At 41.5% G+C, this 55,191-nt stretch carries 62 protein-coding genes and 2 pseudogenes (1 of these 64 only partly in view); 34 read left to right on the forward strand and 30 right to left on the reverse strand.

What is annotated here, in order from left to right; all coding sequences use genetic code 11:
• A pseudogene (gene exaC / locus A8F95_RS19405) lies at positions 1-1,419 on the forward strand (acetaldehyde dehydrogenase ExaC); the annotation flags it as partial.
• 38 nt (positions 1,420-1,457) lie between these two features.
• Here exaC and A8F95_RS19410 read toward each other — a convergent pair.
• From A8F95_RS19410 to A8F95_RS19430, 6 genes are all read right to left on the reverse strand, one after another.
• Complete coding sequence (locus A8F95_RS19410; protein ID WP_065412060.1) at positions 1,458-2,882, reverse strand: sigma-54-dependent transcriptional regulator; 1,425 nt, start codon at positions 2,880-2,882, stop codon at positions 1,458-1,460.
• Positions 2,883-2,886: 4 nt separating this feature from the next.
• Positions 2,887-4,521, reverse strand: a complete 1,635-nt coding sequence (locus tag A8F95_RS19415) for a sensor histidine kinase (protein ID WP_065412061.1) — start codon at positions 4,519-4,521, stop codon at positions 2,887-2,889.
• Between the two features lie 9 nt (positions 4,522-4,530).
• Positions 4,531-4,764 (reverse strand): iron-containing alcohol dehydrogenase, encoded by a 234-nt coding sequence (locus A8F95_RS23475; protein ID WP_077247461.1) that lies wholly within the window; start codon positions 4,762-4,764, stop codon positions 4,531-4,533.
• A complete protein-coding gene (locus A8F95_RS19420) occupies positions 4,662-6,356 on the reverse strand; it encodes a sensor histidine kinase (protein WP_065412062.1) in 1,695 nt (564 codons plus the stop codon). Before A8F95_RS19420 ends, A8F95_RS23475 begins: the two co-directional genes overlap by 103 nt.
• A gap of 9 nt (positions 6,357-6,365) precedes the next feature.
• Positions 6,366-7,508 carry an iron-containing alcohol dehydrogenase gene (locus A8F95_RS19425; protein ID WP_065412063.1) on the reverse strand — a complete coding sequence of 381 codons (1,143 nt, stop codon included), beginning with the start codon at positions 7,506-7,508 and terminating at the stop codon, positions 6,366-6,368.
• Positions 7,509-7,624: 116 nt separating this feature from the next.
• The gene (locus A8F95_RS19430) at positions 7,625-8,227 is read right to left on the reverse strand and encodes a nitroreductase family protein (RefSeq protein ID WP_077247462.1); all 603 of its coding nucleotides are present in this window, start codon (positions 8,225-8,227) and stop codon (positions 7,625-7,627) included.
• A 230-nt stretch (positions 8,228-8,457) separates the two neighbouring features.
• Here A8F95_RS19430 and A8F95_RS19435 point away from each other — a divergent pair, with 230 nt between their 5' ends.
• Together A8F95_RS19435 and A8F95_RS22735 are read left to right on the forward strand one after the other, a co-directional pair.
• Positions 8,458-8,781, forward strand: a complete 324-nt coding sequence (locus A8F95_RS19435) for a winged helix-turn-helix transcriptional regulator (protein WP_049664520.1) — start codon at positions 8,458-8,460, stop codon at positions 8,779-8,781.
• 75 nt (positions 8,782-8,856) lie between these two features.
• Positions 8,857-8,994 carry a hypothetical protein gene (locus tag A8F95_RS22735; protein ID WP_176713768.1) on the forward strand — a complete coding sequence of 46 codons (138 nt, stop codon included), beginning with the start codon at positions 8,857-8,859 and terminating at the stop codon, positions 8,992-8,994.
• A gap of 140 nt (positions 8,995-9,134) precedes the next feature.
• On the opposite strand, the gene A8F95_RS19440 is transcribed toward A8F95_RS22735, so the two are convergent.
• Positions 9,135-10,448: a globin-coupled sensor protein gene (locus A8F95_RS19440; RefSeq protein ID WP_065412064.1), complete on the reverse strand. Its 1,314-nt coding sequence runs from the start codon at positions 10,446-10,448 to the stop codon at positions 9,135-9,137.
• A 201-nt stretch (positions 10,449-10,649) separates the two neighbouring features.
• On the opposite strand from A8F95_RS19440, the gene A8F95_RS19445 reads away from it, so the two are divergent.
• Positions 10,650-11,051, forward strand: coding sequence for a hypothetical protein (locus tag A8F95_RS19445; RefSeq protein ID WP_065412065.1), 402 nt, complete (start codon positions 10,650-10,652; stop codon positions 11,049-11,051).
• A 158-nt stretch (positions 11,052-11,209) separates the two neighbouring features.
• Here the strand turns inward: A8F95_RS19445 and A8F95_RS19450 are convergent, their stop codons facing one another.
• Positions 11,210-11,524: a thioredoxin family protein gene (locus A8F95_RS19450; RefSeq protein ID WP_065412066.1), complete on the reverse strand. Its 315-nt coding sequence runs from the start codon at positions 11,522-11,524 to the stop codon at positions 11,210-11,212.
• Positions 11,525-11,690: 166 nt separating this feature from the next.
• On the opposite strand from A8F95_RS19450, the gene A8F95_RS19455 reads away from it, so the two are divergent.
• The 5 genes from A8F95_RS19455 to A8F95_RS19475 all read left to right on the forward strand — a co-directional run bounded on the left by A8F95_RS19455 (position 11,691) and on the right by A8F95_RS19475 (position 17,298).
• Positions 11,691-12,158, forward strand: a complete 468-nt coding sequence (locus A8F95_RS19455) for a hypothetical protein (protein ID WP_049664510.1) — start codon at positions 11,691-11,693, stop codon at positions 12,156-12,158.
• A gap of 133 nt (positions 12,159-12,291) precedes the next feature.
• Entirely contained in the window at positions 12,292-13,461 is a 1,170-nt protein-coding gene (locus A8F95_RS19460; RefSeq protein WP_049664507.1) for an FtsW/RodA/SpoVE family cell cycle protein, read from the forward strand.
• A gap of 284 nt (positions 13,462-13,745) precedes the next feature.
• Complete coding sequence (locus A8F95_RS19465; protein WP_065412067.1) at positions 13,746-15,095, forward strand: spore germination protein; 1,350 nt, start codon at positions 13,746-13,748, stop codon at positions 15,093-15,095.
• Positions 15,096-15,097: 2 nt separating this feature from the next.
• Positions 15,098-16,192 (forward strand): GerAB/ArcD/ProY family transporter, encoded by a 1,095-nt coding sequence (locus A8F95_RS19470; protein WP_065412068.1) that lies wholly within the window; start codon positions 15,098-15,100, stop codon positions 16,190-16,192.
• On the forward strand, positions 16,189-17,298 hold the full coding sequence (locus A8F95_RS19475; RefSeq protein WP_065412069.1) for a Ger(x)C family spore germination protein: 1,110 nt from the start codon (positions 16,189-16,191) through the stop codon (positions 17,296-17,298). Before A8F95_RS19470 ends, A8F95_RS19475 begins: the two co-directional genes overlap by 4 nt.
• 39 nt (positions 17,299-17,337) lie before the next feature.
• Here the strand turns inward: A8F95_RS19475 and A8F95_RS19480 are convergent, their stop codons facing one another.
• Both A8F95_RS19480 and A8F95_RS19485 read right to left on the reverse strand, forming a co-directional pair.
• Positions 17,338-17,793 carry a universal stress protein gene (locus A8F95_RS19480; RefSeq protein WP_065412070.1) on the reverse strand — a complete coding sequence of 152 codons (456 nt, stop codon included), beginning with the start codon at positions 17,791-17,793 and terminating at the stop codon, positions 17,338-17,340.
• Positions 17,794-18,075: 282 nt separating this feature from the next.
• Entirely contained in the window at positions 18,076-19,113 is a 1,038-nt protein-coding gene (locus A8F95_RS19485) for a YeiH family protein (protein WP_245671465.1), read from the reverse strand.
• Positions 19,114-19,243: 130 nt separating this feature from the next.
• Between A8F95_RS19485 and A8F95_RS19490 the strand changes: the two genes are divergently transcribed.
• Entirely contained in the window at positions 19,244-20,149 is a 906-nt protein-coding gene (locus A8F95_RS19490; RefSeq protein ID WP_065412072.1) for a LysR family transcriptional regulator, read from the forward strand.
• A gap of 63 nt (positions 20,150-20,212) precedes the next feature.
• Here A8F95_RS19490 and A8F95_RS19495 read toward each other — a convergent pair whose 3' ends face one another.
• Complete coding sequence (locus A8F95_RS19495; protein ID WP_065412073.1) at positions 20,213-20,755, reverse strand: recombinase family protein; 543 nt, start codon at positions 20,753-20,755, stop codon at positions 20,213-20,215.
• A 184-nt stretch (positions 20,756-20,939) separates the two neighbouring features.
• On the opposite strand from A8F95_RS19495, the gene A8F95_RS19500 reads away from it, so the two are divergent.
• From A8F95_RS19500 to A8F95_RS21975, 5 genes and pseudogenes are all read left to right on the forward strand, one after another.
• Positions 20,940-22,397 (forward strand): SulP family inorganic anion transporter, encoded by a 1,458-nt coding sequence (locus tag A8F95_RS19500; protein ID WP_065412074.1) that lies wholly within the window; start codon positions 20,940-20,942, stop codon positions 22,395-22,397.
• A 21-nt stretch (positions 22,398-22,418) separates the two neighbouring features.
• Positions 22,419-22,835, forward strand: a complete 417-nt coding sequence (locus tag A8F95_RS19505) for a universal stress protein (protein ID WP_065412075.1) — start codon at positions 22,419-22,421, stop codon at positions 22,833-22,835.
• Between the two features lie 333 nt (positions 22,836-23,168).
• Positions 23,169-23,255 (forward strand): annotated as a pseudogene (locus tag A8F95_RS23130) (arsenate reductase); the annotation flags it as partial.
• Between the two features lie 15 nt (positions 23,256-23,270).
• On the forward strand, positions 23,271-23,594 hold the full coding sequence (locus A8F95_RS19510) for a YnfA family protein (RefSeq protein ID WP_065412076.1): 324 nt from the start codon (positions 23,271-23,273) through the stop codon (positions 23,592-23,594).
• 84 nt (positions 23,595-23,678) lie between these two features.
• Positions 23,679-23,819: a YfhE family protein gene (locus A8F95_RS21975; protein ID WP_095407497.1), complete on the forward strand. Its 141-nt coding sequence runs from the start codon at positions 23,679-23,681 to the stop codon at positions 23,817-23,819.
• A 51-nt stretch (positions 23,820-23,870) separates the two neighbouring features.
• On the opposite strand, the gene A8F95_RS19515 is transcribed toward A8F95_RS21975, so the two are convergent.
• Both A8F95_RS19515 and A8F95_RS19520 read right to left on the reverse strand, forming a co-directional pair.
• A complete protein-coding gene (locus A8F95_RS19515; RefSeq protein ID WP_065412077.1) occupies positions 23,871-24,752 on the reverse strand; it encodes an alpha/beta fold hydrolase in 882 nt (293 codons plus the stop codon).
• 75 nt (positions 24,753-24,827) lie between these two features.
• Positions 24,828-25,709: an alpha/beta fold hydrolase gene (locus A8F95_RS19520; RefSeq protein WP_065412078.1), complete on the reverse strand. Its 882-nt coding sequence runs from the start codon at positions 25,707-25,709 to the stop codon at positions 24,828-24,830.
• A 114-nt stretch (positions 25,710-25,823) separates the two neighbouring features.
• Between A8F95_RS19520 and A8F95_RS19525 the strand changes: the two genes are divergently transcribed.
• Positions 25,824-26,204: a hypothetical protein gene (locus A8F95_RS19525; protein WP_065412079.1), complete on the forward strand. Its 381-nt coding sequence runs from the start codon at positions 25,824-25,826 to the stop codon at positions 26,202-26,204.
• 48 nt (positions 26,205-26,252) lie between these two features.
• Here the strand turns inward: A8F95_RS19525 and A8F95_RS19530 are convergent, their stop codons facing one another.
• From A8F95_RS19530 to A8F95_RS19545, 4 genes are all read right to left on the reverse strand, one after another.
• Positions 26,253-26,663 carry a DUF3021 domain-containing protein gene (locus tag A8F95_RS19530; protein WP_065412080.1) on the reverse strand — a complete coding sequence of 137 codons (411 nt, stop codon included), beginning with the start codon at positions 26,661-26,663 and terminating at the stop codon, positions 26,253-26,255.
• Between the two features lie 2 nt (positions 26,664-26,665).
• Positions 26,666-27,118, reverse strand: coding sequence for a LytTR family DNA-binding domain-containing protein (locus A8F95_RS19535; protein ID WP_065412081.1), 453 nt, complete (start codon positions 27,116-27,118; stop codon positions 26,666-26,668).
• A gap of 242 nt (positions 27,119-27,360) precedes the next feature.
• Entirely contained in the window at positions 27,361-27,819 is a 459-nt protein-coding gene (locus tag A8F95_RS19540; RefSeq protein WP_065412082.1) for an OsmC family protein, read from the reverse strand.
• A gap of 18 nt (positions 27,820-27,837) precedes the next feature.
• Positions 27,838-28,377, reverse strand: a complete 540-nt coding sequence (locus A8F95_RS19545) for a hypothetical protein (RefSeq protein ID WP_141676305.1) — start codon at positions 28,375-28,377, stop codon at positions 27,838-27,840.
• 144 nt (positions 28,378-28,521) lie between these two features.
• On the opposite strand from A8F95_RS19545, the gene A8F95_RS21830 reads away from it, so the two are divergent.
• Positions 28,522-28,656, forward strand: a complete 135-nt coding sequence (locus A8F95_RS21830; RefSeq protein ID WP_077247464.1) for an FbpB family small basic protein — start codon at positions 28,522-28,524, stop codon at positions 28,654-28,656.
• 196 nt (positions 28,657-28,852) lie between these two features.
• Here the strand turns inward: A8F95_RS21830 and A8F95_RS19550 are convergent, their stop codons facing one another.
• Positions 28,853-29,305, reverse strand: a complete 453-nt coding sequence (locus tag A8F95_RS19550) for a nucleoside deaminase (RefSeq protein WP_065412084.1) — start codon at positions 29,303-29,305, stop codon at positions 28,853-28,855.
• Positions 29,306-29,518: 213 nt separating this feature from the next.
• Here A8F95_RS19550 and A8F95_RS19555 point away from each other — a divergent pair, with 213 nt between their 5' ends.
• Both A8F95_RS19555 and A8F95_RS23135 read left to right on the forward strand, forming a co-directional pair.
• Positions 29,519-30,808 carry a glycoside hydrolase family 18 protein gene (locus tag A8F95_RS19555; protein WP_065412085.1) on the forward strand — a complete coding sequence of 430 codons (1,290 nt, stop codon included), beginning with the start codon at positions 29,519-29,521 and terminating at the stop codon, positions 30,806-30,808.
• A gap of 70 nt (positions 30,809-30,878) precedes the next feature.
• A complete protein-coding gene (locus tag A8F95_RS23135) occupies positions 30,879-31,007 on the forward strand; it encodes a DUF6254 family protein (protein ID WP_245671452.1) in 129 nt (42 codons plus the stop codon).
• A 133-nt stretch (positions 31,008-31,140) separates the two neighbouring features.
• On the opposite strand, the gene A8F95_RS19560 is transcribed toward A8F95_RS23135, so the two are convergent.
• Positions 31,141-31,767, reverse strand: coding sequence for an FMN-dependent NADH-azoreductase (locus A8F95_RS19560; protein WP_065412086.1), 627 nt, complete (start codon positions 31,765-31,767; stop codon positions 31,141-31,143).
• Positions 31,768-32,214: 447 nt separating this feature from the next.
• Between A8F95_RS19560 and A8F95_RS19565 the strand changes: the two genes are divergently transcribed.
• The 6 genes from A8F95_RS19565 (at position 32,215) to A8F95_RS19595 (ending at position 39,402) form a co-directional block, all read left to right on the forward strand.
• Positions 32,215-33,018, forward strand: a complete 804-nt coding sequence (locus A8F95_RS19565) for a formate/nitrite transporter family protein (protein ID WP_065412087.1) — start codon at positions 32,215-32,217, stop codon at positions 33,016-33,018.
• A 755-nt stretch (positions 33,019-33,773) separates the two neighbouring features.
• Positions 33,774-34,100, forward strand: a complete 327-nt coding sequence (locus A8F95_RS19575) for a nucleoside triphosphate pyrophosphohydrolase (RefSeq protein ID WP_065412089.1) — start codon at positions 33,774-33,776, stop codon at positions 34,098-34,100.
• On the forward strand, positions 34,093-36,525 hold the full coding sequence (locus A8F95_RS19580) for a DEAD/DEAH box helicase family protein (protein ID WP_065412090.1): 2,433 nt from the start codon (positions 34,093-34,095) through the stop codon (positions 36,523-36,525). Before A8F95_RS19575 ends, A8F95_RS19580 begins: the two co-directional genes overlap by 8 nt.
• An 88-nt stretch (positions 36,526-36,613) precedes the next feature.
• Positions 36,614-38,341, forward strand: coding sequence for a DUF262 domain-containing protein (locus A8F95_RS19585; protein WP_065412091.1), 1,728 nt, complete (start codon positions 36,614-36,616; stop codon positions 38,339-38,341).
• A gap of 56 nt (positions 38,342-38,397) precedes the next feature.
• Positions 38,398-38,793 (forward strand): secondary thiamine-phosphate synthase enzyme YjbQ, encoded by a 396-nt coding sequence (locus A8F95_RS19590; RefSeq protein WP_065412092.1) that lies wholly within the window; start codon positions 38,398-38,400, stop codon positions 38,791-38,793.
• Between the two features lie 315 nt (positions 38,794-39,108).
• Positions 39,109-39,402: an SAV0927 family protein gene (locus A8F95_RS19595; RefSeq protein WP_065412093.1), complete on the forward strand. Its 294-nt coding sequence runs from the start codon at positions 39,109-39,111 to the stop codon at positions 39,400-39,402.
• A gap of 220 nt (positions 39,403-39,622) precedes the next feature.
• On the opposite strand, the gene A8F95_RS19600 is transcribed toward A8F95_RS19595, so the two are convergent.
• Positions 39,623-40,087, reverse strand: a complete 465-nt coding sequence (locus A8F95_RS19600) for a lipoprotein (RefSeq protein WP_065412094.1) — start codon at positions 40,085-40,087, stop codon at positions 39,623-39,625.
• Between the two features lie 212 nt (positions 40,088-40,299).
• On the reverse strand, positions 40,300-41,640 hold the full coding sequence (locus A8F95_RS19605) for a S1C family serine protease (protein WP_245671454.1): 1,341 nt from the start codon (positions 41,638-41,640) through the stop codon (positions 40,300-40,302).
• A 204-nt stretch (positions 41,641-41,844) separates the two neighbouring features.
• On the opposite strand from A8F95_RS19605, the gene A8F95_RS19610 reads away from it, so the two are divergent.
• The gene (locus A8F95_RS19610) at positions 41,845-42,300 is read left to right on the forward strand and encodes a GNAT family N-acetyltransferase (RefSeq protein ID WP_065412096.1); all 456 of its coding nucleotides are present in this window, start codon (positions 41,845-41,847) and stop codon (positions 42,298-42,300) included.
• A 134-nt stretch (positions 42,301-42,434) separates the two neighbouring features.
• The gene (locus A8F95_RS19615) at positions 42,435-42,875 is read left to right on the forward strand and encodes a GNAT family N-acetyltransferase (protein ID WP_065412097.1); all 441 of its coding nucleotides are present in this window, start codon (positions 42,435-42,437) and stop codon (positions 42,873-42,875) included.
• An 86-nt stretch (positions 42,876-42,961) separates the two neighbouring features.
• Here the strand turns inward: A8F95_RS19615 and mutT are convergent, their stop codons facing one another.
• Positions 42,962-43,360, reverse strand: a complete 399-nt coding sequence (mutT, locus tag A8F95_RS19620; RefSeq protein ID WP_065412098.1) for an 8-oxo-dGTP diphosphatase MutT — start codon at positions 43,358-43,360, stop codon at positions 42,962-42,964.
• Between the two features lie 239 nt (positions 43,361-43,599).
• Between mutT and A8F95_RS19625 the strand changes: the two genes are divergently transcribed.
• Both A8F95_RS19625 and A8F95_RS19630 read left to right on the forward strand, forming a co-directional pair.
• Positions 43,600-43,956: a N,N-dimethylformamidase alpha subunit family protein gene (locus A8F95_RS19625; RefSeq protein WP_065412099.1), complete on the forward strand. Its 357-nt coding sequence runs from the start codon at positions 43,600-43,602 to the stop codon at positions 43,954-43,956.
• A gap of 27 nt (positions 43,957-43,983) precedes the next feature.
• Entirely contained in the window at positions 43,984-46,281 is a 2,298-nt protein-coding gene (locus tag A8F95_RS19630) for a N,N-dimethylformamidase beta subunit family domain-containing protein (RefSeq protein WP_065412100.1), read from the forward strand.
• A 195-nt stretch (positions 46,282-46,476) separates the two neighbouring features.
• On the opposite strand, the gene yhfH (A8F95_RS21835) is transcribed toward A8F95_RS19630, so the two are convergent.
• From yhfH (A8F95_RS21835) to hutG, 3 genes are all read right to left on the reverse strand, one after another.
• The gene (gene yhfH, locus A8F95_RS21835) at positions 46,477-46,605 is read right to left on the reverse strand and encodes a protein YhfH (protein WP_077247465.1); all 129 of its coding nucleotides are present in this window, start codon (positions 46,603-46,605) and stop codon (positions 46,477-46,479) included.
• Between the two features lie 164 nt (positions 46,606-46,769).
• Positions 46,770-47,966, reverse strand: coding sequence for a sodium/glutamate symporter (gltS, locus tag A8F95_RS19635; protein ID WP_065412101.1), 1,197 nt, complete (start codon positions 47,964-47,966; stop codon positions 46,770-46,772).
• An 11-nt stretch (positions 47,967-47,977) separates the two neighbouring features.
• The gene (hutG, locus tag A8F95_RS19640; protein WP_065412102.1) at positions 47,978-48,931 is read right to left on the reverse strand and encodes a formimidoylglutamase; all 954 of its coding nucleotides are present in this window, start codon (positions 48,929-48,931) and stop codon (positions 47,978-47,980) included.
• 135 nt (positions 48,932-49,066) lie between these two features.
• Here hutG and A8F95_RS19645 point away from each other — a divergent pair, with 135 nt between their 5' ends.
• On the forward strand, positions 49,067-49,966 hold the full coding sequence (locus A8F95_RS19645) for a LysR family transcriptional regulator (RefSeq protein WP_065412103.1): 900 nt from the start codon (positions 49,067-49,069) through the stop codon (positions 49,964-49,966).
• 127 nt (positions 49,967-50,093) lie between these two features.
• On the opposite strand, the gene yhfH (A8F95_RS21840) is transcribed toward A8F95_RS19645, so the two are convergent.
• Both yhfH (A8F95_RS21840) and A8F95_RS19650 read right to left on the reverse strand, forming a co-directional pair.
• Positions 50,094-50,222: a protein YhfH gene (gene yhfH, locus A8F95_RS21840; protein ID WP_077247466.1), complete on the reverse strand. Its 129-nt coding sequence runs from the start codon at positions 50,220-50,222 to the stop codon at positions 50,094-50,096.
• 167 nt (positions 50,223-50,389) lie between these two features.
• Complete coding sequence (locus A8F95_RS19650) at positions 50,390-51,457, reverse strand: TDT family transporter (RefSeq protein WP_065412104.1); 1,068 nt, start codon at positions 51,455-51,457, stop codon at positions 50,390-50,392.
• A gap of 209 nt (positions 51,458-51,666) precedes the next feature.
• Between A8F95_RS19650 and A8F95_RS19655 the strand changes: the two genes are divergently transcribed.
• Positions 51,667-52,551 (forward strand): DUF6612 family protein, encoded by an 885-nt coding sequence (locus A8F95_RS19655; protein ID WP_065412105.1) that lies wholly within the window; start codon positions 51,667-51,669, stop codon positions 52,549-52,551.
• A 57-nt stretch (positions 52,552-52,608) separates the two neighbouring features.
• Here A8F95_RS19655 and A8F95_RS19660 read toward each other — a convergent pair whose 3' ends face one another.
• The 3 genes from A8F95_RS19660 to A8F95_RS19670 are packed head-to-tail and all read right to left on the reverse strand — an operon-like array spanning position 52,609 to position 54,187.
• Complete coding sequence (locus A8F95_RS19660; protein WP_065412106.1) at positions 52,609-52,914, reverse strand: monooxygenase; 306 nt, start codon at positions 52,912-52,914, stop codon at positions 52,609-52,611.
• A gap of 3 nt (positions 52,915-52,917) precedes the next feature.
• Entirely contained in the window at positions 52,918-53,853 is a 936-nt protein-coding gene (locus A8F95_RS19665; protein ID WP_065412107.1) for a DsbA family oxidoreductase, read from the reverse strand.
• Positions 53,846-54,187 (reverse strand): winged helix-turn-helix transcriptional regulator, encoded by a 342-nt coding sequence (locus tag A8F95_RS19670; RefSeq protein WP_065412108.1) that lies wholly within the window; start codon positions 54,185-54,187, stop codon positions 53,846-53,848. Before A8F95_RS19670 ends, A8F95_RS19665 begins: the two co-directional genes overlap by 8 nt.
• 173 nt (positions 54,188-54,360) lie before the next feature.
• Between A8F95_RS19670 and crcB (A8F95_RS19675) the strand changes: the two genes are divergently transcribed.
• The 3 genes in view from crcB (A8F95_RS19675) to A8F95_RS19685 are tightly spaced (at most 59 nt apart) and all read left to right on the forward strand, a layout consistent with a single transcriptional unit that may run on beyond the window.
• Positions 54,361-54,747, forward strand: coding sequence for a fluoride efflux transporter CrcB (crcB, locus tag A8F95_RS19675; protein ID WP_065412109.1), 387 nt, complete (start codon positions 54,361-54,363; stop codon positions 54,745-54,747).
• The gene (gene crcB / locus A8F95_RS19680; protein ID WP_065412110.1) at positions 54,744-55,091 is read left to right on the forward strand and encodes a fluoride efflux transporter CrcB; all 348 of its coding nucleotides are present in this window, start codon (positions 54,744-54,746) and stop codon (positions 55,089-55,091) included. The genes crcB (A8F95_RS19675) and crcB (A8F95_RS19680) overlap by 4 nt, the downstream gene beginning before the upstream one ends.
• Positions 55,092-55,150: 59 nt before the next feature.
• On the forward strand, positions 55,151-55,191 hold the 5' portion of the coding sequence (locus tag A8F95_RS19685) for a DUF6366 family protein (RefSeq protein WP_065412111.1). It continues 175 nt past the right edge of the window; 41 of the gene's 216 nt are visible here — the first part of the coding sequence; the start codon lies at positions 55,151-55,153; its stop codon lies off the right edge, out of view.

Below are 55,191 nucleotides of genomic sequence, written 5' to 3' on the forward strand. Positions count from 1 at the left end.
AAAATTTTATTAATGGAGAATGGCAGGCACCGGTCGGTGGACAATATTTCGAAAATATTTCGCCGGTGACAGGAGAAGTCTTTTGCGAGGTGGCCCGTTCACAGGCAGAGGACATTGAACTGGCGTTAGATGCCGCTCACGCGGCTAAAGATGCCTGGGGACGGACATCGGCGGCCGAACGAGCGAATATTTTAAATAAAATTGCCGACCGCATGGAGGAAAACCTCGAAACGCTGGCAGTCGCTGAAACGTGGGACAATGGAAAGGCAGTCAGAGAAACGTTAAATGCCGATCTTCCGCTGGCCATTGACCATTTTCGCTATTTCGCCGGCGCTATCCGGGCGCAGGAAGGGTCACTGAGCCAGATTGATAATGATACGGTCGCTTATCACTTCCATGAGCCGCTTGGCGTTGTCGGCCAGATCATTCCGTGGAACTTCCCGCTTCTAATGGGCGTTTGGAAGCTTGCGCCTGCTCTTGCTGCCGGCAACTGTGTCGTGCTGAAACCAGCCGAACAGACACCTGCTTCCATTCTTGTCTTTATGGAACTCATCCAAGACCTGCTTCCTCCAGGCGTTGTAAACATTGTGAATGGCTTTGGCCTGGAAGCCGGCAAGCCGCTTGCTTCCAATAAACGCATTGCCAAAATAGCCTTTACAGGCGAAACGACAACGGGCCGCCTGATTATGCAATATGCTTCCCAGAACCTCATCCCTGTTACGCTTGAGCTTGGCGGCAAATCACCGAATATTTTCTTTGACGATGTGATGGAAAAAGACGATGCTTTCCTGAATAAAGCGATCGAAGGATTTGTGCTGTTTGCCCTGAATCAAGGAGAAGTCTGTACCTGCCCTTCCCGCGCCCTTATCCACGAAAGCATTTACGACCAGTTTATGGAACGGGCGATTGAACGCGTCAAACAAATTAAGACCGGCAACCCGCTTGATACCGAAACGATGATGGGGGCCCAGGCGTCCAGCGAGCAAATGGAGAAAATCCTGTCTTATATCGACATCGGCAACCAGGAAGGTGCTGAATGCTTAATCGGCGGCGGCAAAAACACGATCGCCGGCTTGGAGAATGGCTATTATGTGAAGCCGACGGTCTTTAAAGGNGGTCGTTTCCGTTACGACCTTCAAGGATGAAGAAGAAGCGCTTGCCATTGCCAATGATACGCTGTATGGGCTCGGTGCCGGCGTCTGGTCCCGTCACGTGAACCGCGCCTACCGCTTTGGCCGCAATATTCAGGCGGGCCGCGTCTGGACAAACTGTTACCACCAGTATCCGGCTCATGCGGCATTCGGCGGCTACAAAATGTCGGGTGTTGGCCGTGAGAATCATTTAATGATGCTGTCCCATTACCAGCAGACGAAAAACCTGCTCGTCAGCTATAGTGAGAACGCCCTCGGATTTTTCTAATAAAGTAAAAGAAGCTGGCAGACATTCTGCCAGCTTCTTTATTTTTCATTTAGATAATAGCGGATTTGCCGTTTAGATAGTCCAAGTCGGGCAGCGGCTCGTTCCCGATTTCCGGCTGTTTCTTTTAAACTATTGTGAATCATGGCGGCCGCTGTTTTTTTCTCCATTTTTTTCATTTCCTTGATCAGCTCATTCAGGAGCATCGGATCGTCCCCTTTGTATACTCGCTCGACTCTATCGGAAAATTGACGCCACTCGTTGAGAAAATTGGCCGGAGACTCTTCTTGTATAGGCACTGAAAACGGTTGGGATTGGCCGCTTATCTTTCCAGGCAGCAGATCAGGAGTAATGATCATCCCTTCATTTGATATGGCAGCAGTGCGGCGGATCACGTTGGCAAGCTCTCTCATATTGCCGGGCCAGTCGTATTGAACCATTAGATCAATGCTTTCCTCGGCAAAAATTATCTTTTCATTTGTTTGTTCAATGAGCGATTGAATGAGAAGGGGAATGTCTTCTCGCCGTTCCCTGAGCGGCGGAATGATAAGCTTCACTACGTCGAGGCGGTACAATAAGTCTTCCCGAAAAGAGCCTTGATGACTGGCTTCTTCGAGGTTAACGTGCGAAGCCGCAATAATGCGGGCTGATGTCCGTCTTGGAATCGTGCCGCCAATTTTCATAAACTCCCCAGTTTCAAGGACACGTAACAGTTTTACTTGAGTAGCAGGGGTAGCTTCTGCAATTTCATCAAGAAATAGCGTGCCGGACGAAGCAGCCTCGAAGTAGCCGATCCGATCGGTTGTGGCGCCGGTGAAGGCTCCTTTCACATGGCCGAATAGCTCACTTTCAAGCAGTGATTCAGAAATCGCTCCACAGTTGATGCCGATAAAGGGTTCTTCCTTCCGGCCGCTTGCTGCATGAAGGTAATGAGCAAGCACTTCTTTTCCCGTGCCCGTCTCTCCTTCTATTAAAATGGTTATATTTTTAGGGGCGATTTTATAGGCGAACTCGTACAATTGATGCATGGCGGCATTCGTGCCCAGAAAGCAGTTGCGCCCCCGGGCAAGAGCAGCATAATCAGCCTCGCCGCTGTTTCCGCGAGAGGTATCAATTAGACGTTCAGCCATCTCTTCAATGGCTGATATGTCTTCAAACGGCTTTTCAACAAAGTCAGCCGCTCCGTTTTTAATGGCTTCTACGGCTGTCTTCACTGTGCCGTACCCAGTCATGATGATGCAAGAGCATTGCGGAGCCTTCTTTTTTAAGTCGTGTAAAATGTCAAGGCCGTTGCGATCAGGAAGACGAACATCAATAAAGGCGAGCTGAAAAGCAGCGTAATCGTCAATCTGGTCAAAGCGGTGGCCGTTCTCAACATGTGTCGTTTTATATCCTTTTAATTCAAATAACCTTGCCAAAAAACGGGCAACTTCTATTTCATCTTCAGCGATTAAAATGTGCTTCATTTACTCACAGCCTTTCATTTAAAAGGGGGATCGTTAGCGTGAACGTTGTTTTATGCGGCTGTATGCTTTCTGCCAAGAGCTGGCCGCCATGTGATTTGGCGATTCCAAAGCTGACTGGCAATCCAAGGCCCGTCCCGCTGTTTGCCGCTTTTGTAGTGAAAAATGGATGAAAGATCTCATTGATAATTTCTGAATCAATTCCTGTGCCGTTATCTGTTATGGCAAGGAAAGCGGATTGATCATCGGCTTTTGTTTCGATAATGATTTTTCTCTTTCTATCTTTTACCTCTTGGAGGGCATCTTTTGCATTAATCAGTAAATTAACCGCGACTTGGCTTAGCTGCTGTAAATTCCCGTTTATGTATGGAAGGGAAGAAGAAAGGTTTATTTCTAATTGAATATTTTGTTTTTCAATTTGCCGGCGCGTTAAGCTGAGTGCTTCGGATACAGCCTGGTTTAACGTACAAGGTTTAAAGGAGAATTCCTCCTGACGGGAAAAAGCAAGCAAGCTGCGAATAATCGTCCGGCAGCGCTTCCCGCAATGGTCAATATCATCCAGCAGCGGTTTTGTTCTTTCGTTGCTATCGTTCATGCGGAGAAGCAGTTGTGTATTTCCAATAATGGCCGTTAATGGATTGTTCAATTCATGGGCCACACCTGCCGCCATCTCCCCAATAGCTGCTAATTGTCCAGAATGAAGGAGCTGCGCTTCCATTTGCCGTTTTTCTGTGACGTCCTTGCTGTATACAATGACAGCATGAAGAGTAGATCCCTCACCGAAAAGTGGGTAGCAGGAGCAATCATAAAACTTATTTTGAAACCGCAGTTCGGCGTAGTGCGGCTTTTTGAACTTAACGGTTTCTTCAAAGGGATTTTTTGACGAGCGAGCTGCTTCCCGGATGAATGGCCGGATATCTTCATAAGAATCTAGCGGCCAGGCAGAGGCAGCAGCATTATTTTTTGATAAAACAGTTCCATTTGGAGAGATAATTAAAATAGCATCGGAGACGGCACGGAATGTCTCTTCCCATTGCTGCTTACTTGCAAAGACCTCCTCATACAGACGGGCGTTTTCAACACAGACAGCGATTTGGCCTGCTAAGTGCAGAAAGAAAGTCCGGTCATCTTCATCATATGAAAAAGGAAAGAGACTTCCAAGCGAGAGCACCCCAATAATGTTCCCTCGGCTTGTTAGGGGAAACAAAAAAACAGATTGGAGGTCGAGCTGTTGAAAAGCTTCTTTTTCAAAGAAGTCAACGGTGTCGTTATGGTGGTATATACGTTCCTCGCCGGTTGTAAATACATCATTATATAAAGAGCGCTCTTTAGGAAAAGGGGTCTCTCTTTTTAAGTAGAATGTTTCTTTAGGAGAAACATAGGACAGCCGAAGTTCCTGGCCATCAAACAGCGCAAGGCTGACCCGTTTGATTGGATAAGTACTTTTAAGTTTTTCCAGTGTGTCTTCCAGCATTTCCTGCACAGACATGTTCATATTAAAGCTTCTCATCACTTCATTCATAATTTCAAGCTGGCTGTTTCTTTTCTTTAGCTCCTCTACGGTTGTTTTTAGCTCAGTATAATAATTCTGCTTCGACGACCGAACCCCTGTTAATAATTCAATCATTTCTTGTTTTTTCATAGCGATCACCTATAAAGCTTTGCGGAGAAGAGCCGCAGCTTCTTCCGCCGTAATATCTCTTGGATTCGTAATCATACATGCATCTGATAAAGCCATTTCGCTTATTTCTGGAATAGCTGAACCTTCAAATCCCATTTCGGCTAATGTGAGCGGGGCACCAATATCAATTGAAAGCCTTCTGACAAAGTCGATTGCTTTTTCTCCAGCTGCAGCAGGGGGAAGTGACTGAACATCTTCTCCCATAAGAAGGGCGATTTCTTTAAATTTANCAAGAGCTGGCCGCCATGTGATTTGGCGATTCCAAAGCTGACTGGCAATCCAAGGCCCGTCCCGCTGTTTGCCGCTTTTGTAGTGAAAAATGGATGAAAGATCTCATTGATAATTTCTGAATCAATTCCTGTGCCGTTATCTGTTATGGCAAGGAAAGCGGATTGATCATCGGCTTTTGTTTCGATAATGATTTTTCTCTTTCTATCTTTTACCTCTTGGAGGGCATCTTTTGCATTAATCAGTAAATTAACCGCGACTTGGCTTAGCTGCTGTAAATTCCCGTTTATGTATGGAAGGGAAGAAGAAAGGTTTATTTCTAATTGAATATTTTGTTTTTCAATTTGCCGGCGCGTTAAGCTGAGTGCTTCGGATACAGCCTGGTTTAACGTACAAGGTTTAAAGGAGAATTCCTCCTGACGGGAAAAAGCAAGCAAGCTGCGAATAATCGTCCGGCAGCGCTTCCCGCAATGGTCAATATCATCCAGCAGCGGTTTTGTTCTTTCGTTGCTATCGTTCATGCGGAGAAGCAGTTGTGTATTTCCAATAATGGCCGTTAATGGATTGTTCAATTCATGGGCCACACCTGCCGCCATCTCCCCAATAGCTGCTAATTGTCCAGAATGAAGGAGCTGCGCTTCCATTTGCCGTTTTTCTGTGACGTCCTTGCTGTATACAATGACAGCATGAAGAGTAGATCCCTCACCGAAAAGTGGGTAGCAGGAGCAATCATAAAACTTATTTTGAAACCGCAGTTCGGCGTAGTGCGGCTTTTTGAACTTAACGGTTTCTTCAAAGGGATTTTTTGACGAGCGAGCTGCTTCCCGGATGAATGGCCGGATATCTTCATAAGAATCTAGCGGCCAGGCAGAGGCAGCAGCATTATTTTTTGATAAAACAGTTCCATTTGGAGAGATAATTAAAATAGCATCGGAGACGGCACGGAATGTCTCTTCCCATTGCTGCTTACTTGCAAAGACCTCCTCATACAGACGGGCGTTTTCAACACAGACAGCGATTTGGCCTGCTAAGTGCAGAAAGAAAGTCCGGTCATCTTCATCATATGAAAAAGGAAAGAGACTTCCAAGCGAGAGCACCCCAATAATGTTCCCTCGGCTTGTTAGGGGAAACAAAAAAACAGATTGGAGGTCGAGCTGTTGAAAAGCTTCTTTTTCAAAGAAGTCAACGGTGTCGTTATGGTGGTATATACGTTCCTCGCCGGTTGTAAATACATCATTATATAAAGAGCGCTCTTTAGGAAAAGGGGTCTCTCTTTTTAAGTAGAATGTTTCTTTAGGAGAAACATAGGACAGCCGAAGTTCCTGGCCATCAAACAGCGCAAGGCTGACCCGTTTGATTGGATAAGTACTTTTAAGTTTTTCCAGTGTGTCTTCCAGCATTTCCTGCACAGACATGTTCATATTAAAGCTTCTCATCACTTCATTCATAATTTCAAGCTGGCTGTTTCTTTTCTTTAGCTCCTCTACGGTTGTTTTTAGCTCAGTATAATAATTCTGCTTCGACGACCGAACCCCTGTTAATAATTCAATCATTTCTTGTTTTTTCATAGCGATCACCTATAAAGCTTTGCGGAGAAGAGCCGCAGCTTCTTCCGCCGTAATATCTCTTGGATTCGTAATCATACATGCATCTGATAAAGCCATTTCGCTTATTTCTGGAATAGCTGAACCTTCAAATCCCATTTCGGCTAATGTGAGCGGGGCACCAATATCAATTGAAAGCCTTCTGACAAAGTCGATTGCTTTTTCTCCAGCTGCAGCAGGGGGAAGTGACTGAACATCTTCTCCCATAAGAAGGGCGATTTCTTTAAATTTATCGGGTGAGGCCAGCAAATTAAATTCCATGACATGGGGAAGCAGTACAGCATTAATATCACCGTGTAAGAAAGGATAACGGCCGCCAATTGCATGGGCCATGGCATGGACAGCGCCAAGAATAGCATTGGAGAAAGCTAATCCCGCATGCAAGCTTGCCATAGCCATTTGCTCTTTCGCTTCCTTATTGTGCTTAGAAGCAACAGAGGGACGTAAGTAACGGGACGACAAAGCAAGTGCATTTTTTGCGTGAACGTCTGTAAGCGGAGTAGAAGCGATGCTGACAAAGGACTCGATGGCATGAGTGAGCACATCAAGACCGGTAGAAGCGGTCAGGTGCTGGCTCTTTGTAGCAAGTACGTCTGGATCGACAATCGCGATGTCAGGAACGAGTGACTTCGAAACAATGGTCATTTTTTTTCGCTGTGCTGTATCAACGATAACAGAAAATTGTGATACTTCAGATCCTGAACCTGCCGTAGTAGAGACCATGACAAGTGGTGGAAGTGGAGAAAAAATGCGGTCTACTCCTTCGTAATCGCGGATATGGCCGCCGTTCGTTGCCAGGATCGCCGCTGCTTTCGCGGTATCAATGGCACTTCCTCCTCCTACTCCAATTAAGGCATCGCACTCATTTTCAAGATAAATGCGGGCGCAGGCCTCCGCTTCTTCATCCTTTGGATTGACGCTCACATTAGAAAAAACAAAGGAAGAAAGACCGGCTTGCCGGCAGCTTTTTTCGACTAGCTCTGACCAGCCAGCTTGAATAACGCCTTCGTCTGTCACGATCAGAGCGCGCTTTGCCCCGAGACGGGCACAGCTTTCACCAGCTTGTTGGATGGAGCCGCTGCCAAAAATGACTTCGGGCATCACGAATTTATACATAAGGCCACCACCTTTTAGTAAATAGGATGTTTTTATTGTAACATCATAGGGGAAAATCTTTACATAATAAAAAAGCTTATTCAGCGAAAGACTGAATAAGCTTTTGATCATTGAGATTATTTATATACTTTTACACGTTCGCTAAGCGGCTGGAATTCTTTGTCGCCCGCAGGTGCAACTGGCTTGCCAAACGGCATTTGGGCATGCAGCTTCCAAGAAGCAGGAACGTTCCACTCATTGCGTACTTTTTCATCAATTAGTGGTTGGTAATGCTGAAGCGTAGCTCCAAGTCCCTCTTGTTCAAGAGCAGTCCAGACGATGTATTGAAGCATTCCGGATGATTGCAAGGAATACTCTGGGAACTTGTCGCTGTAAGTCGGGAATTGTTCTTGAAGTCCTCTTACAACTTCCTCATCTTCAAAAAAGAGAACAGTACCAGAACCTGCTTTGAATGATCCCATTTTTTCTTCAGTTGGACCAAAGTCTTTGGCAGGAACAATCTCACGCAATGTTTCTTTTGTTAAATCCCAAAGCTTTTCGTGCTGCTCACCAAATAAAACAATGACACGTCCAGATTGAGAATTAAAAGCGGTTGGTGCATATTTCACTGCAAATTCTACCACTTCTTGGATGCGATCATTTGACACAGGTTGCTCATTGCTAATAGCATAGATAGAGCGTCTTTCTTGTACTGCAGTGTAAAAATCTTTTGCCATCATGATTTCCCTCTTTCTAAAAAAGATTTTACTGTCCCTAAGGGCAGTATGCGTGTTAGTTGAAGAAGCTATCCTCATTTCACAAAATTCTAACTATGTGAAATGATCTTTTGTTACATTTCGTAACTAAATATAAAATAAAAATAAAATTGAGTCAAGTAACTTTGTTTATAAAAGTAATGAGATTTCCTTTTAAAGAAAAATAGGTATAATAATATAAAGAGGTGAAGGCGATGAATGATTTTCAGCTTTGTCCTAAATTTGAGAAAGGGATGAAGATGCTGGGGAAGCGGTGGACCGGATTGATTATTAATCAGCTTTTATTAGGGCCACAACGGTTTTCACATATTAAAGCGGAATTGCCGATCAGCGGAAAACTGTTGACGGAACGCTTGAAAGAAATGGAAGAAGAAGAGCTTGTCACAAGAAAAGTGTACGCAGAAGTGCCTGTACGAGTAGAATATGAATTAACGGAAAAAGGGAAGGCATTGAAGCCGGTCATGAAAGAGATTTCTAAATGGGCGGAAGAATGGGTAGAGCTGACAGAAGAAAATTAAGTGAGCCCTGGTTTAAAAATAGACAAACGTGGAAAAGAAGTATTGTTCTATTTTTAACGTAAAAGGAGTTCACACATGACACAGGACCAGCAGCAATTTTTTTTGGCTATGAGAGACGCCTATGAAGAAGCACAAAAACAAGACACAAACTTAACGGACATACTTAAATTAATTGAAGAAAAAGTCGGCTTTATTGTAGCACCCAATCAATAAAAAAAAGCCCGTCCAATGCTTGCGATTCTTTTGAAAAAAGAGTCGGGCTGTTGGCCGGGCTTTTTGATATGAAAAACTCTACTTCATATCAACTAGCGCTCCAGCAGTAAACCTGAAGCGCTAGTTGAAGGAGGACCTTCTTAATGGTCGTAATGCAAGTCGTCAGTAGAATCACTCAAAGAGACGGCTGAATTAGCCACTTCCTGGGAAGCGTGTTCAATTTCATCGACAATCCGGTTGAGCTCGGCCATCTCGCCTTCAATCAAATGATTTTGTTTTTTCGTATTAGCGATCAGCTCTAATAGCATATTGAAATCTTCGTCTGTTTTGCCCATGCTATCCATTCCTTGTATAACCAAATCATTCACTTTGTCGACAGAATGGCTCATTTGGCCGATTAAGTGATTTGTCTTCATGATATGGTCAGAAACATTCGATGTGGATGTTTTTGTTTGGTCAGACAGCTTGCGGATTTCTTCTGCTACAACGGCAAAGCCCTTGCCATATTCACCAGCACGCGCCGCCTCAATAGAAGCATTTAATGCCAGCAAGTTTGTCTGGCCGGCAATATTGCCGACAATCGTAATCACTTCTGTGATATTGGAAGCGATCTGATTTAATTCAGCAGAAAATGTTTGAATGTCGGTTACTGCTGTTTGAATTTCTGATAGCTTCTCTCCTTGATCCTTTAACATTTTTTGTCCGCGAACAGAGCGATTGGCAGAATCATCAGCAAGTGCCATGCCGTCTTTTGAAAGCTGAAGGATGGAATCTGACTTTGCGCTAAGCTCTTTTAAGGAAGCGCTTGTCTCTTCAGAAATGGCCGCCAGCTCTTGAGAAACAGAATGCACACTAGCAATCATCTCTTCTCTTTTTTGCTGTGCGACTGTGCGGAGACGTTCTTCTTCTTTCTCGTAGGCTTCAAGAACGAGCTGCTGCTCGAGATTCAGCAGCTTGGACACAGAGGTAATGGATTGAATTTTTTCAGCCGTTGTCTTGTCTTGCTCAGAAATAAGGGCAATAAGAGAGTTAAAAAGCTCCTGAAAAGCAGACATATACCATTTTGTTTTTAGACCGATACGTACGTGTACATAAGCAATACGGAGTCGCTTTTGAATAAACTCCTCATCAATTTCACCATTAAATAATTCTTGAATATGCTGTCTTAGGGTTTTCTTCAACCGGTTTACACTGCTATGATCCTCGATAATCTTTAGTAGATTCGGTTGTTTGCCGACAGCATCATAGAAGGTTGTGACGATGTCATCGAGATGCTCTTCGACAAGCGGTTGAAGTGTTTTTACGATAGCTAAATCTTTCTCAGTCAATCCGATCATATCTAGTTGGTTCATGAGGCTGCCGCCTGGCCGGATCGATAGCCGTCCGACTGCTGAGACAGTTGAAGCTGTTTCGGTCTCAACTGTGTTCTTTTGTCTTGTTCTAAAAAGTTTCATATCTCCACTCCTATATCCCTATCCCCAAAGCTGATAGAGTCCCATGGCTCTTTTTAAAAGCGTTATTTCTTTTGGTATCGGAAGTTTGTCAAAATTATTTATAGAAAATGTAAAAATGTTATGTCTTTTTTGTGCGTCTTCACAGAACATTCGTCTTTCTATCTGACTACATGCATACGGTATAAAAAGGAGGAATAAAGAATGAAGATAAGAGAGTTCATAGTCAATCCTTATATTTTAGCTGTGCTAGGTGTTTGGTTCTTTACTTCTTTTGTTATTATTTTTTATATTGATTGGACATTCGCCGGTGTCTCGCTGTTAGGGACTGTTTGTTTTTTCTTCTATATTTCAGCTGTTTATCGGTTCATTCTTTACAAAGGTGTTCCGTGGATTGAAAGAAAAGAAGATGACTTGTTCATGTCACTTTGGTACGCCTGGCCTGTGTACGTGCTCTCATCGCTTACTATTTTTTTGCTTGCTGACGAGTTATGGGCGTTTGCTTATGCTGCTGGAGGAGCAGCTGGAATACTACTTGGTGAATTTCGGCATGCTGGTTTGGCAGAAAAAGGGGAAAGGAAACAGATCGAGGCGCAGGCTCAGTGAAGGCGATTGACTAGGAATATATCCTGGATAAATAAGAAGATATCAAGAATCAGCCGATTAATATCATGAATTGTCGGCTTTTTATCAAGAAAGTTTGTATACTTATCCTAAATCAGCATAAAAAATCGCCCTGGTATACATGCCAGGGCGATAGCTAGTTAGACAGACTGTAAAAATTCGATAACTTGTTCTGGTGATTTTGCGTTGGCACTGTGAAGGTGTGCTTGTTTTTCGCTGTTTTTGAAAATCAAAAGGCTTGGAATGCCCATGACGTCATATTTTTCAGCGAGTTCCGGAAATTCGTCCCGGTCGATTTCATACCAGTCATATTGGTTGTACTCAGCAATGATATCACCGATGAACATGTCCATACGGCGGCAGTCCGGGCACCAGCCAGCTGTAAATTTCATAATAACTGGTTTCTCTTGTGAAATGAGTTGTTGAAATTGATCTGTGCTTTGTATTCTTTCCATTTTTCATTCTCCTTCATTTGTTGTTCTGTCTTCCATTGTATGAGTTGAAGCGGCTGGAGACAAATAAAACATTTCAATTTCTTTAAGGTTTTGTTAAATGGGAGTGAACGAAGCTTGCTTTTCCTATAATAAGAAGGAGTGTTTATCGTTGAGAGGAGAAGTATGAATGCATTTATCTTACGGAATTACGGGGTTTTATGAAAGTGGCGAAAATCCACCGCCGCGAAATAATGGCAAGCTCTTCAAAAAAATGTGTTTTGAAGCGGCCAGAACCATACAAGCAGAAGTGATTGCCTTTCATAAGCCAAAAGTAAACACGAACTTTTTTGAAGCTGTTCTTGATAATGGGAAAAAGCGGATTCATATATTAATGAACGCTCATTATCCAATTATTGCTTTTGCCGCCTCCGTAGAGTTCGAACATATTATATTTTATGATGAGCCTGCTTTAGAGGGAATATTTAAAGGTTTCTATATTTGTGAAGCAAAGGAACTAAGTCAATTATTAAAGTTAAAAGCCAATCCTGCACTCGCCGTTATGCAGGAAAATGATTTAAATCAGGCAGAAATGGGGCAAATCGCTCATTGGAGACCATGCACGGTTGGGGAGCTGGTATTTAATCACTGGAGTTAGGGATAGGAGAAACATCGCTTCATTTTATTTCCAGGCGATTTTCTCTTTGCTGGGCAATCTTAAACTGTTGTGAAATCATACTTTAACGTTATAATGTAAGATGTGTAATTTTATAAGAAAGAGGCATCCTTTCATGACTTCTCCAAAACAAAACTCCAGCCGTATTGATTACGGATTGATTCTTATATTGTTAATGTTGTTTATAACGAGCTGTGTCGCGATTTACAGCGCCCAGACGACCGGGCAGTATAATAGTAACTTCGTGATGAAGCAAATTCTTTATTATATGGTCGGTATCGGCATTATCTTAGTTGTCGTTCGATTTGATTCAGATCAATTAATGGGCATGTCTTGGTACTTATATGGGCTCGGTATATTTCTTCTCGCTTTCTTGATTGTCGCACCGTCTAGTATTGCGCCCGTTATTAACGGAGCGAAGAGCTGGTATCAGCTTCCGGGCTTGTCCTTGCAGCCTTCAGAGTTTATTAAGGTTTTTTTAATTTTGACACTTTCTCGTGTACTTATCGTTCACCATCAAAAAAACCCTGTTAAAACGATTCAATCAGATTTTTGGCTTCTTATTAAATTAGGGCTTGTTACCGCCTTTCCGCTGTTGCTCGTTATGCAGCAGCCAGACCTTGGAACATCCCTTGTGTTTTTATCCATTTTGCTCGGCATGATCTTTGTTTCAGGAATTACGTGGAAAATCCTCTTGCCGTTATTCGGTTCTGCCGGAGCCATTACGGCGGGTATTTTCTATATGGTGCTCTGGCATCCTCTCATTTTAGAAAAGTATCTTGGGGTTAAGCAGTATCAGTTTGGCCGTATTTATTCCTGGCTTGATCCGTATACGTACGAGAGTTCAACTGGGTTCCATTTAACCAGATCCTTGCTGGCCATTGGTTCTGGACAAACGATGGGAAAAGGGTTCGGCTATCGGGAAGTCTATCTCCCAGAAAGCCATACAGACTTTATCTTTAGCATTATCGGTGAAGAATATGGCTTTATCGGTGCAAGTATAGTCGTGAGTCTCTTTTTCCTATTAATCTATCATATTACGAAGCTCGCTTTAAGCACGAAAATTCCTTATTATACGTACATGTGTGCGGGTGTCATTGCGATGATTACGTTTCACGCTTTTCAGAACATTGGCATGACGATCGGACTCTTGCCGATTACAGGGATCCCGCTTCCGTTTATTAGCTACGGAGGAAGCTCGCTCATGGGTAATATGTTCGCTATTAGCTTGATTTTTTCGATGACTTTCAACGAGCGGCACTACATGTTTTCAAATGATAGATAGCAGGAAGTAAGTATTTCCAAAAAGACTGATCTAGGAAGGGAAATCCCTTTGTCCGGATCAGTCTTTTTTGTTATGTCACGATGTATAAACAAGAGCTAGGAAACCGAGAATAAGATACACAGACTGTTGGCAAACGCTCTCTTTTAATTAGCATGGGATATTGAAAATAGACTTTGTCTACACTCTCAGATACATACATAACGCTTATAGTGAAAGGTGTAAAGTTAGCGTGTTCGGCGATAGCTTGATAAATATTTCATTATGAATAGAGATTAGGTGAAAGAATGCAGCGTTCGACTAAAGCAACCGAGACAATTCGTTGGATAACAAAGCAGCTAAAACCAAACACAGATTTTGTAGAAAAAAACATGAAAATTGAAAGAAAAGAGGCTACGCTTCTATTTATTAAGACAGTGGTCGATGGCGATCAGCTTCAAAAGCTAGTCATTAAACCCTTTTTTGAAATGGACTCAGAAACCCATTATGAAGCCTACTTGCAATCACTTCCTAGTCAGCAGGAAATTACAACAAAAGAGAAGTTGATTATAGAGTTAACAAAAGGAAGCGTGATTATCGTTATCCGCGGACAGCTGATTATGCTGGATGTCAAAAAGGTTAATACAAATAATGTGCTGGAAGCCGCAATTGAAACAACGACACAGGGACCTCAATATGCATTCAGTGAGGACATCCAAACGAATATTAACCTTGTCAGGCAGCGGTACCACGAGCCCACTCTTACAGTGGAGATATTTGAGGTGGGGGCTAAGTCTCATCAGGCACTGGCTTTAATGTACGACAGGGAGACAGTCAGTCAAGAAGTGCTGAACAAGGTTAGAAAAAACCTAAAGGAATTAAAGGAGCCCATTATTCAGTCAACGGTAGAGCTAAAGAGAGTGATGAGCAAGAAAAAGTATACTTTATTTCCAAAAATGATGGTTACGGAACGGACAGACCGGGTCGTGTATAACTTATCCGGCGGAAAAGTCGTTATTTTACTTGATGGCGACCCATTCGCCATTATTGCCCCATGTGTCTTTTTTGATTTTTTATCAGCCATGGATGATAACTACTATCCATACTTTGTCGTAAAATTTCTCAAAGGGATACGTTATTTAGGAATGTTCTTTTCTCTCGTGCTTCCCGGTTTATATGTAGCGATTAGTTCATACAATCCAGAGATTTTTCGGGTGCAGCTCGCCTTATCTGTAGCCGGCAGCCGAGTCGGAATTCCCTATCCCTCCTTTATTGAAGTGCTGTTTATGCTCCTTATTATGGAATTGCTCATTGAAGCGAGTGTCCGGCTGCCAAAAGTAATTAGCGGAACAGCAACGACAGTTGGCGGTTTAATTTTAGGGACGGCTGCTACAGAAGCTGCTTTAGTCTCCAATATTATGATTATTATCGTGTCGGCAGTAGCCATTTCAAATTTTGCCATCCCGATTAATGAAATGAATACGGCAGTCAGGGTCATGAAATTTGTGTTATTATTCATTGCAACTATTTCGGGGATAGCCGGGTTAACGTTGGGGCTTATCGGTTTAGTGATGTATTTAACTCATCTCAATAGTTTTGGAGAGCCTTATTTAAAAGTATTTATACAAAAAAAAGCGAATGAAAATGAAGGGATATAGAGATGAACCGTTATTTTTATTACTTGCTCGCCGTTAATATGGTTGCTCATATCATTACTTCCGTTCCGATGGTGCTGTTCGAAGCTAGAAAGGGAGGGGCCATCGTATCCATGATTCTGTCCCTTATCTTGGGAACAATAATGATATACTGGATCACCAAAATATTTACCTGCTTTCCCGGCAAAGGATATCCCGAGCTATTAAAAGAATATACGAGCAAATGGATTTCTTTTCCGTTGCTTCTCTCTACAGCACTCGTCTGGTTTACAGCCGGCTTAATTACCGTTATCACGTATTCAGCTTTGTTAAGACGATTTTTAACTCCGGAGATGCCGCTCATGGGCATTATCTCCATGATAGTGCTTTTTGTTTCATTTGGAATATTGATGAATTCGAGAAGTGTTTTGTATACGGTAGAAATTGTAGCTCTGTTAAGTATCCCCTTCACGATTTTTATTTTCATCAAAATGTACTTGGATAAAGGCATGAATTGGGATTTTGTAAGAGAAGCGATGATGTACATCGGAAATATGCCTGATTATCCGTCCTTCTCTGCCTCCCTATATGTCATCTTGGGGCCGGCGAATTTAATTATTTTTAACCGTGTATTTACGGATAAACAAAAAATGACATGGAAACAGTTACTGATTATAGGTATAACGGGGGCGTTCGCTTTGTTTACTTCTTATTTCATTCCAATTGGCTTCCAAGGTTTTCAGCATATTAATCATCTTGTTCATCCTTGGTTTCTTACAGCGGACTCTATTCGAATGAAATTTGGGTTTATTGAGCGTGTGCTTTTCATATTTGCCCTTGTCAATTTGGCTGTTTCATTTTTAAGTATTCTCGTTCACTGGCACGTGACCACAGAATTGCTTAAAAATATAATATGGTTTAAGAAGTTTCAATGGAAAGGTTATAACCTGACTCCATTGGTCTTTGTGGTGCTGTTCTGGATTGGAAGTCTTGTGATTATACCTTATTTAACAGAACCCCAGCTCCATACGTATACAGAATATGCACTCAATTTCCTGTCCCCTTACGTCCTCGTTATTCTATTTAGTCTTTTATGGATAAAAAAGAGGGCGAGGGCATGAATAGAAAAATACTTTTTCTTGTCGTTGTCGTCCTAACCTCTATGACCCTCATATCGGGTTGCGGATTTAAAGATATTGATAAGAGGGGGTTCGTCGTGGCAGTTGGTGTAGATGGAACAAAGAACAAAAAGAAGCCTTACCGCCTGACGTTAAAATTAGCTGTGCCCACAGGAACATTTAAACAATCTCCGAAACCAACCTATGCTTATTTGTCTATCGAATCGGCTACATTGGCAGAAGGGATCCGTATATTAAAAACTCATACTGATAAGGAATTGGACTTTGCCCATGCGAAAGTGATCGTATTAGGGGAGAGCATTCTAGAGCGCGATATGAAAGAAACCTTTGATATTTTCCTAAGAAGAAGAGACTTCCAGGGAATTGCATGGATAGCAGTAGGAGAGCCATCAGCGGAAGGGATTTTAAAAACAAATCCAACTACCGATTTGCCGGGTTCTAATGCTTTATTTAATATCTTTTCAAATGAGGGAACAGAAAGCGCGTATATTGTAACGACCTACCTTTATGACTTTTCCCGCCGGCTGTTCGAAGCAGGTCTGGACCCGATTTTACCAATTATTCGAACAACCGAAAAAACGAACGAGTATCGGACGAATCAGGCCATTGTTTTCAAAGATGATAAGAAACAATTAAAGTTAAACACTGAAGACACGAAGTTTTATAATATCCTATCAGAAAACGAGACAAAAGCAGACATTGAGGTAAGTAAGAAGGAACTTCTCTTCGCTATCGCAGCGAACAATATAAAAGTGAATTATAAAATCCTCACCCCTGCTAATAAACAACCAGTTTTAAAAATGAATATCGACATTCAGGGAATTGTGGAGGAGTCAACAGAGCGTGTCACACCGGAGAAGTTGAAGGATTATAGTAGGGATGCGAGTGAAGTCGCTCAAAAGCGGTTCACCCATTTTCTGAAATTGCTTCAAGAAAACGAAGTAGACCCCTTAGGATTTGGTCTCCGTTACAAGGCGACAAGGCTACATAACCGAGATACAGAGGCGGAATGGCAACGTATTTACCCGCAGTTGAAATTCGATGTAAATGCGAAGGTTAAGGTGAAAAGTCCGGGGGTTATTGAATAAAAATCAAGCCGGTACAACCGGCTTGATCTCTTTTATATACTATTTATTTTCCTCGTTGTTTCGAACGATGAGCACATCACATTTAGCTGTACGGGTAATATGCTCAGAGACACTGCCGAGGAATAGACGCTCCATGCCGTGGATTCCAGTTGCTCCGCAAACAATTAAATCTGCTTGTACCTGATTGGCAATGCGATTTGGAATGAGCGATTTTGGTGAGCCTGTTTCCATGACAGTATGGACGCTTAGAGCTCCAGCTTCTTTTGCTGCTTGCTCGTATTCTGCGAGCAATTTTTTGCCCTGCTGCTCATTGTAGTCAGGAATGGAAGCATGCGCTAGTGCTTCGACTGAAGCGAAGTAACCATTATCTACAATATGTACAATGTGAAGAGCCGCTTCGTTACGTTTCGCAATGTCTATTGCTTTTTCGAACCCTTTTTTAGCTTCCTCTGATCCATCTACGGCAATTAAAATATTTTCGTATTTTGTCGTCATCACTTATTTCCCCCTTTTTCTTTTATTGTACCTAATTGTTCTAGGAGAAACAGCAGAAAAGAGACAAGATTTACGAACAATTTCCAAACAAATAGAAAATATAGAAAAATCCAGAGGACCCTGATAAATAGAGAGCAAATGCCCCGAATTCGTCCGGGGCATTTTTGGTTTGGCTAATAAAACTATGAAGTTGGCTAATAAACTGTCTAATTTAGCTGATAAAAAAGCATAGTAGGCTAATAAGCACGGCTAGTCCGCGAATATAAGAGCCTAAACGGCCAGTTAAACGATAAAATAAGCAAGAATAGATAAACAGATAGAAGTGATGCCCATAGCGATCAATGGTTTTAACGCTTTTGTTCGTAAATCACGCAGGCTCACATTCAAACCGAGTCCGACCATAGCTGCTGTTAGGAACCATGTTGTCATAGTTGCGATCCCATCCATCGTTCCAGTTGAAACTGGAATGGAGTGGCCAAGGACATAGCTTCCAAAGAGGCTCATGACAAGAAAACCGATTAAAAACCATGGGAATTCGACTTTTGCTTCGGATTGATTTTCTGCCGATTTCCGCTTCATTAAATACATAAAGATAAAACAAAGCGGAACGAGTAGAAAGACACGCCCTAGCTTGGCAAGTAAAGCGACCGCTAATCCGTCCTGGCCAGCCGGTGCCCCCGCTAAGGCAACATGAGCAATTTCATGCAGGCTGATGCCTGACCAAATACCATAATCAATTGCTGATAAAGGCAGGATCGGTCGTAAAAGGGTATACGCAATAGCGAATACCGTGCCGACTAGAGCAATAATGCCGACACTAATTGCTGTATCCTCATCGTCTGATTTGAGAATGGGAGCTACCGCCGCAATAGCCGCTGCTCCGCAAACGCCTGTGCCGACACCGAGAAGCAGCGAAATCATTTTATCTGCTTTGAGCAATTTAGCGATCCCAATTGTTAAAAAGATCGCAAACACGATGACTCCCGCATCTCGTACGAGTAATCCCAGTCCCTCATGCAGCACCATATCAATATTTAATTTTAATCCATATAAAATAATCGCCAATCTCAGCAATCTTTTAGAAGAGAAAGCAATACCTGAGCGAATGGCTTCTGGGTATCCGAACACTTGTCGATAGGCAACGGCGATGATAATCGCGCAGGCCAGCTGGCCGACATGATCAAAGCCAGGCACTTGAGCTAGTAAATATCCGAACAGAGCAATTAGAAAGGTAAACGCAATTCCACTAATCCACGGTATAAAAGAAGACGTCTCCTTCTTTTGCTGTACAAGCTTTTTCTTGACCTGAACGTTTTGCATAGCCATCTTAACACCTCCGTAAAATAGATTGTAATTCTATCTTAAAGGATGTTTTAATATAAGAAAAATAAATCATTGTGATTGTGATGATAAGTAAAATGCATGATACATGCAAAAAGGAGAGAGAAGGATGGATCAACTTTTGCTCGTTTTTATGACAGTAGCTGAAAAAAAGAATTTCTCCCGGGCAGCAGAGGAGCTGCATATGACACAGCCAGCGGTTAGCCAGTGCATTCAGACGCTTGAGCGTACCGTTGGATCCCGGCTGTTAGACCGTACGAATAAATATGTCCGTCTCAATAAAGCAGGTGAGATTGTCTACCACCATGCGAAAGAAATCACAGGGTTATACACTAAAATGCAATGTTTGGTGGATGATTTAACGAATAAAGCGAGTGGGGAACTATCGATAGGGGCCAGTTATTCATTTGGAGAGTATGTACTCCCACATATCATCGCTTATGCAAAAAAGCATTATCCGCTCATTAAGCCGGTCATTAAGATTGGGAATACGAAGGAAATTGAACGGTCAGTCGCCAACCGTCAATTAGATGTTGGTATTATAGAAGGGGAATTTCAGCACGAACGGCTTGTGTTTGAATCGTTTGCTGAAGATAAAATGTACGTGGTAGCCGCCGCCCATCACCATCTCGCTGGCAGAAAGTCCATTAAGCTTGCTGAGTTGAAAGAGGAGATGTGGATTGTTCGCGAGGAAGGATCAGGCACAAGGGAGGCAACAGAGAAAATGTTCCAGCTGTTGGAACAACCGCCAGACCAATTAATGGAGTTTGGCAGCACACAAATTATTAAAGAATCAGTTGAAGCTGGCTTGGGCATTTCCCTGCTGTCACAATGGGCTATCAGAAAAGAAGCAGCGACTGGATCGCTTGCCATTTTAAAAGTAAAGGAAGCCCCGATAACAAGAAAGTTCTCTTTAGTCACGACAACTGATCCTTTTCAGCCGAAAGTCGTTGAAATCTTAGGACAGTTACTACGAAATGATTTTGCAGACACTGTCCCAAAGGTGGAAATATAGTCATTAGAATATAAAAAAGGACAGCTATCTTAGTTGGCTGTCCTATTAAGGCTGTGAAAGCGACTAGCTTTCTAAATATCGATATAGCGTAGATTTGCTAATCCCCGTTTCTTCTTTTATCTCCTTTAAGCTATATTGCTTGCTTTGATACATCCGGATCGCTTTTTTCACATTTTCATCAGGCTTTCGCGGTCTTCCAGGGGCTATTCCTTTCTGTTTTGCCTCGTGAACGCCGCTTCTTGTTTTTTCACTGATGACATCGCTTTGAAAATCAACAAGGTGCTTAACGATATCGGTAAAGCGATAGCCGCCTGCATCGCTCGTGTCAATTCCTTCTTTTAGAGAGTGGATAAAAGCTCCCTTTGCTTCAATCGCTTCTAAAAGTTCGACTAAGTGGCGGGTAGAATCAGCTAAAATAAAAAGCTTTGTTACGATGATTTTATCGCCATGGCAAAGCTGGGCGATCATATTGTCAAGCTCTGTTCTTCTTTTTGCAGAAGAGTGCTCTTCTTGTAAAACTTTTTGACAAGGCCACTCTGCCAAATATTTTACTTGGCTGTCGCAGTTTGGATCTTCATAATACGGCCTCGTATATCCTATTAACATATAAATTCTCCTCACCTGTTAAAAATGATTTTCTCCCTACCATAAGAAAGTATATAAAAAATGTCCCAAAATGGTTCCTTTTTGGGACGATAAGTGATAAACTGATTTTTGTTTTTATCGGCCCGGCTTTTATGAGAGTTAAAAGCCAAAAAATTAATTTATGATAGGCGAGGTGTAGTAGAAAATGATCAGTAAAATAAAAAAAGATTGGTTTTCTAATATAAGAGCGGATGTTCTTGCTGGGATCGTTGTAGCATTAGCACTTATTCCAGAAGCGATTGCCTTCTCGATTATTGCTGGAGTAGATCCGATGATTGGCTTATATGCTTCCTTTACGATGGCTGTTGTCATTGCTTTTGCTGGCGGCCGCCCGGCTATGATTTCTGCGGCAACTGGTGCTATGGCGTTACTAATGGGACCGCTAGTAAGAGAATATGGGATTCATTATTTGTTAGCCGCTACGATTTTAACGGGTGTCATTCAGATCATATTTGGTGTATGTAAAGTGGCCAGGTTAATGAAATTCATTCCAAGGGCGGTTATGATCGGTTTTGTTAATGCATTAGCTATTTTAATTTTTATGGCCCAGGTTCCTCAGTTTATTGATGTTTCATCTACCACATACGTTTTTGTAGCGATCACATTAGTTATTGTATATGTTGTTCCGCGATTTGTTAAGGTCATTCCCGCGCCGTTAATGGCTATTATTGCTTTGACAGCGGTCGCTATTTATACGAATGCCGATTTACGTACGGTGGGCGACTTGGGACACATTAGTCAAACATTGCCACAGTTTTTTATTCCAGACGTTCCGTTTACATTTGAAACGTTCGCTATTATTTTCCCTTATTCTCTTGCTTTAGCGATTGTGGGTCTATTGGAATCGTTATTAACCGCTTCAATTGTTGACGATATGACAGGAACAGAAAGCAACAAGAACCAAGAAGCAAGGGGACAAGGCATAGCCAATATTGTCACAGGGTTGTTTGGCGGTATGGCTGGCTGTGCCATGATTGGCCAATCTGTTATCAATGTTAAATCAGGGGGCCGCAGCCGATTGTCTACTTTAGTGGCAGGCTCGTTTTTGATGTTTCTCATTATCGTATTGGGAGACCTTGTAGTACAAATTCCGATGCCTGTGCTTGCGGGAATTATGATTATGGTGTCGGTCGGCACATTTGACTGGTCATCGTTCTCTTATTTAAGGAAAGCACCGAAGACAGATGCGGCCGTTATGCTCGTAACCGTGGCGATTGTGGTCGCTACACACGATTTATCTAAAGGTGTAATCGCCGGAGTTATCTTGAGCGCGATCTTCTTTACTGCAAAAATTTCTAAAATGAAAGTGAATAAGCAGGTGGAAAAAGAACGGGTTTTCTTTGCGGTAGAGGGTCAATTGTTTTTTGCCTCTGTAGACAGCTTTTTAGACGCTTTTGATTTTACTGTGGAACATAAAGAGATTGTGATTGATTTTTCAGGCGCTCATATTTGGGATGATTCCGCTGTTGGGGCCATTGACAAAGTGGTCATGAAATATAATGAAGGACATAACAGAGTGACGATTAAGGGATTAAATTCGCCTAGCCAAAGAATCGTCGACAAGCTGACAGTACACAAAAATACAAAATTAATTATGCATTAAACGAGTGAATGGGGTGGAAGGATGTACAAAAAAGTTTTATTGGCGGTAGATGGCTCTGAAAATTCACTGCGGGCAGCCCAAGAAGCGGGGAGGATGGCTTCACTGGTGACCGGCTGCAAAATCGAAGTGGTGTATGTTGTGGACTTTGCTAAATCCAAGCGCGATACTCTTCACGTACAGAGCACAGAGGAGCTAGACTTATTCCGCCGACAAAATCAACGTGTAGAAGAAGAATTAAAATCTCAAAAAGCAGCTTATGAGGTGAAAATTCTGCATGGAGAACCAGGACCAGCTATTGTGAAATATGCAAATGAAGAAAAGTTTAATCTTGTTATAATTGGCAGCCGCGGACTGAATGCGCTGCAGGAAATGGTACTCGGCAGCGTCAGCCATAAAGTAATGAAAAGAGTCCATTGCCCGGCGTTAATAGTCAAGTAAGCGATTGTTCAAAAAGCTTGTCCAAAGATGGAACATCATCAATGGGAAGGCTTTTTTTTAGCAAAAGGAGCCGGGTATTGGGTAAAGATTTGTCATCGTGAAGAAATTGGCGAGAGTGATGAATAAAGCTGGAAGAGCGTGAAGAAATTAGCTAGAAAGATGAACAAAGACATCGGAGCATGAACAATCCTAATAGTAACAAACAAATTTCCGCGCTCATCAATAATACCGATAAAGAACATTGTGTATATAAGCATATTATTATAAGTTAATTAGGGAAAGAACGCGCTTGACAATGATAGTAGAAATTGAAAAAAGCGCAAATATTTTAAAGAAGAGAAATGGGCTTTCTTTCAAAGAGTGCGTGACGAAATCGGCGAAAGAATCAAGCAGTTTGCACAATGCAAAGAATCTGTTTAAGAAGGAGTTAAATAAGTGGTAAAAGCAGTTATCTTATTCGTTTTAGCCGGGTTAGCGGAAATTGGCGGCGGCTATTTAGTTTGGCAATGGCTGCGTGAAGGGCGTCCAGGCTGGTTGGGTCTCCTCGGAGGAATCATATTGTTTTTATACGGAGTTATTGCCACACTTCAAATCTTCCCTACTTTTGGCCGCGTGTATGCTGCTTATGGGGGAGTATTCGTCGCTCTTAGTTTGTTATGGGGCTGGTGGGTGGACAAGAAAACACCAGATGCCTTTGATTGGATCGGCAGCCTCATCTGTCTGGGAGGTGTGGCGGTAATCTTGTGGCCTCGCAGTTGATTCCGCGGCTGTTCGTTTAAAGCCTCGTTTCTTGGGAAAGAGTAATACTATATCATTACTTCACAAGGAAAGGAGAATAAACAAGTGCCGAACAGAAAAGAACCGCATGAAAAAATGACAGACAAAAGCAACGGATTAAGTGATACGCAAGAGGTTTTATATCAAAATGAATTTAACCGGGCCGATGCTGCCAACGAGGAAAAAAATAAGAAGAATAATCAGTAAAATAAACGAGGCTGTTTTGAGAACACGGATTCTTAAAACAGCCTTTTGTTTTTATTTATAATGATGCAGCAAGAAATTTTTAATATCGGCGTTGATCCATTCAAGGTGTGAATCGGAAGGAAAGTGTCCCATGTCGTAAGCACGCCATTCTAATAAATCACCGAAGAGGACAGCTGCTTTTTTGAATAATGCTTCCTCAGGAAAGAAAATATCCGTTTTTCCTGCAACGATTAAAGTGGGGGAGTGATAGTGCTTTAGCTCCTTTTCAGTCGTTAGCTTGGGCATGTCTTGTTCAAGAGAAACATATCTAAAAATCTTTCCAATTATTTTTTTATCGATCGACTTCATACTGCTTAAAGACATCGCATCAGCAATGGCTTTCAAATGTTTTTTTGAACCGCTCATTTTGAAAAGAGTCAAGGGAATGAGGATTTCTTTTATCATTTTGGTTTTAGAACCGAGATTGATACCCGCTGGAGCAGCTAATACAGCACAGGCAATTTTTTCAGGATAAAACGCAGCAAGCCGTAAAACGATCCCGCCTCCATAAGAGGGACCCACAAAAGCACAGCGCTCAATATGATAGTGATCAAGAAGATCGGTCACCCACAGGGCAAAGCTTTCGTCCTTACCGGATAGTCTCGTTTCATCACTATAGCCAGGATGCCCAATCGTGTCAGGCGCGTACACCTTATATTCACTCAGCAAGCCTTTGAACCAAGATAACGTCATCGGATTAATGCAATTCCCGCCTTGAAGAATAAATAATGGCTTTCCATCCCTCTTGCCCATCGTTAATACGTGTGTTTTTCCGAATCGAGTCGGTACATATTCTCTGTCGATGTTACAATTCAATGATTTGAGGTAAGCCTCATAGTGCAGCAAAATGAGCTGTCTTCCTTGCTCGCTCCTATAGATGGACTTCTGTTTCACGGTTACTCCCCCAGTATCAAAAGGTCTTTTCTATTCAGATTTTAACAGAAAGTACCATGAGTGAGGAGAGCTTATTTAGCGATAATGCCGAAGTAAAAAAGCCGCCATGTCTTTATTCATTCTGTCGATATGCTCTCGAGAAGGAAAATGCCCCATGTTATAAGCTCTCCATTCCAGCAAGTCTCCAAAGAGAGGAGCGGCTGTTTCGAAAAGCTTCTCTTCAGGGAAAAAGACGTCCTGCATACCGGCAATAATCATAGTAGGTGCACGGTAATGGTGCAGTTCTTGTTTTTCTGTTAGTTTGGGCAAATCGTGTTCGAGCGTCACATGCTGAAAGATGGTAGCGATAATATCCCGGTCAATGGCTTTCATTTTACCCGCAGACATGGCATCGGCGACAGCCTCAACTTGCTTCGTTGAATCGTTTAGCTGGTAAAGGGTAAAAGGGAGGAGCATTTTCTTCATTGTCCACCATTTAGAGAAAGGGATGATGCCAGCGGGAACCACGAGAATGGCGCAATTTATTTTCTCTGGATAAAAAGCTGCCAGACGCAATAAGATACCGCCCCCATAGGAAACGCCGGCAAAAGCGCACGTATCGAGCCCATAATGATGAAGCAAGTCAAGGGTCCATAAAGCAAAGCTGTTATCCTCAGGATCAATCCTTCTTTCACTGCTGAAACCAGGGTGACCGACTGTATCTGGTGCGTAAATTTTATACTCAGGAAATAATCCTTCAAACCAGGAGAGTGTCATCGGATTGAGACAGTTCGCTCCGTGAAAAATAAATAACGGCTTGCCATCTTTTTTGCCAAGCTTCAATACATGTGTCCGGCCAAACCTTGTTTGTACATAGTCTCTTTCTACACCACTAGGAAATAAATCTACATAATCCTCATATTGCTGCAAAATATAGTCTTTAATATGAGGATGTTCGTAAATGGACGAATGCTCCATGTAATCGCCTCCTGTCTTTCTTTTAGAATAGCCAACATCCTCAAGTGGTATAAGTTAACGCTTATGAATCGAAGTCATTAAGGAAAAATTAAGCGTGAAAGAAAGGTGAGGATCTTGAAAACATTATTTTATTGCTTGCCGCTCTTTATTCTTATCCTTTTAGGAAGTGTGACGAACACAGCCGCTCAGGAAGTAAGCCCCGAGGATATGGAGGAAGTGCTCGTTGCCCAATTCCATACCCAAATCTCCGAATCGATAAAAGCTGCCTATCATGTTAGATTCCCGCAATTTGAAAAGGCACACATTATTTCGATCAAAAAAGCCGCACTGCCGGAGCCTTCAGAGGAAATGAAGCCGGGTACAGAATATGAAATTATGCTGAAGGTAAACGTGCTAAATGTTCCGAGAAAGGAAAACGCCCTTCTCATTACAATTAGCAACAGCGAGTCGAATGGGAAATTTGTAGTGAAAGGAATAAAAAAGAGCGGTTTGTAGAAGAAGAGGGAGCACGGTTGTCCTATCAATTAGGCAACCGTGCTTAGATTAAATATGCTGCAAGTCGTCGTTTAACTTTTTTGCCTCGTGTTTAAAGTAAAGATAGAAGCAGACCCAGATGATCACATACATGCAGATAAATAAAGCCGCAAATGAGAGAACGCTTTTTATATTAAAGGCAATCCAGCCGACGCCTAAAGAGAGAGCAAAATAGAGCACAGCAACCGTAACAAAGTGGAGGGCCGTTTGCTGGGACAGACGAAGAGATTTTATTTCAAAATAGAGCGGAGTGACGGAAAAGAACCAGCCGCAAAACATCGTGGCGAAAGCATTTTTTATGAATAAATCTCCCTCAAGAAGTTCTTTGCCGCTAATATAAATAACAGCCGTCGTGACTAACACGCTAAGGAAGGCGCCAAAAAAGATCCCTGTTAAACTTCGGAATACGAAAGTCCTCATCGCTATTTCCTCCTGTTCATTTTCAATGCTTCTTTAATAGAACTAACGTAGTGCCGTGTGACATATTCTTTCTTACCTGATTTGAAATGGACACAAAGTGTGCCATTGAACGACGCTTCAAAACGGCTAAGCTCATATAGATTAGCGATAACTGATTTCGAAAGCCGGACAAATTGTCTGGACGAAAGCAGCTGTTCAAGTTCATAAAGCTTTTCCTTCACTTTAAACTCTCCATCGGCCGTCACGGCGAATACCTCGTCTTTACGTGAATAGAAATAGTGAATGTTAGCCGGTTTTAAGATATGCTGCATGTCTCCATCGCGGCCGACGATAAATTCTATCTCTCTCCCTTTTAGAAAATCAAGAATGTCTTTAATAGAATCATCTACCTCTTTGCATTGGATCGTTACTTTTGTTTCTTCGTAATTATCATCAATATCAACTGACACCTTCATTGTGGAACCCCCCTTGCTGCCGCTTTTCTAGTTCTATTGTATGATAAATGGAATGTCGTGTAGCTGTCATACAGACAAGACGTGTAAAAATTAATGTCACTTGCTCATTTTACTCGGCAAGATGCAGGGCTGGCATGCCGCGCGCGTATATTCGACAAAGCCACGCGTATTCGACAAAATTCTGCTCGTACAAGTTAAAACTCCGCTCATATATAAAAAACTGCCCAGCAGCTAGTCGTTTACTAGCTATTGGACAGTCCTGTTTGAATGGAAGCTTCTAATTGTACCTCAACATTTCCTTTTATTGCCCGGCTGATCATGCAGGATCTTTCTGCTTTCTCAGCCAGCTTTTGAGCTAGAGAGATATCTCTATCCGTGGCATCGGCTTTCAACACAATGTTTGGACGGTGAATGATGGTTTTGTACGTAATAACGCCTCTAACCACTTCAACAATGCCTTCCGATTCCATCGTCAAGCTTTCTTTTTCCAGTCCGCTGCGCTCCATCATGGCAGCTAGAGTAATGATGTAACAAGTAGCAGCAGCTCCAAGCAGCATTTCATCGGGATTTGTCCCGATACCTGGGCCGTCCATTTCTGGTGGAATGGATACTTCTGTTTTTAAGTTACCTGCTTCAATTTGCCCGACATCGTTTCGAAGGCCGGGCCAGTTTGCTTTTAAATGGAAATGGTGTAGTGCCATATGTTCGTCTCCTTAAGATTAATCTATTACTTTTATTTTTTTCACGAACTGCCGATTCGCATAAGAGGAGGAAAGCTCATATACGCCCGGCTCTATACCTTTGAGATCAAATTTAGCGGAGGCGGTTAGTTTTTCGCCGGTTTTTAGGACATGCTCAGCATAGGATTCTATACAAAAGTCCGGAGCCACGTCGCCAGTTCCAGGCACAACCGTATCCTTGTTTCTAAAGGACACTCCCAAATGACCTGAGCAGGGATTGCCGCCAAATTTGTAGTCTGTTTTTCCGGTGTTTTCGACAGTGGCGGTTACTTGAATCGTTTGACCTTTCTCAATTACTTCTAATTTTGGTGAGTTACTGAAATTTTTATCTGTAACATAATCGATAGCCAGCGTGTAATAAATGGTTGGAATGATTTCTTTTTTATAAAAGGCGGTTTGGGGTTCTTTTTCCTTTTGTCCACAAGCAGCTAACAACAAAATAAACAATAAAAAAAGGCTTTTTCTACCCATTGCCTTCCCCCTTAGATGAGTAAAAAGTTTTACATAAAAATCCTTCATATAATTGTCAAAATTCGACCGTTTACAACACGGTGAGGTGGTATATATTAAGAGTAGATAGTATTTTTCAGAAAATTCTATCAGAAATAATTTTTCTAATTTAATGGCTTACGGGCCAAATGATAGATAAAGGGGTGTAAAGAGATGCGCATTAAGCACAAGAAGTCTCTTGAAGAATTGATCCAAGAGAACAAAGAACAATTGCTGAAGGACAAACAAGCGATTGAGAAGATCGAAAAGCGTATTGAAGAGCGTCACGAGTTAAAAAGATTAGCTTAACGAGCTAGCTTCAGGCTGTTTCGAAACGATTGTCCTTATTATTGCTTAGCCTGCGCGCAGCGGCTATTCCCCCTATGGCTGCTGTGCTTCCCTTCAGGCTTAGCAGATTAGAAAACCAGCCTGACAAGATGAACATAGACTTTGTCTATACTTTCAAGCCAGCATAACAAGCTGGCTTTTTATTTTGAGAAGAAGATTAAGGGCGCTCTTTCCAAAGCTTCATTGGATTTTCTTGTCCTTCATCTAGCGGCATATGAATCATGGACAGGGTTCGTTCAGCTTTTGGTTTCTTTAAATCCCCATAGATCATGCCGGAAGTAGTTAGTCCTGCCGCCGCTGCTTCTTCAACCGCCGCGCAATAATAAACTTCCTTGATGCCCGCAAAATACATAGCCGCAAAGCACATTGGACAAGGTTCTCCACTTGCATACATCGTATAGCCTGATAAATCATTTGTCTGAAACTTTTCCTGAGCACGCCGGATGGCCAGCATTTCCGCATGGCCGCTTACATCATGTTTTTTATGCAGCTCATTTACTCCTTCTGAAACGATGTCGCCATCTTTTACTAGCACCGCTCCGAAAGGCTGGCCGCCATTTCGGACATTTTCGATTGCCAATTCTACTGCCCGGCTCATAAATGAATCCATGTTGAAAACCTCCTTTAAAATCTCTTTACCGTTATTATAAGTCATTTGCTCTTGTTTTTCTCGGGTAGGGGGTTACCTATTTACGTGTCATAAGAAAAAAAGGCTATCCCTTCACATACTTAGAGAAGAATGATTTTCACTGAATACTCAGCTTGTACGGCAAATATACTTGATTGTGGAGCCATCTTTTAATCAGAAAGGCGGGTGTTTAGTTTGCAGATCCATGTTGTTCGGCAAGGGCAAAATTTATACCGTATCGCCCAAAGGTATGGAACTTCTGTACAATCGATTGCACAGGCAAACGAATTGCCTGATCCCTCGAAATTAGTCGTTGGGCAGACGTTAGTGATTCCAATAACAGGACGTTATCATTGGGTGCAGCAAGGACAATCTCTTTCTGAAATCGCGAGAGTATATGGGACGACGGTTAGCGAGCTTGCTCGTGTTAATAATATATCTCCTTCTGCGCCTCTACGAGTAGGACAGCGGCTCTATATTCCTCCTGGACCGAAGCCGACGGCTGATGCGCTGCTGTACGTGGAACCGCGAACGTCAGTGAGTGAAGCGATGATCAGGGAAGTGCGCAATCGTGTCGGTTCTTTAACGTATCTAGCCATGTTCAGCTATCAGGTAAACCGCAATGGATCGTTAACGGCTCCTCCTATTGATAATATTCCAGCAATTGCTCGTGCTGCTCGAGTGACCAATGTGATGGTCGTCACTAATTTAGAAGAATACGAATTCAGTGCTGACTTGGCTCATGCTATCTTTACGAATGAAGCAGCACAAAATCAGTTGTTCGGAAATATTATTCAAGTGGCGAATACGGTTGGCTATCGAGACATTCATTTTGACTTTGAAATTATGAATCCCGAAGACCGGGAATTGTATAACACCTTTTTACGAAGAGCGAGGGATCGGATACACGCAGCCGGACTCATGCTATCAGCCGCCCTTGCTCCAAAGGCGAGTGATGTCACAACAGGCATTTACGGGGCTCATGATTATGCGACAATTGGGGGAATCGTTGATTTTGTCGCGCTCATGACATATGAATGGGGATACACGTACAGTACACCGCAGGCAGTCAGTCCGATTGGACCTGTCAGAAATGTCGTTCGTTATGCTGTGAGCGTCATCCCGCGAAATAAAATTTTATTAGGGCAAAATTTATATGGCTATGATTGGACGGCTCCTTATCCGCCAGCAGGAGGTCCTCCTGCAAGAGCGGTGAGCCCTCAGCAAGCGATTGCCATCGCCTTAAGGGAAAATGCCGACATTCAATATGATACCGAAGCACAAGCGCCTTTTTTCCGTTATATCGACGATGCTGGGCGGCAGCATGAAGTATGGTTTGAGGATGCCCGCAGCATTCAGGCAAAGTTTGATTTGATTAAACAGTTTCGTTTACGAGGGATTATGTATTGGAAGCTTGGCCTTGCCTTCCCGCAAAATTGGCTGCTGCTGCAGGATAACTTCACTATTGCAAAAAGAATGACATAAAAAGGCTCATAAAAATAACGTCTAAGGTTACGCTACTACTGACTACTTTTTGAAAAGGAGTACGTAACAGATGACTCATTCTAAACGAGAAGAAGAGCGGCAGTGGAGAGAGCGAAAGCAATCGCAAAATCCCCACGGAAAAGTTAAGTCGTTCGAGCAGCTAGCTGAAGACGCGGGAAAAGATCCGAAGAGTAAATGATGTGAATTTGATCACCATCCATAAGAAGGTCGATTTCTCTGTATGGAATCGGCCTATTTGCCTGCGGATAACAGGAAAGTGAAAAAAAGACCCGAAAAGCTATTCTAAATGGCTTTTCGGGTCTTTTATTTTGTTAAAACGTATTAGCTGCTGTGGCTGCTTGTCTTACGCCTTCTTCGATGATTTCTTCTGCTCTATCAGGGAATTGGTTATGACCTTCCACAATCACAGTCGTAATATCCTGTACGCCCCAGAAGCCAAGCATCGCTTTTACATAATTCATGGACATTTCTGCTGCTTGGGCAGGCCCTTCGGAGTAAACGCCGCCACGAGCTTGCAGAAGCGCCACTTTTTTATCAGTAAGTAAGCCAACAGGCCCTTCTGGTGTATATTTAAACGTTTTGCCAGCCTGTGATAAATAGTCTAAGTATGTATGCAAGGCAGCAGGCACTGTAAAGTTCCAGAGAGGGAAGGCGATAACGATTTTTTCTGCTTCAAGAAATTGATTTAAATACTTATTTACTGTGTTCACAGCTGTTTGTTCTTCAGCGGTTAGCTCTAAGCCTCTTGCTGCCTTAAATGTGCCATTAATCATCTCATTGCCGTAGTAGGGGAGGTTCTCGTTAAATAAATCTAGCTCTGTAATTTCATCATTTGGATGGCTCTCTTTATAGCTATCAAGGAAAGCATGATAGAGCTTGACGCTAACGGACTGATCGATTGGTCTTGGATTCGCTTTGATGAATAAAACTTTTGACATACAAAAAACCTCCATATCAAATGAGTAATTATTCCTATAAAGTAAAAAATCATTATATTTGTTAACTTTACTAGTTTAAGTTAAGGAAAAAGTTATTGTCAAATAATCGAAACTTTTATGTCAACAGCTTCATTTTATCCTTTTAGAGACTAGGCTACTTGAATAGTGTCTGGTTTTTTCGGCTTTTTATTCCCATAGTTTAACCAGGTTCATCATTAAGCAGCGTGTCCTCATTGCGGAAAGGTTATTGATTTAACTAGCTGTCTGACTGGCAGCCATCCCTACTGTAGCGCTGGACACATAGTTTGTTTTCTTAAATAAAGACACGATCACAGTCCTTGCTCTTTCACTTGTATCGCAAACCTAATTAAAGGAATTTTATCGATTTAACATTAGGTAACTTAGGGAAAGTACATAGGACAACACGAATAAAGGAGGAAGAGATTAGTGGCGTATCATAGCCCTCAGCAAATTGCCCAATTGGCAATAGAAGCTGGAACTAAAAAAGTTCATTTACCGTTTCCGAGCGTTTTATTGTTAGGTTTTTTAGGAGGAGCATTTATTTCGATCGGTTATCTTTTAGATATTCGGGTAGTTGCCAGTTTGCCTCACGAGTGGGGCTCATTCTCGGCTTTTTTGGGAGCGGCTGTCTTCCCTGTAGGGTTGATGCTCATCCTTATTGCGGGAGGAGAGTTATTAACAGGAAATATGATGGCCGTTTCGATAGCTTGTTTGGCGAAACGAGTTAACATAGCCCAGCTTATAAAGAACTGGTTCTGGATCACCATCAGCAATTTTATTGGAGCCCTTTTTGTGGCTTACTGTTTTGGCCATCTAGCTGAATTAACTACGACAGGTCCTTATCTGGACAAAACAATTGCGAGCGCGCAGGCCAAGATAGAGGCCAACCCGCTGGCGGCGATATGTTCTGCTATCGGTTGTAACTGGCTCGTTGGACTAGCTGTTTGGATGTCTTACGGCGCAGAAGACATCGGCGGGAAGATATTAGCGATCTGGTTTCCGATTATGGCGTTCGTTGCTATTGGTTTTCAGCACGTTGTTGCTAACATGTTTGTGATCCCAGCGGCTATTTTTGCCGGTTATTTTAATTGGGGAGACTACTTCTATAATTTTATTTTTGTATTTATAGGGAATGCCATAGGAGGGTCTGTATTTGTTTCAGCCATTTATTGGCTCTCTTATCGGCGGGAGCTTGCGCTAGATAGTCATTCTCAAATCAAGGGGCACTAAAGAATTGTTTTTAATGAGGACAGTATTCTATCAGAGTATAAGAGTGACACAGAAAAAGGGACTGTTTTAGCCTCTTTTTTATTTATGAATAAAGTAGTTGAGTATAAAAAGCAGGTTAAACGATAAAAAATTCTATTAAGATAGATAGGTTGGAAGACGGCATGGAAAATGGGACGGTTTTTCAAAAAGAAGAGCCTAAAACCATTCATTATTATAAGATTTTTATTAACCGTTATAACAGGAAGTTTACTTGCATTGGGATTGATCCATCATTTGGATTCCTTTTTCTTTAGAATAATTTGCTTTGCAATAGAAATAGGCTCTATGATTGATGGCATCGAATATTTTATTCAAGGAAGCAGTAAGAAGGTTTATCTTATAGATGGCGTACTTGTTATTGTATGGTTAGCTTTGGGATTTCAGTTTTTTGATTAGTTGTTGTAAAGCTAGAGGCACTTTCTCTATTTCTGAGAAAGTGCCTCTAGCTTTACATTTTTTTTATCGATGATCGGTTTTTCAATATAGATATTTAAATGAGGGGATTGCCTTCGACTCCAAATACGATTGGGGGATTCTTTTTTTCATCCTCCGTAATAGCAGACGCAGCGTTTAGGAAATCATATTGGATGTTTATTTGTTTACAGGATATATTGTCCCTATTGTCCCTCTTTGAATACAGAGTGTTTTCCTTATTTAGTCATCCTCTAATCTTCTGGTAAAATAGCATTATATAGTAGAGAGAAGGAGAGAAGACGATGCCTATCCACAACAAACTTGTGCGTGACCGAATACTAGAAATTATTGACCAAAGCGGAAAGAAATACAGCTCCCGTATTCTTGATGAACGAGAATACGAAGAGGAAGTCCGTAAAAAAATGAACGAAGAGCTGGCTGAATACGAAGCGGCTCAAAATGATGAAGAAGCGCTCGAAGAACTAGCTGATCTGCTTGAACTCATACACGCTGCAGCCGCTATTCATGGGGCTGATTTTAACGAGCTTGAGGCAATACGCCAACAAAAGGCTGAAAAGCGCGGCGGATTTAGCGAGCGGATTTTCTTAATTGAGGTAGAAGATGACTAAGCTGCAGCTAATTACAGAAAATTTTGTAGAGACAATTATTAAACTAGCGGAAGAAGCAGGAGAAATCTACATACTCACTTCTTTTGTCATGAAGTCAGGTGTAAAGCGGATTCTTCCTGCTTTACAGCTGGCTGCTTCGCGTGGAGCGGATATTAAAATTTGTACTGGTGATTATTTGTCTATTACCCAGCCAGAGGCACTTCAACTTTTGGCCACCGAACTGCCCGAAGCTGAAGTGCGTATGTGGCAGAGCGGCGGAAAGTCTTTTCACCCAAAAGCATATTTGTTTCGCTCTAAACAAGACGGGCACCTTATTGTAGGATCTTCTAATTTATCCCTTTCTGCTTTGACAGGCGGCGTAGAATGGAATCTTCATGCGCCGTCTGCACTTGATGAAGAAATCTTTGAAAAGGGGCTTTTTGAATTTGAAAAGGTATTTTATCACGATTATACGATTCCAGTGAATCTAGAAACAATTAGACAATATCAAGAAGCCTACGATCACTTTCACAAAAGTCAATCCATTATGAGAACCTTCACAGAAGCAGAGGAAACGGAGATGATGTTTTCCGAACCAAGTGATCAAGCCCAGATTGTGAATGATCCATCCGAAGCTTATACCATAAAATTAGAGCAATTAATTCCGCGCCCGGCGCAACAGGAAGCACTTCAGGCGTTGGAGGATACGCTGGAAGAAGAGTATGATCGTGCACTCGTTGTGATGGCAACGGGTCTTGGAAAAACATATTTAGCTGCTTTTTTTGCTCAGAGATTTAATAGAGTTTTATTTATTGCTCATCAAAAGGAGCTACTGGTGCAAGCTCGAAAGTCTTTTTTACACGTTATGCCTGAAAGAACTGCCGGTTTATTTAACGCTGACTTTAAAGAGAGAGAATCGGAAATGCTGTTTGCTTCTGTGTTTACGCTTGGCTTGAAGCAAAATCTAGGGGGCTTTGATCCAAATGATTTTGACTTAATTATTATCGATGAATTTCACCATGCCGCCGCCAAGTCTTATCAATCCATATTAAATCATTTTAAGCCAAAATTTCTTCTTGGTATTACAGCGACACCTGATCGAATGGATAATAAAGATGTTTACAGTATTTGCGGCGGCAATACGGCCTACCGAATCCATTTTATCGAAGCCATACAGAAGCAGTGGCTTGTTCCATTTATGTATTACGGTGTTTATGATGATACAGACTATTCAGCTTTAACGTGGCTTGGCACGCGATACGATGAAGAAGAATTGCTGCAAGTGCAGCTAAGGGGAGAAATGGCAGAAAAGATTGAAACAGCTTGGAACAAATATCGTCAGACGAGAACAATCGGATTCTGTTCATCTATTAAGCAGGCAGCCTTTTTAAGCAGCTATTTCAACAACAAGGGCTGGAGAACCGTTGCTATGCATTCAAAAATGAAAGGCTATTCTCGGGAAGAAGCTATAAAAGCATTAGATTCTGGGGAGTTAGACATCATTTTCACAGTTGATTTATTTAATGAAGGAGTCGACATCCCCTCTGTTGATACGTTATTGTTTGTACGGCCGACGCAATCACTCACTGTTTTTACCCAGCAAATTGGACGGGGATTGCGTATAGCAGAAGGAAAACCGCATTGTGTCATTATTGATTTAATTGGAAACTATCGCAACGCCGATATTAAACTGCAAGTATTTGATACGAGGGAAAAAGAGAAAGACGGCAAACGTCAGACTGTCGTTCCTGCTGTGCCGGAGAATTGTCGGATAGAATTTGATTTAGCAGCAATAGAGCTGTTGAAGGAAATGAACCGCAAAAGAAGTCCAAGGAAGGAACAGCTACGCTATGCTTATGAGAATCTAAAATTAGAATTGGGACGGCGGCCGACCTATCTCGAGTTTCATTTGAATGCTAATGCTGACAGCAAGACTATCAAAGAATACTACGGCTCCTATCCTGGTTTTCTGCAGGGGATTGATGGGCTGAGCGATAAAGAGGAGGAAGTATTCTCCCAATATAAAGACTGGTTTCAAGAAGTTGAACGAACTGTTATGACTAAGAGCTATAAAATGGTTGTTTTACTTTATCTCCTTTCAAAAGGATCGAATAAATGGCTAGAACCGGTTACCCCTGAAGAAGCGGCGCCATTTTTTCACAATTACTTAACATCAAAGGAGTATCGAAAAAATAAGGATTTAGCAGATAAACAAAGCAGTAGGCTTATCGAGTACGACGAGAGGAAAATGGCGGCGCTGATTGCTAAAATGCCCATGACTAAGTGGAGTGGATCATCAAACGGACTGGTCTCTTTTGAAGGTAACCAATTCAAGATTCAACTTAATGTTGAGAAAGAAGATGAAGAGATTCTTTTTGAGTGGACGAAGCAGATTTGTGAATACCGGCTGCATTGGTACTTTGAGAGAAAGGGGAAAGACCAATAGGGAAAACTTCAGTACATTCAGTTAGTGAGGATGCAATGCTATAATTTTTCAAAAGGACTTAACAAGAGAACTCTATGGAGGTTTACACATGGCGACAATAGATAAAAAAATCGAAGCAAAAGAAATCCTATTTAAGGATTTATTCGGTTCAAAATTTGCTTTTAAAATTCCTGGATATCAACGGCAATATTCATGGGAAAAAGACCAGTTGGAGCAATTGTTTGAAGATATAAAGGAAGCGATGGAGCTTAAAGAAGATAGTTATTTTTTAGGAAGTGTTATTTTACAGGTTATTGATCAAAAGAGCGATAATAGTGGCATGTATGACGTAGTAGATGGTCAACAAAGGCTTACCACTCTTACCATCCTCCTTGCAGTAATGCGTGATTTGATAACAAATCCAAAAGCTAAAACGACACTTCAATCTAAAATTTATCAGGAGGCAGACCCTTATGAGGATAAGCCTGAAACGGTTCGTCTTCGTGTGCGTGACCGGGATTATTCCTTTTTTAAGAAATATATTTTAGAAGAAGGGGGGACGAAATTAACGGTTAATGAGCCAGACTTAACTGAGTCCCAGGACAGAATGACAAAAGCTATACATATCTTTTCAGAGAAATTTTTAGAGAACGGGCAGCTGGATGAGCAATTAGTTGATAACATGATTCATTTTATCTTGAATAAGTGTATGTTTGTTTACGTAAAAACAGGTACGTTTACATCTGCTTTTCGCTTATTCTCGATCTTGAATGATCGGGGAATGCCGCTCAGTAATGCGGACCTATTGAAAAGTACGAACTTAGGGGCCATTGCGGAAACAGAACGGCTTCATTATCAAAATTTGTGGGAAGCAATGGAAGAAGAGTTAGGCAGAGAAGAGCTCGAGAAGCTTCTAGGCTATATCCGGCTTATTTTTGTAAAGGAAAAAGCCAGAAAAACTATTCAAGAAGAATACGAAGAAAAAATATTTGCAAAGAACCCTGATTTTAGAGGAAAGCAATTTATTGAATATGTGAAGCAGTTCGCTGATATTTATCGAGAAAAGGTGTTAAATGCTGACATTCAGACAACTGATAAAGAAATAGCTGTAAAATATCATGGCTTATTAACTCTTATGAGGGATTTCATTCCTTCGTCTGATTGGATTCCTGTGTTGATTCATTTTATCCAAAAGTTTCAGTCACCTAACGAAATTTACTCGTTCTTGCGAGTATTAGAGCGTAAATTTGTGATGAGCTGGATTAAAGGTATCACTCCTACCGGAAGGGTAACGGAGGTGGTAAAGATGATTCAGGCAGTGGATAACGCCTCAGATCCAAATGATGTAGCAAAAGAGAAAATTTTTCAGACTTCTGAGGACTATAAAGCTGTAAAAATCAATATTCAGGTAGATGATTTATACAAGAAAAAATACGCTAAGTATTTACTGCTTCGTCTAGATATGTCGTTAAATGAAAATGCTAACGTAAAAAAATCATATACAGGGGTTATCAGTGTGGAGCACATTTTACCCCAAAACCCTTCTGAAGGGAGCAGTTGGCGACAGGATTTTACAGAAGAAGAACGAAAAGCTTGGACGAACCGTCTAGGGAATTTAGTATTGCTTAGCCGCAAGAAAAATTCATCAGCTAATAATAGAGAATTCCCTATAAAACTGCAAAAGTATTTTTCAAATGGCATTACAGATTTCGAACTTACAAAAGACTTGAAAAAATTTCAGCAGTGGACTGTTAAAGAATGTGAATCTCGCCATGAAGACTTAATTGATAGGTTGATGGCAATATACTTCGATCCGGCCAAAGTAACCATAAAATAAGAGAAAGTTAGCGGTGAGAGCCGATTAAAAAACATCACTAAGAAAGGAAGAAAGCTATGCTCAAGAAATTCACATTAAAAACAAACCATCGTGACCAAATGATCGAGGTAACGCAGCAGGTGGAGGCATTTATTCGAGAAAAGGGGATAGAAGAAGGGGCAGCGGTGGTGTATTGTCCTCATACCACAGCGGGCATAACGATCAATGAGAACGCAGACCCCGATGTGAAGCGGGATATGATTCGCCGGTTTGATGAGGTGTATCCGTGGGAGCATGAGTTGGATCGGCATGCGGAGGGGAATACGGCGGCTCATATGAAGGCGAGTACAGTCGGTTCGTCGCAGTATGTTATTGTAACGGAAGGACGCTTGCTTTTAGGAACATGGCAGGGCATTTATTTTTGTGAGTTTGATGGACCGCGCACTCGGACGTTTTATGTGAAGGTTTTGTAGAAGACGGACAGCTGCTGAGCCTGTTTTTGTTTGTTTTGATGTCAAAGCTCGTCTCTGTTTAATTAAAAAGAAGGCTGTTTTTATTCAAAATGGGGTTGGGCAACCCAAAATTGAATAAAAGCGGCTTTTTCTTTTTGTTTTTAGCTGATCAGCTACAGGGGTCCAGACTAATGACACCCTATTTCTTCTCCATTTATCATATTTTTCAAAAGTGGCACATTTCTTGCTTTGATATTCAACAATACAAAAAGAAGGGGAATGTTCCAACTGAAGTTCCCTGCTTAGACCACTAAAAATGCGAAAGGGTGAAATAATATGGAGGTAACTTTCTTGATGGATGAATCTGAAATGCAATCAAATCGCTTCGTGTGCTTGATCACCGATCATCATCGTTACGACTTTGCGATTATTGATACGAAGCAATTCTCGGGCAATAGCATTGTCCTCTCTCTTCAAAACAACAGAATGATTTTAATGTGTGAAGAGGACATCGAGGATAGTGAATACTGGGCACTGAAACTAGGGGTAGAACAAGAGGATACGAAAGCTATTCAGGATTTCCTCTACACAGCATTAGGAAAAGGTGAGCCTGCTGCAGTTGTTTATTAAGCGAAAGGGTAGCTGTAATGAGCAGAAGTTTTCACGCACTCTCAAACGCATAAGTTTGAGAGTGTAAACAAAGTCTATTTTTAATATCCCGGCTTGATTAAAAAAGCTGGCCTTTCAAGCCGTACAGCTTGACGGATAACGAAGAAAATGAACGTTTGCCAACAACCTGAATGCATGAATTTACTAGGGATCTTTCCTTTATAATCTCTTTTTCCTTATATTACCGAATGGCGATATTCCCTACATATTGGGCGCTGCCTGCGGAATTTATAAATTCTACTTCCAGCACGTAACTCCCTTTGTTAGTTGGAAATTGAAATTCTCCATCATCCTTCAAGGCAAGTTCGAGTCGTTTGTTATCTTTTAATAGGGCAACGGTTATCTTGGGGTCCGTCCAAATATCTCCGCCATTATCTTCGTTCTCTTTAAATTCCAAAGACACTTTTTGACCTGGAAAGATCTTTATTTCATCGAGTGAGGCTGCGTATTCTTCGATGTTTTCTATTTTTCGCTGTACATCTTCACTTGCTGTATTCCAACTAATATTTGCTTCTGTTAATTCGACAGACATGATATCAAAATTTAAATGAGCAGTTGGAACTCCGACATCGTAATCTTCGGCAAAACATCCTGTTAATGTAAAAGCCAAAAATAATGTTATTAATAATTTTAAAAACGTCTTCATGTCGCACCACCTAATTTCAACATTACAAAATACATCCATTTCGTTCTTGATTTGACCATTCTTTTCATAATAAATATATTTATATATCCAATTTTAACATAAAATTACAATTACTTGAGGATTCTTAAACGTAAAACAGGACATACCAATTATGAGCCGCGCAGTGAAAACAAATAGAAGGAGAGCGGCATAGGGCTCTCCCTCTCCTTTACTTATTCATCTTTCTTCTTATCTTCCTTTTGCTGTTTTTGCAGGGCGATGATAATATCTTCAATGTCCATTTTTCCATCCCCGTTCAAATCTGGAATGGTATTCTTCTGTGTGGAAGCTACAGCCGTTTTTGGCTTCATCGCAAAGGTAAAGACCATGAGAAGAATAATGAGCAATGCAGCAACACCATCTACAATGTAGAAGATCGTTCGATAGTCAGACCAAAGGATTTTACTATCGTCTGCTTTTTTCTGGGTATTTGTAATGTATTGCTTAATTTCCGGATGATTAGGGAAGAGTCGCTGGACGGCTTCAAATTTTTCCAGGGCATTTTTGTAATAACCGCCCCAATACAGAGTTAAGCCTTCTTTGAAAAGTTGATCGGTTGGGCTGCTTGTATTTTTAGCCCCTGCTTGGTTGACGAATTCTTTTACAGTATCGACTGGAACAGCAAAATTAAATCCTTGCACTTCCTGGCCGTTCACCGTATCTCCTCTAAAGGTTAATAAACCGACAATTTCACCTTTTTCATTGATGACCGGTCCGCCGCTATTTCCATGTGTGGCGGCTGCATTTAGTTGGATAACTGGACTTCCTTGTTCTGTCTTTTTAGAAGTTGCTGAGATTTGTCCAGCGTTCATGGAAGAGACGAGTGAGGAATCTGGTGACAATAAATCAGACTCCGCGGCTGCCGGATAGCCCAGCACCCAAATATTGTCCTGATCTTCAATCGTTTCCGACTTTCCAAGTGGTAAGGTTGGGAGGTTCTTTCCTTCGACTTTCAGAACAGCTACATCTTTTCCTTCATTGATCGGAGCTCCGTAGCTTTTCACCTCACCATCTAAGACATCACCGCCCGGTAAAATAACTTTTAGTGCTCTCGTTACTTTCGTGTATTGCGTGTAGGTGACCATGTATTCATAGGCTTCATTGTAGTCTACCTGAAAATGCTCAGCTACGAGCGCAACAAGCTGTTCAAACGCAGCATTTGCCAGGTCTGCTTCTTGCATTTTAGCTCCTTCTACGACATGGGCATTCGTCACAATATAACCGTCTGGACTAATAATCGCCCCCGATCCGGACCCGCCAATAACGGTTTGGTAATCCAATTCCTGTAGAAGAGCCTCAACCTCTGGGTAATAATCGTTAAACTGCCATTCAACGACTGCGTAGTCGATAATTCGTACGACGGCTGGCTTGGAGTACTCTGACAGTTTTTGTGCTTGAGAAATACCTGTAGCATTCGGTTTGAGACTTAATAAGAAAAATGAGGTAACGATTACGGCGATGAGCAAAATGCTAATGGGCACGGTAAAAAGGGCTCTCTTCTTCAACGCTTTCACCTCTTTATCTCATCATGAGAATTCTAAATCCACTACAATATACTCATCTTTGAAGTGAAATGAAGGTTGTACGGTGAAAATAAACGACATATGAAGAGCTAAATATAATAATTTAGGGTAATAAGCAGCTATGCTTAGCGGTGTCGGCATATATCTTGCATGAATGTTTGTTGCATTTAATAAATAGGGAGGATGAAGTGAAATATGGAAACTGTAAACATTAGGCCTGCCGCTGAACGTGACATCCCGCAACTGATGGATTTGATGTATGAGTATATTGTTGGTTTTTATAAGTGTGACCGTCCAAAGGAAGAGGCACTTGAGAAATTAATGTTGCATTTAATTAAAAATCCTTACGAGGGTATTCAATTTGTGGCAGAAAACCCATCCCATCAACTCGTTGGCTTTTCCACTTTATACTTTACATTTAACACGTTGGAAGTAAAGCGCATGTCTCTTCTCTATGATTTATATGTAACATCAGCTGCAAGAGGGCAGCACATTGGTGAGAAGCTGCTTCACACATGTATTGATTATATTAGGGAGCATGGTTATTCTCATATGATTTGGGAAACAGCTCATGATAACTTAGCAGCTCAGTCTTTATACGATAAAGTTGGCGCAAGTAAAGCGATATGGCTAAACTATGAAATTAAGTAAGATTCTTATGACAAGGTGAATTTATTATTCATAAGGGAATAAAAATAGAGAAAAAAGTTTGAAAATTCTTTTTAATTTTTAATCTAATGATATACACTGTACGTGTAGAGAATTTAGAACAGGGGGAAAGGGCGATGGACGTTTATCAAGCAACACAGGAAGATTTAAATGAAGTAGCGGAGCTGTTTAATTCATACAGAATTTTTTACGAACAGCCATCCGATATGGAAGCGGCAAAGAGGTTTATCCGTGAACGGCTGGAAAAAAAGGAGTCTGTTATTTTCGTAGCGGTGGAAGAGGATAAGTATATGGGATTTACGCAATTGTATCCGTCCTTCTCGTCCGTTTCGATGAAAAGAGTTTGGATTTTAAATGATTTGTATGTCACCACGGAAAGCCGGAATAAGGGAGTAGGAAGAAAGCTTTTACATGCTGCAAAACAATTCGCTAAAGAAACGGAAGCGAAGGGGTTAACGCTTCAAACAGCAGTAGATAATACGACAGCTCAGCATCTGTACGAATCAGACGGATGGGTGAAGGATGAAGCATTTTTCTATTATGAGCGGAGTGTGTGATCTTTAGCTCAATAAAAGTTTTTCTCCAGTTTTAGGCGCTGCTTTGCCAAAATTTGTTTTCCTGTATAGGGAGTCCTTAAAAGTTTTTATATCGTATTCATCAGCAATTTATTGACTGTCGGAATATCAGCGGGTGCCCACTCTAACGAGCATAGCTCTTGAAGGGGTACCCATTTTATTTCGGCGTGTTCGTTTGCTTTTGGGGTTCCTTCGGCAATGGTTGTCCGATACGTTAACAGATTCACGATGATATTCGGGTATTCATGGCAAATATCTTCAATCAATTCATGCACCTCCACCGTACAGCCAAGTTCCTCTTGAATTTCTCGAACGAGCGATTCTTCAGGTGTTTCCCCTTTTTCTACTTTTCCTCCTGCGAATTCCCATAGGTTAGGCAAAGACATGTTGGACGAACGCAAGGCACATAAAACCTGCTCGTGTTCATTTATGCAGACGGCTGCGACAACTTTGATTGTTTTTTTCATAAAAGAACGCCCTCCTTTCATACAATAAGTAAATGTCATTACCTTCATTACTCTAACACAATCGTCGACACAAAAGGAGAGGGTTTGTGTTAGCTACTGGTTATGTCGAAAAAGAGAATATATTTTCTAAAATTCCCTAAAAGGGATATATTAATTGACTCTGAAATAAAATGTATGGTAAGGTTCAAGTGGTTCAAATATTTTGAATAATTAAAATTTTGTAAAAAGGAGGTTTTACAATGATTGATCAAGCAAGAAAAGTTTATTTGGAAAAGGATAAGTGGATTCTTGAGAACAACATAAAGCCCCTTATTACGGAAGAGTTAATTGAAGAGCATCGGAAAAATCCAATTGGCCGACACAGCAGTGAATTGAGCCTAGTACTGAACTACCTGCGCAGACACCACGAAGAAATTAAGGGGAAAGATTTGATTATTTGTATGGAGCCTCATAAAAAATGGTGTCTCGGCGAACATCCGGGTGAGCGGGGAGTTCCTTATAAAGTATTTGAGGAGGAGTGTTTTGGCTCACGCGAAGCAGCAGAACATGGATTGTTCCTAAAAAGATTAAAGAAGCATGGTCTATTAAACAATTAATCTACTCGATAAAGGAGACGATGGAGTATGAAAATTACTGGTTATACAGACCGAATGAGTGTCCAACCTGGGGAAAAGATTAAATTTATGGTTAATAGCCACTATAATAAGTATAAAACAGAAATTGTCCGTCTGATTCACGGAGACTCTAATCCGGAAGGTCCGGGTGTAAAGATTCACAAAGTGGAAGCGGATGTGAATAAAGAATACAGCGGCAGAAAACAAGACATACATATGGGATCTTACATCAAGTTCAATAATCAGTCGCTCTTTTCGCTGATCAGCAGTTTCTCATTACAAGCTATGATTTACCCAACTACTCCTGAATTAGGGATACAAGGAATCCTAACAAAGTGGTCACCTGTTAATAATACGGGGTACGGGCTGTTTATTGATGAGAAAGGCTGTTTGGCAGTATGGATTGGCGATGATAAAGGAAATGTTGAAAAATTAAGTACGGATATACCGCTCGTTACTGGCTGCTGGTATTTTGTGGGAGGCTCATTTGACGAGGAAAGCGGCAAATTGAGCATTTGTCAGGAAGTTGTACTTAATGGAACAAACAGCAGATTTTCACTGCCGTATGGAACAGATGAATTGAATGTAAGTCATGAAAGAAAGGTTAACATTAAGCCTTATGCAGATAACAATGCTGAATTTTTAATAGCGAGCATTCTCGGAAAGCAGCCGGATGGAAAACATAAAGTGATCAACCGCTATAATGGAAAAATTGACCGTCCGCGGGTAGCAAGTGTAGCGCTAAGCAAAGAAGAGATGAAGTCATGGATTGATCATCCTTCTGGAAAGGGACTGGTAGCTGCGTGGGATTTCTCTGAAGGAATTACCCGTAAAGGCTTCCGGGAGCTGGAGAAAATATATGATCAATCACCGAATCAATTGCATGGAGAAACCGTTAACCATCCGACTCGGGCTGTAACAGGATATAACTGGACATCAGAAGAGCAAAACTTCGTCCATGCCCCGGAACAGTACGGAGCCATTCACTTTCATGATGATGATCTAACAGATGCAAAGTGGGATGTAGATTTTGAGTGGAAAGTACCCGATAATTTACAGAGTGGCGTATACGCGGCTCACGTTTATGCCGGGGAAGATGAGGATTATATTACATTTTTCGTCAGACCGAAAAAAGGCAAGAAACCAACTGCAAAAGCCGTTCTCATTATGCCAACTGCCAGTTACTTAGCATATGCGAACAACCGCTTCCAAGACGTTCCGCTAGCTCAACTTATGTTTGGCCGAGCTCCAGTCGTTCAGCAGGAGGACATGTATCTTGGTGAGCATGCTGAATATGGGCTGTCTACGTATGATCATCATAATGATGGAACGGGGGTTTGTTTTTCTTCAGCCTTGCGTCCGATTTTAAATATGAGACCGAAATACCGTCACAATCTTTCACCTTCTTTATGGCAATTCAATGCAGATCTTCATTTAGTCGATTGGCTGACAGAAAAAGGGTTCGAGTTTGACGTTGTCACCGATCAGGATGTCCATTTCGAAGGGGCTGAGCTGCTGAATCAATACAAAGTAGCTATTACAGGCTCCCACCCCGAGTACTATTCTGGACCAATGCTCGATGCAGTGGAAGGCTTTCAAGATAATGGCGGCCGCTTTATGTATATGGGCTCGAACGGCTTTTACTGGGTTGTCACTTTCGATCCAAAAAATCCAAATTTAATGGAAGTAAGAAAAAATTATGGAAATCAAGGCTGGAAGTCAAAACCGGGTGAAATTCATTTGAGCATTACGGGAGAGCAAGGCAGCATTTGGAAACACCGCGGCCGAGCTCCTCAAAAAATATGTGGAACAGGCTATGCGGCGCAAGGGTTTGAGGTTTCTTCTTATTATCGTCGAACGGAAGAAAGCTTTAACCCAGAAGTGGACTGGATTTTTGAAGGTATTGAGAAAGGTGAGAAAATTGGTGACTTTGGTTTAGTCGGCGGTGGAGCAGCCGGATTAGAGCTCGATATCTATGATACAGAGCTTGGGACGCCACCACATGCGGTAATCGTTGCTTCTTCAGAGGGTCACACAAATGTTTACATGCCGGTAGCAGAAGAGCTATATTTTAACATTCCTGGTTTGTCAGGTGAACAAAATCCAAGAGTCCGAGCAGACATGGTCTTCTATCATACACCGAATGGTGGAGCTGTATTCTCTACTAGTTCCATTTCTTACTGTGGAAGTCTGTCTCATAACAATTATGATAATAACGTTTCGAAGCTTACGGAAAACGTGTTGAAGAGATTTTTAGCTGATCAGCCGCTTCCTGGAGCGGAAAAGAAACAGGTATTAACTAAATAATTGCTTGTTATGACAGAGCACGAATCTGAGTGGAGATGTTTATCTTTCAGGACATGAGAAAAGCGAACGTTTATCAACCGCCTGAGACCGAGTTAGCTCGGTCTTTTTTTGTGCTCAAAAGGCAAAAAATCCGCTCTGTTTCTTACTATAACAGGCGGATTTATAAAAACTTATATATTAGCAAAAACCACTGGCTTATTCCTCTACCTTGCTTAAGCAGTACTCACATTCATTATGATAAGACTCATGTTGTTCGATTATTTGCGCTCCGCATTGACAGCATTCTTTCCCTGGAATATTTCGATAAAATTCTAATGGCATCATTATGATGACCTCCTCGTTTTTTGATTTTTCAGATTTATTATTAAATTTATTGTATTATAACAGACTTATAAAGTCAATATCTGTTATACAATTGTTTTTTGTTTTTTTAGAAATTTAAAAAACTGCTGCCAAAGCTTCATCTTTCAAGCTTTGGCAGCAGTTGCTCAGCTAAACATATTAATCGTTGTAATAATGATCGGCATCGCGAACACGTCGATTAAGAAAGCGCCGACGATCGGAACAATCAGAAAAGCTTTTTGCGAAGGGCCGAATTTATTCACAACGGCACTCATATTAGCGATGGCATTTGGAGTCGCTCCAAGACCATGGCCTGTAAAGCCGGCGACCATCACGGCAGCATCGTAATCTTTGCCCAGCAGCTTGAAGAGGACGAAGATGCCGAACAGAGCAATAAACAATACTTGAATCATCACGATAATGATTAAAGGAAGGGCAAGGTTGGCGATTTCCCAGAGCTTGATGCTCATCAACGCCATCGATAAAAAGATGCCTAGCGTAATGTCGCCAATAATCGAAATGCTTTTCATCTGAATGATATTTTTATCGAATTGATCAAGGATATTTCGGACGATCACAGCGACAAACATAGCGCTTACATAATCAGGTAAAGAAAACCCAGTGAGATTCGTAAATACGTTTCCGAGATACGATCCTACAGCCATACACAACGTAATAATAAAGACTTGCATCATGAATGACTGGGATGTAACAGGGGCATCAGCGGTATCTTCTAAATTAGCCGATGCTGCATTCAATTCTGGTTCCGTTGGCTTTAAATTATATTTATTTACTAAGTATTTCACAATCGGTCCGCCTACTAAGCCGCCGGCTACCAATCCGAGTGTAGCTGCAGCTAGTCCGACTGATAAAGCAGAGTCAATGCCTGCTTTTTCAATCGTCGTACCGAAGGCTGTTGCCGCCCCGTGTCCGCCTTCCATGGAGACGGCACCGACCATGACACCAATAAGCGGATGAATATCAAGCAATTTGGCAAAAGAGATCCCGATCACATTTTGCATAAGAGCTAAGAATCCACAGGATAGCCAGTAAATAACAAGCAATTTGCCGCCAAGCTTAATTAAGCCGAAGCTCGCTCCTAAACCGACTGTTGTAAAGAATGTGAGCATGAATAATCCCTGCATAGAAGTATCTAAACTGATTGTTAAGAGGTCTAGGCTTTTTAAGATTGTTGCCACAATAGCGAATAAGAGTCCGCCCACTACAGGGGCAGGAATACAGAACCTGTCCAAAAATGGTAACTTTTTATTTAAAAACGTTCCAGCTATAAAGACAGCGACTGCTAAGAAGATCGTCGTCACTTGGTTGATTTCGGCTGTCATATTTTCACTCCTTATGATGTTGGTTTCTTGTTGAAATGGCGCAGTACTTCTGCTATTAAGTAAGCAGCGAGTCGGACTGTTCTGTCTCCCTCATCGTACACGGGATTTACTTCTGATATATCGAAGCTAAGTAAGTTGTCTTTCTCAGCTATATATCTTAGTAGTGTTTTTACTGTTTTTGGGTCTAAGCCAAATGGAGACGGTGCACTGACCCCAGGTGCTGCATACGAAATGATTGAATCGGTACATAAAGTTAAGATCAGGTAATCGTAGTTAGCGGCAAACCGATCGATTTCTCCAAATGTCTTTATAAAATTGTTAGCTGCTACATCCTCTTCATAAATATAGGTGCAGCCTAACCGATCAGCCGTTTGAAATAGGGATTCAGTATTTCCGAATTCCTGTATGCCAATACACAAGTAGCCTGCATGGGCATCTTGCTCAAGAATTTGTTTGAACATTGTGCCAGAAGAAGGAAGCGGCTCATCTCGCATATCAAAATGGGCGTCAATATTAATGATGCCTAATGAAGCATCAGGACCGATATGGTTTCGCGCACCTAAATAGTGACCATATAAGGTTTCGTGTCCTCCTCCTAAAATGATAGGAGTACAAGAGCTGCTGTACAGCTTATGAAGGTGACGGCCGAGCTCTTCTTGTGCTTTCTCAAGCTCTTGTCCTTCACAAGCAACATTCCCGGTATCCAGTAGTTTTCTTTCGAGATTATATGGAAGAGGAGATAAGAACTGTCGAATCTTGTTCGGAGCTAAAGCGGCTCCTAGTCTTCCTTTATTGCGTCTGACGCCTTCTTCGCATTCAAATCCGACAAAACCAAAAGCGCTTTCATTTTCCGTTAATGTTTCCACATCTTTTAACTCCATAACTTGATGGAGACGAAAAGCATTTTGATCATTCTCACTGTCAATTCTGCCACTCCAATACTGTTTATCTGGCAGGGTATACATAGTAATCACCTCATAGCTGCATTGTTATTAAATTCTGAAATTACTTATTTTTTATTATTATAAAATAAAGTAATGTATAATGACTAATATAGATAATGTATATTTCTATAGTTTTTATCTATAGGAGGGTAAAATATGGAAATTCGTCATCTTCAATACTTCATTACAATTGTAGAAAAACATACGTTTACTAATGCCGCTTCTGCTTTGCATATTTCCCAACCTTCCTTAAGTGCCTCGATAAAAAAGCTGGAAAACGAATTAGGTCTCGTGTTATTAGACCGCAGCAGCAGAGAAGTGCAATTAACAAAGGAAGGAAAGATTCTCTACCAGGAAGCGAAAAAGCTCGTGAATCATTTTGAGCACGTAGAAAACGAGATGAAACGGTTGAAGGAGCAGGGGCCGCTAGAGTTATCCATTGGGGTTATTGAATCCACCAAGTATTGGGTACCAAAAATATTGGCACGCTTTAAAGGGGAATACAAGTATGTAAGAATTCACTTAATGGACATATTAAGCCTGACAGATGTCGAAAAGGCATTGAGCAACTTCGATATTCATTTAGCGATAACGAATCAATATATTAATAGTGAAGAAATTGAAGTAATACCAATCTATGAAGAAAAGCTTGTCGCTCTTTTACCGGAAAATCATCCTTTGCGACATAACGAGACACTTACCATTGAAGAATTGAATCAAGAGCCTTTCATTATATGTAAAGAAGGATTTCAAACTCGTACCGATATTTTAAACGCTTTTCAGAAAGCAGGAATTAAACCGAACATACAATTTGAAATTGAGCGCTTTGAAACAGCGTGCCGGCTAGTAGAGGAAGGATTGGGTGCGACTGTCCTTCCAGAAAATTATGTGAAGTATTCGGAGACCACTCATTTTCACGTTAAGCCTTTAGAAGATCCTAACCTATCGCGAATCGTGTACGTAGCATTTGATAAAAACCGCTACTTGCCTCCGTTAGTGCTTCGGTTTATAGCGCTAGTTAAAGCATTTTTTGAAGAGGAGCAAGTGAAAGAATAGGGAGAACAACCTGAGGCCAATTCATTTGGTCTTTTTTTTATCAATAAAACATAAAAAAATCCGTTCTGTTCTGTCTCTTAAACAATCAGGCGGATTGATCAAAATATTCATTTACAAAGACCAATGTTTATTCCTCCGTTTTACTTAGGCAGCGTTCGCATTCGTTGTGATAGCACTCGTGTTGTTCTGCAATCTCAGCACCGCATTGGCAACATTGCTTTCCTGGGATGTTTTGGTAAAAGTCTAATGGCATCATATTGATGACCTCCTTGTTTTTTAATTATTCTGATTTCTTGTTGAATTCATTGTATTATAACAGAAAGTAAAAATCAACACCTGTTATATAATTAATTGAAAAATTTTAAAAAATAAATGAAGAGCTGCTTGTAAAACCAATTTGTTTGGTTTTGCAAGCAGCCCCCTTCATCGCATTTGGTGAGTTAACCGTTTTCGAATCATATGGACAAGAAATGTTTCATAAAGCCACAGTTCAATCATCAGCAAGAAAAAAATGATAGGTATGCCCGCTGTTAAAATAATAGATCTTACAGTAACGAACCAATCCATCTCTGGTTTTATAAGAGAGGTAAAGATGTAGAACATGACAAAAGTAAATAACCGGCTCCATTGAGTGACATTGTACGTCCAGAGTCCCTGTTTAAACCCATAGTGTCTAAGGCGCTTAATCAGCCGCCAAACTTCAAGTGATTCAACAAGGAGAAAGACAAGCGTAACAGCGATCCATAATAAGAGAATATAGGGCTTACCAATAGCACTGGAAACGATGCAGGCAAATCCAGTAATCGATAAAGCTCCATGTAAAATACAATTCGTGTTAGCCCAGTCATCTTCTATGGTCCAGCCTGGAGTAAACATGTGCCGAATGATAAAGAAGGCGCTCGCAGCATACAGAGTGAGTCCCATACTAATGAGCACTCGATCGAGTATAAGGGGAACATTACTGTGAATGACATTCAGGAGCAGGACAAGTGATTGCGTGCTGACAGTAGTCAGAAGTAAGATACCATGTACATTTAGCTCCAGATTTCTCCGTATTTCGTGAAAGGATTGGAACGACAGCCATAAATAATAAATCCAAAGAGCCACGTTAACGTATGAAAGAAAGAGGACAGCAGGCCGCCAGTAGCTGAATTGCTCAAAAATCAGAATAGCACAAATAGAAGTACCGGCAATCCACGTGCCGATACCGAACCGGTTTAACGGATGGACGATATGTAATGAGCTAAATCGCCTGTAGACGATTGATAAGATAATAGAAAAAGAAAATGCTGCCCAGAAAGTGATAGTCAACGCGCTGAGCATTTTAATAAAGAAAAAATGAGAATTCGCTAGGTGATACAGCACCCCATGAATAATAATCCCAAGAGCCATAACAATGGCCATGGTAGACGTTTTGATGAAAATCTTATGGTGAAAAATAAACAACATTAGGCAAACGGTAATGACAGTAAATAAGATAAAGAGCAACATAGTTTTCACCGCTTTTACAGAGTATTTTCATAGAATAACATGATTTTAAAGAAAGGGGAGAGTCATAAGAATAGGTAATTTGGTCTTTTTAAAAGGCTGAATTTATAGTGTTTTTATCCTGAAATTACAATGTTATCCAGTTATAGGAACCTTTCTTCCTTTTATTCGTGTAAAATAGATGGAGGATGATCGATGAGGAGGGAATACATATGAAAAAATGGACTAAATGGATGGCGGCGGGCGTGTTGACTCTTGGGCTTGCCGCCTGTGGGGAAACAGCAAAACCGACACCAGAAACGCCGAAGGAAGAGAAGAGTGAAATGGCGCTTGGAGAGGTGTTTAATCAAGCAATTAAAGCTTCTAAGGAAACAAAAAGCATGAGTGCGAAAGTCAATATGAAGCAAAAAATCAACTATCCAGCAGAACAGAAATCAATGGATACGGCAATGGACATGGATATGAACATTACGACAGAACCGCTCGCTATTTATCAAAAAGGTACGATGACTGCTTCAGGGGAAGGCAGCGAACAAATGCCATCTATGAACATTGAATCGTACATGACGCCGGAAGGATTTTATATGAATGAACCCCAAAGCGGCAAGTGGATTAAGATGCCGACAGAATTGTACGATCAAATAATGAACATGTCTCAGCAGCAAGTCGAGCCGGAAGAGCAGCTGAAGCAGCTTCAACAGTTTAAAGATGACTTTACATTTGAACAAACGGCGGATGAGTATGTATTGAAACTCGATGCATCAGGAGAGAAGTTTAATAAGCTGATAGAAACACAAATGGCACAAATGACGCAAGGAGCAACGGGTGCAGAAGCAGAGGCCATGATGAAAGAAATGATGAAGGCGATGAAGATTGAAAAAGTGAACTACACCATTTACCTTGATAAAGAGTCTTTCCAAACAACGAAAATGGATGTAGATATGGATATGGCGATGGATATTGAAGGCAATGAAATGAAAACATCTCAAATAATGAATGTTGTCTACAGCAACTTCAATAAGGTAGAGCCAATTAAAGTTCCAGAAGATATCCTCAACAGTGCTCAGGAAATGCCAGTGCCAGCTATGCAACAATAGCAAGCGTTTGTTAGTAGCCTGAGCCCTGCTGATCAAAGCGGGGCTCAGGCTATTTCTTTACTTTATCGGTCCACGATTAATCCTGCTTAACTCATCGTTCACTTCGAAAATTTGCCCATGAACTTCCGCAATCCCAAAGCCGTTTAGACGCTTAGTATGCTTCGATAAATAATTTTCAGCGTCAGCTTTCGTTTCAAACAGGTAAATGCCGCCTGCTTCTTTTGTTTCCTGATTCTCCGTCCAAATTTTCCAGATAAAGCCCTTTTCGTCATTAATGCTCTTCGCCAAATCGGTGAAGGCTGCTATCATTTCAGCGCCAAATGGTCCGGGATGATCAAAGTCTACTTGTAATAAATAAGCCACGCCTTACTCCCCTTTGTTTAGTTTTTTCTCTATATACATCTCCCCAAGAAGATGGTTTAATTCATACTCAGTTGGTGAAAGATTTTTTTGAATAAAAGATTCTGTCTCAGCTTGTTCTAGGTCATACATCGCTTCAATTTCTTTTGAGAACAATAATTTCTCTGCATCGAGAAGCTGGCGTAATTCCGGGAGCGGCTGTGGCTGCAATTCTTCATCCAAAGGGAGAAGCTGCTGTAGTCCCTTGACGTAGTGATCGAGTGAGCGAGCCCCGACAATTTTGATACCTTTGTTTTCTTCATTGACCATAATAATAGTCGGGAATCCGCGGACGCCAAGCTTTCGAGATAAGGCAAAGTCTTGGTCGAGCAGCTGTTGGCCAATAGGAGAATTTACTTCTTCGACGATTTTCTTTCCGTTAAGTCCAAGCTGATTGACGATGTCCATTAACACTTGAGCGTCGCCAATATTGCGGTTAAAGGCAAATACCGCTTCGCGTGCACGGCGCAAAAAAGCAGCGGCAAGCTGCTCGTTATCCCTTTGGATCAGTTTAAACACGCGGGAGGGAGGATAAGATGATTGAACTGGATTGTCGTACCACAATGATCCATCAATCGGCATACGGGAATGTTCGCCAACTTCTCTCCAATGCGAAGCCACGTTAGAAGGTGCTGAAATGCCATTTGCTGTATCGGCGAAACCTTCCCAGCCTTTCAGCAAACCACCCATCACAGTATGAATATTAAAATGATGTTTGTATTGTTCTAAAAATCGGCGCAGAACCGGTTCTAGGGCCCAGCAGTGAGAGCAGATGGGGTCCGTCACATAATAAAGCTCAATAGATTTTTTTACATGATCGAATTGGAAGATCTCCATCTCTTCATCATTGGCTGGACCACAAACTCCGGTTTCTAAGTCGCAGATCATATTAGGATTAGTCATTTGATTCTCTCCTTTTCTCTTCTAAGTTCATATGTTTTTGCGCCCACTGTTGAATGGGCTTCAGTGCAGCAGCGAGCGATTGGCCTTTCTCTGTTAACCGGTAAGAAATTACGACAGGTGATCCGCCCGTTACTCTCTTTTCGACTAAGCCGTACTCTATCAATTCAGATAATTTTAGTGAAAGAGCCCGCGGCGTAATGTCTAGAAGATCCCGCTTCATGTCAGTAAAGTGAGCGTCGCCATCGTTATAAAGGGACAAATAGTGAAGAATCAATCCGTTCCACTTCTTACCGAGTATTTGAAAGGAGCGCTCTAAATAAGGACAAATATCCATAAGATCACCTCTCTTTGATATAATAATTATATCTAGTATAAAAAATATATAAAGAGATATACTCATTTATTTTTTTATTAATTTAAAAAAGAAACAACTTGCTCTTTTTATATCAGCGATTTAAATACGGGTGTAAAATGATAAGAAGCCTAAGCGAAAGAAAGGTGATGTGAGTGAATGTGTTATTCGTGATGATTGGCGGTTTTTTTGGCGCTATCGGCAGATATTTAATAGGGGAGTGGGTGCAGCCAGTCCATGAATTTCCGTTAGGAACCTTACTTATTAATCTTATCGGCTGCTTTTTTCTTGGCTGGTTTTTGACATTTGTCAATCGCTATAAGAGGGTAAAGCCTGAAATTATTTTGATGATCGGAACAGGGGTAATCGGTTCTTTTACTACTTTTTCGACCTTTTCAGTAGAAACTGTTCATTTGTTTCAGGGAGGACATGCTTTTCTTGCTGTGCTCTATGTACTGGTGAGCACGTTGTTTGGTTTGCTGTTGGCCGATGCCGGGCGCAGATGGGCCTTATCTGGTGAAAAAGAAGGTCTGGAAGGATGATTTGGTTCATTGGAATAGGTGGTGCTTTAGGAGCGAGCTCTAGGTTTTTATTAGGAAATCTTTTAAATAAGAAATCGCTGTTTCCAGCAGGAACATGGCTGATAAATGTGACCGGCTCTTTTCTGCTTGGCTGGCTAGCCGGGCTTCATTTAGCTGGTCAAATTAGTGAAGAGCTATGGTTATTTGGAGGCGTTGGCTTTTGTGGAGCATACACAACCTTTTCTACCTTTGGTTACGAAACGATCACGTTACTTCAGTCTAAGAAATTAAAAACAGCGGTTGCGTACATCACAGCTTCATTATTAGCAGGAGGAATTGCAGCTGCAATTGGCCTGCTCATTTAAGGCTAATGGTTGTTTTATTTCAATATGCTCGTAATAGGATAAGGTATGGGGGTGCGGTTGTGAGTGAAAACAAAGAAACACCTGAAAGAAGAAGAGAAAG

This window comes from Pseudobacillus wudalianchiensis, from assembly GCF_001685015.1.
GTDB lineage: Bacteria > Bacillota > Bacilli > Bacillales > Domibacillaceae > Pseudobacillus > Pseudobacillus wudalianchiensis.

What these genes read in the sequence shown, in the direction of transcription:
- A8F95_RS19415 (WP_065412061.1), bottom strand. Translation starts at nt 4,521, where the DNA reads ATGAAAAAACAAGAAATGATTGAATTATTAACAGGGGTTCGGTCGTCG.
- A8F95_RS19600 (WP_065412094.1), bottom strand. Translation starts at nt 40,087, where the DNA reads ATGAAGACGTTTTTAAAATTATTAATAACATTATTTTTGGCTTTTACA.
- mutT (WP_065412098.1), bottom strand. Translation starts at nt 43,360, where the DNA reads ATGAAAAAAACAATCAAAGTTGTCGCAGCCGTCTGCATAAATGAACAC.
- A8F95_RS19410 (WP_065412060.1), bottom strand. Translation starts at nt 2,882, where the DNA reads ATGAAGCACATTTTAATCGCTGAAGATGAAATAGAAGTTGCCCGTTTT.
- A8F95_RS19475 (WP_065412069.1), top strand. Translation starts at nt 16,189, where the DNA reads ATGAATAGAAAAATACTTTTTCTTGTCGTTGTCGTCCTAACCTCTATG.
- A8F95_RS19465 (WP_065412067.1), top strand. Translation starts at nt 13,746, where the DNA reads ATGCAGCGTTCGACTAAAGCAACCGAGACAATTCGTTGGATAACAAAG.
- hutG (WP_065412102.1), bottom strand. Translation starts at nt 48,931, where the DNA reads ATGTATACCCTGCCAGATAAACAGTATTGGAGTGGCAGAATTGACAGT.
- A8F95_RS19540 (WP_065412082.1), bottom strand. Translation starts at nt 27,819, where the DNA reads ATGGCACTACACCATTTCCATTTAAAAGCAAACTGGCCCGGCCTTCGA.
- A8F95_RS23475 (WP_077247461.1), bottom strand. Translation starts at nt 4,764, where the DNA reads ATGGGAGAAGATGTTCAGTCACTTCCCCCTGCTGCAGCTGGAGAAAAA.
- A8F95_RS19520 (WP_065412078.1), bottom strand. Translation starts at nt 25,709, where the DNA reads ATGGAGCATTCGTCCATTTACGAACATCCTCATATTAAAGACTATATT.
- yhfH (WP_077247465.1), bottom strand. Translation starts at nt 46,605, where the DNA reads ATGATGCCATTAGAATTTTATCGAAATATTCCAGGGAAAGAATGCTGT.
- A8F95_RS19455 (WP_049664510.1), top strand. Translation starts at nt 11,691, where the DNA reads ATGCATTTATCTTACGGAATTACGGGGTTTTATGAAAGTGGCGAAAAT.
- A8F95_RS19645 (WP_065412103.1), top strand. Translation starts at nt 49,067, where the DNA reads ATGGAAATTCGTCATCTTCAATACTTCATTACAATTGTAGAAAAACAT.
- A8F95_RS19530 (WP_065412080.1), bottom strand. Translation starts at nt 26,663, where the DNA reads ATGAGGACTTTCGTATTCCGAAGTTTAACAGGGATCTTTTTTGGCGCC.
- A8F95_RS19595 (WP_065412093.1), top strand. Translation starts at nt 39,109, where the DNA reads ATGGAGGTAACTTTCTTGATGGATGAATCTGAAATGCAATCAAATCGC.
- A8F95_RS19590 (WP_065412092.1), top strand. Translation starts at nt 38,398, where the DNA reads ATGCTCAAGAAATTCACATTAAAAACAAACCATCGTGACCAAATGATC.
- A8F95_RS19485 (WP_245671465.1), bottom strand. Translation starts at nt 19,113, where the DNA reads ATGCAAAACGTTCAGGTCAAGAAAAAGCTTGTACAGCAAAAGAAGGAG.
- A8F95_RS19610 (WP_065412096.1), top strand. Translation starts at nt 41,845, where the DNA reads ATGGAAACTGTAAACATTAGGCCTGCCGCTGAACGTGACATCCCGCAA.
- A8F95_RS19665 (WP_065412107.1), bottom strand. Translation starts at nt 53,853, where the DNA reads ATGACTAATCCTAATATGATCTGCGACTTAGAAACCGGAGTTTGTGGT.
- yhfH (WP_077247466.1), bottom strand. Translation starts at nt 50,222, where the DNA reads ATGATGCCATTAGACTTTTACCAAAACATCCCAGGAAAGCAATGTTGC.
- A8F95_RS19490 (WP_065412072.1), top strand. Translation starts at nt 19,244, where the DNA reads ATGGATCAACTTTTGCTCGTTTTTATGACAGTAGCTGAAAAAAAGAAT.
- A8F95_RS19435 (WP_049664520.1), top strand. Translation starts at nt 8,458, where the DNA reads ATGAATGATTTTCAGCTTTGTCCTAAATTTGAGAAAGGGATGAAGATG.
- crcB (WP_065412110.1), top strand. Translation starts at nt 54,744, where the DNA reads ATGATTTGGTTCATTGGAATAGGTGGTGCTTTAGGAGCGAGCTCTAGG.
- A8F95_RS19630 (WP_065412100.1), top strand. Translation starts at nt 43,984, where the DNA reads ATGAAAATTACTGGTTATACAGACCGAATGAGTGTCCAACCTGGGGAA.
- A8F95_RS19470 (WP_065412068.1), top strand. Translation starts at nt 15,098, where the DNA reads ATGAACCGTTATTTTTATTACTTGCTCGCCGTTAATATGGTTGCTCAT.
- A8F95_RS19425 (WP_065412063.1), bottom strand. Translation starts at nt 7,508, where the DNA reads ATGTATAAATTCGTGATGCCCGAAGTCATTTTTGGCAGCGGCTCCATC.
- A8F95_RS19625 (WP_065412099.1), top strand. Translation starts at nt 43,600, where the DNA reads ATGATTGATCAAGCAAGAAAAGTTTATTTGGAAAAGGATAAGTGGATT.
- A8F95_RS19480 (WP_065412070.1), bottom strand. Translation starts at nt 17,793, where the DNA reads ATGACGACAAAATACGAAAATATTTTAATTGCCGTAGATGGATCAGAG.
- gltS (WP_065412101.1), bottom strand. Translation starts at nt 47,966, where the DNA reads ATGACAGCCGAAATCAACCAAGTGACGACGATCTTCTTAGCAGTCGCT.
- A8F95_RS19505 (WP_065412075.1), top strand. Translation starts at nt 22,419, where the DNA reads ATGTACAAAAAAGTTTTATTGGCGGTAGATGGCTCTGAAAATTCACTG.
- A8F95_RS19495 (WP_065412073.1), bottom strand. Translation starts at nt 20,755, where the DNA reads ATGTTAATAGGATATACGAGGCCGTATTATGAAGATCCAAACTGCGAC.
- A8F95_RS19550 (WP_065412084.1), bottom strand. Translation starts at nt 29,305, where the DNA reads ATGGATTCATTTATGAGCCGGGCAGTAGAATTGGCAATCGAAAATGTC.
- A8F95_RS19615 (WP_065412097.1), top strand. Translation starts at nt 42,435, where the DNA reads ATGGACGTTTATCAAGCAACACAGGAAGATTTAAATGAAGTAGCGGAG.
- A8F95_RS19580 (WP_065412090.1), top strand. Translation starts at nt 34,093, where the DNA reads ATGACTAAGCTGCAGCTAATTACAGAAAATTTTGTAGAGACAATTATT.
- A8F95_RS19545 (WP_141676305.1), bottom strand. Translation starts at nt 28,377, where the DNA reads ATGAAGGATTTTTATGTAAAACTTTTTACTCATCTAAGGGGGAAGGCA.
- A8F95_RS19440 (WP_065412064.1), bottom strand. Translation starts at nt 10,448, where the DNA reads ATGAAACTTTTTAGAACAAGACAAAAGAACACAGTTGAGACCGAAACA.
- A8F95_RS21830 (WP_077247464.1), top strand. Translation starts at nt 28,522, where the DNA reads ATGCGCATTAAGCACAAGAAGTCTCTTGAAGAATTGATCCAAGAGAAC.
- A8F95_RS19585 (WP_065412091.1), top strand. Translation starts at nt 36,614, where the DNA reads ATGGCGACAATAGATAAAAAAATCGAAGCAAAAGAAATCCTATTTAAG.
- A8F95_RS19460 (WP_049664507.1), top strand. Translation starts at nt 12,292, where the DNA reads ATGACTTCTCCAAAACAAAACTCCAGCCGTATTGATTACGGATTGATT.
- A8F95_RS22735 (WP_176713768.1), top strand. Translation starts at nt 8,857, where the DNA reads ATGACACAGGACCAGCAGCAATTTTTTTTGGCTATGAGAGACGCCTAT.
- A8F95_RS19450 (WP_065412066.1), bottom strand. Translation starts at nt 11,524, where the DNA reads ATGGAAAGAATACAAAGCACAGATCAATTTCAACAACTCATTTCACAA.
- A8F95_RS19655 (WP_065412105.1), top strand. Translation starts at nt 51,667, where the DNA reads ATGAAAAAATGGACTAAATGGATGGCGGCGGGCGTGTTGACTCTTGGG.
- A8F95_RS19500 (WP_065412074.1), top strand. Translation starts at nt 20,940, where the DNA reads ATGATCAGTAAAATAAAAAAAGATTGGTTTTCTAATATAAGAGCGGAT.
- A8F95_RS19650 (WP_065412104.1), bottom strand. Translation starts at nt 51,457, where the DNA reads ATGTTGCTCTTTATCTTATTTACTGTCATTACCGTTTGCCTAATGTTG.
- A8F95_RS19445 (WP_065412065.1), top strand. Translation starts at nt 10,650, where the DNA reads ATGAAGATAAGAGAGTTCATAGTCAATCCTTATATTTTAGCTGTGCTA.
- A8F95_RS19670 (WP_065412108.1), bottom strand. Translation starts at nt 54,187, where the DNA reads ATGGATATTTGTCCTTATTTAGAGCGCTCCTTTCAAATACTCGGTAAG.
- A8F95_RS19560 (WP_065412086.1), bottom strand. Translation starts at nt 31,767, where the DNA reads ATGTCAAAAGTTTTATTCATCAAAGCGAATCCAAGACCAATCGATCAG.
- A8F95_RS19535 (WP_065412081.1), bottom strand. Translation starts at nt 27,118, where the DNA reads ATGAAGGTGTCAGTTGATATTGATGATAATTACGAAGAAACAAAAGTA.
- A8F95_RS19575 (WP_065412089.1), top strand. Translation starts at nt 33,774, where the DNA reads ATGCCTATCCACAACAAACTTGTGCGTGACCGAATACTAGAAATTATT.
- A8F95_RS19430 (WP_077247462.1), bottom strand. Translation starts at nt 8,227, where the DNA reads ATGATGGCAAAAGATTTTTACACTGCAGTACAAGAAAGACGCTCTATC.
- A8F95_RS23135 (WP_245671452.1), top strand. Translation starts at nt 30,879, where the DNA reads ATGACTCATTCTAAACGAGAAGAAGAGCGGCAGTGGAGAGAGCGAAAG.